This is a genomic window from Nitrosomonas ureae, from assembly GCF_900108305.1.
Taxonomy (GTDB): Bacteria; Pseudomonadota; Gammaproteobacteria; order Burkholderiales; family Nitrosomonadaceae; genus Nitrosomonas; species Nitrosomonas ureae_B.
Window position 1 is genome coordinate 1 of record NZ_FNUX01000020.1, and the last position, 53,305, is coordinate 53,305.

Genomic DNA, 53,305 nt, shown 5'->3' on the forward strand with positions numbered 1-53,305 from the left:
ACCAACCAAAGTTATTCTCCACATTGAATGGAAATATCAGATTCAATTTCTCAACAACAATTGTTGGGTACTTTTTTCAGGGATGACTAATTAATTTAATTGATCGCGCTACAGAGTAATAACACAGACTATCCGCTATTCAATAGATTATTTTTTCTGTCCGTTCCGGTGTACTTCGGTCTCTTCAATAATTTGTGCGTCTTCGATGATTTCGGTCTGATCCGTTGCAGACTGCCGGTTTATATTATCGGGGTGCTGCATGGCCTTTTTATATTTGCGGCGCAGCCACCAGAAGCGTATGCCGACGACCATAACCGCTAAAGCAACTAAAGCGAGAAAGGCGGCAAAAAAGAAAATACCGGCGAACACCATAACCACGACAACGGGTATCAGCATAGCGTAAGTAAGCCAGCGGCTTAAAGGTGAAACGGGCGTACGCTGAAATTCTCCTGATTCATTCTGGCGATATTCAGAAATCCTGCTGATAATAATTTTTTTCTCTTCATCATTCATTGCATCAACTCCTCGATTGCAGCAATTGTTTTGGGTGCTGCCACGGTTAAAAGTTCATGATCAGTTCGAGTAACCACCACATCATCCTCAATGCGGATACCAATATTCCAGAAATGTTTCGGAACATTATCCGCCGGACGAATATAACAACCCGGTTCGACTGTCAGCACCATACCGGGCTGCAATAAACGCCATTCACCTTTTTGCTTGTATTCTCCGACATCATGCACATCCATGCCCAGCCAATGCCCGGTCTTATGCATATAAAAACGTTTATAGTCACCGGACTCCAGCACAGCCTCCATGCTACCCCGGCATAATCCCAAATCGATAAAACCTTGTGCTAATACACGCAGCGCGGCTTGGTGCGGGTCATTCCAGCTATTTCTCGGTTTCACCTGCAATATGGCCGCCGTCTGCGCAGCCAGCACCAGTTGATATACGTCTCTTTGGGCAGCAGTGAATTTTCCATTGATAGGGAATGTCCGCGTAATATCCGCAGCATAACCATCCAGCTCGCAACCCGCGTCAATCAATAATAAATCACCCGATCTGAGCTCGGCATTATTCTGCACATAATGCAACACGCACGCGTTAGCGCCTCCGGCAACAATCGAAGTATAAGCCGGCGCCTGCGCGCCATGCCGGCAGAAAGTATAAAGCAGCTCGGCTTCAATCTCGTTCTCACGCATTCCCGGCATTGTAGTTTGCATCGCGCGTTGATGCGCCTGCACCGAGATATCCGCTGCACGCTGCATGATTTGCAATTCATCCGTACCTTTAATCAGACGCATTTCATCCAGTATTGCGCGATAATCACGAATCTCGTTCGGCGCCGCAACACCCGTACGCGCCAATTCACGTACCCGATTTAACCAACCAACAACACGCTGATCCCAGTTCTGATCCAATCCCAAAGCAGTAAAAACCGCCGGCTGATCCGCCAGTAACCCGGGCAGCAATTCTTCCAATCGGGTTATCGGATACGCTTCATCAAAACCGAAAACCTCTCTGGCCGCCTCAGGTCCGTAGCGAAAACCATCCCAGATTTCACGCTCGGCATCTTTCTCGCGGCAGAACAAAATATGCTTGGCCGGTGCATGATCAGTGGCATTAACAATCAGCAACACTGCTTCTGGTTCACGAAAACCCGTCAAGTAATAAAAATAGCTATCAAACCGGTACGGATAATGCGCATCACGATTGCGCAACCGCTCCGGAGCGGTTGGAATAATCGCCACCCCCATTTGCATTTGAGCTGCCAGAAGCTTGCGGCGGGCAATAAAAGGTTGAATATATGTCATAGTTACAGTTTCAAGTTATTACACTCACTGATTACGTGATCCCCAATCGCGATTTAAGTTGCTCATCCAATGCTTCCAATCGTTCCGGCGTTCCCACATCGACCCATTGTCCGGTAAAGTATTCACCGCTCACTTTGCCTTCTTCTATCGCTCGTCGCAATAACGGAGCCAGTTTTATCGCCAAACCTGGTTCTATTGCGCCAAACAATTGCGGCTGATAAATACCGATGCCGCTAAACGTTAATCGATCGCTGCCTGCCAGTAAGATCCGATTTTGCTGCAACGCAAAATCTCCAGCGGAGTGGTGCGGCGGATTATCAACCAATACCAGATGCGCCAATTGCGCCCCTTCCGATTGCATTGCGTTCATAACCGGTAACAGCGATACATAATCCATTTCACAATATATATCCGCATTGACCACCAGGAACGGTTGATCGCCGGACTGACCTGCCAACAGCGGCAAAGCATTGGCTATTCCACCCGCTGTTTCCAGCACCGCTCGTTCCGGCGAATAATGAATATTAACACCATAGCGCTCACCCGTACCCAAAGCATTTTCGATCATTGCACCCAGGTACGCATGGTTAATGACAATATCGACAAAACCAGCGCGCGCCAGATTTTTTAGCTGATATTCAATTAATGCCATTCCCCCAACCTTTAACAAAGGCTTGGGTAAGGCGTCGGTAAGCGGGCGCATGCGCTCGCCGCGCCCCGCCGCAAGAATCATCGCCTTATAAGGAATATGTCTAAAAGGTGTAACCAATCTTCTGATCTGATTCAGCAGGGTGCAATTCATCCAGCAAACTCAGCAACGGACGCAGCTCCCGGTAACGCTCGCACGCCGTGCGCAGATATTCCATTACCAGCGGCATATCGTTCAGATAAGCCGCTTTGCCATCGCGATAATTAAGGCGGGCAAAAATCCCTAATACTTTTAAGTGACGTTGCACGCCCATCCACTCAAAATCCCGATAAAAATCCGAAAAATCGGCAGCTACCGGTAATCCGGTCCGGCGTGCTTTTTCCCAATAGCGAATGGTCCAATCCAGAATGCGGTCTTCGTCCCAGCGGATATAAGCATCTTTGAATAAAGACACCAGATCATACGTAATCGGTCCATATACCGCATCCTGGAAATCAAGAATGCCCGGATTCGGCGTGGACACCATCAGATTGCGCGAATGATAATCCCTATGCACCAGCACCTTGGCTTGTGCCAGATTATTTTGCAGTATATGTCCAAAAGCATTGCGTAAAACCGTTTGCTGTTTTTCTGATAGATTCACTTGCACATGCCTCGCAACATACCAATCAGGGAACAAATCCAATTCCTGCTGTAATAACGCTTGATCATAATGTGGCAAGCCCTCGATCTGTTGCGACATTTGCATATGCACCAGGGCATCCGTCGCATCGCGATAAAGTTGATTGGCCAGTTCGGGCGTTTGTTTGAGCGCGTGCAAGAAAGTCGTGTGCCCCAGGTCGGATAACAACAAAAAACCAAGCTCCGGATCCTGCCCCAGAATTTTGGGCACATGCACGCCGGTTGCAGCCAGAATTTCTGCTACATGCAAAAATGGCGCGCAATTTTCATATTGAGGCGGCGCATCCATGACAACCAATGTCTGATCATCGAAACAAACCCGGAAATAACGCCGGAAGCTGGCATCCGAAGAGGCAGGCTGCAGCGTAAACAATTTCCTGGGAAATTGCACCCTTATCCAATTTTCAAGTTGTTGTATGCGTTCCATTCATATATCCGAATAATTAATCGTTCCAGGATCTAAAACACTCAAAATAATTGCTTTGAAAAAGCGTGGCAAATTCACTCCGCGGAGTAAAACTGGAACCGTTCCCAATAACAGTGGATAATCCAATATTGCAAGATGTCTCGCAGCGTGAGATTTTATCACGTCGCTTATATGACCAGCCGATCAACTGGTAAATCAATCAACAAGGAGAACAACGATGCTTAATAAAAATGTAATTGATGAAATCAATGCCAAAGTCAGCGAGATCATGCAAAACAGCCCGGCCAAAGACATCGAAAAAAATATCCGGGTTTTATTATCGGGCGCGTTTTCCCGGCTTGAATTAGTCACACGTGATGAATTTGATGTGCAACAGGAAGTTTTACAGCGTACCCGTGAGAAACTGATGATTCTTGAAGCCAAGGTTGCGGAACTGGAAATCCGGTTGAACACAAGCGAAATGCAACCCGAACCGGATAAATAAACTTATGCCCTTTTTGTCATGCTTGAGTAAACCTCAATCCACGCCCGCAACTTAGAACTGCGATTGCCCAGATGTCGCTCGCCGTACTCTATAGCCGTGCGCTTTCAGGTATTCAAGCGCCGTTGGTGACAGTGGAAACGCACATCGCCAACGGCTTACCTAGCTTTACTATCGTCGGCCTTCCCGATACCGAAGTCAAAGAAAGTAAAGACCGCGTCAGGGCCGCGTTGCAGAATGCGCAATTCAAAATCCCCGCGCAACGTATTACCATCAATCTGGCCCCGGCCGACCTGCCCAAGGAGAGCGGACGGTTCGATTTACCCATTGCATTAGGGATACTGGCGGCAACCGGGCAAATTCCCAAAGATAAGCTGGATCAATACGAATGGGCCGGCGAACTGGCATTGACCGGAGAATTGCGCCCGATTCACGGCGCGCTGGCGATGACCTACAACGCATCACAATCCGGCCGCAGTTTTGTGCTTCCGGAACAAAATGCCGCTGAAGCTGCGCTGGTCAAAAAAGCTACGATCTACGCGGCAAAATCATTATTACAAATCTGCGCGCACTTAACCGGAAGAGAGACACTACCTGTTTTTCAAGATATTCCGGAGGACAAAAGTGAAGACTCTGTTTATCCGGATCTCGACGAAGTCAAGGGGCAAACACATGCCAAGCGCGCACTGGCCATTGCCGCATCCGGCGGTCACAGCCTGCTGATGATCGGCCCGCCCGGCACCGGCAAATCCATGCTGGCGGCACGTTTTCCCGGCATCCTGCCGCACATGACCGAAGCGGAGGCTCTCGAATCCGCAGCCATTCAGTCACTCAGTCATGGTAGCTTCAATATCGAGAATTGGAAGAAAAGACCATTCCGTTCACCGCACCATACGGCATCCGGTGTTGCTTTGGTCGGCGGCGGCAGCCACCCTCGCCCCGGTGAAATTTCACTGGCCATGCATGGTGTGCTGTTCCTGGACGAACTGGCGGAATTCGACCGCAAGGTCCTGGAAGTCTTGCGCGAGCCCCTTGAATCCGGAAAAATCACCATTTCCCGCGCAGCCCGCCAAGCGGAATTTCCAGCGCAATTTCAACTAATTGCCGCGATGAATCCTTGCCCTTGCGGCTATTTGGGACATTCCAATGGTAAATGTCATTGCACCCCTGATCAGGTTGCTCGCTACCGCGCAAGAATATCCGGCCCGTTACTGGATCGTATCGACATGCAGATTGAAGTGCCAGCCGTACCGCAACAGGAATTGATGAAACAACAAACTTCCGGTGAAAAAAGTAGCGCTATCCGTCAGCACGTTGAAAGAGCGCATCAACTACAACTTAACCGGCAAGGCAAAACCAACAGCCGTTTGAGCGTCAAGGAAATTGACCAATTTTGTACACTTGATAACAGCAGCGAAAATCTGCTAAAACAAGCCATCAGTCGCTTGAATCTATCTGCACGCGCATATCATCGTATTCTGAAAGTAGCACGGACGATTGCAGATTTGGCGGGTATTGAGAAAATCAGTAACCAGCATATTGCTGAAGCGATTCAGTATCGCAGGCTGGATAAGCATTAAGTTTCTTGCCATACCATCAGATCACCGAGGAATTATCAGCCTTAAGGCACCTCCCTTCGAAATCTGCAAACTCATTTTAAGATAGGCTGAAAAATCTAACGTTATCCATAATCTTTTATTTGGACCTGACACCGATTTTTAGTCCTTGCTAAGGAACCATAATCCGAATCCGACAATTGCGACTTCGACAATAATCATGAACACTCGGATTGATAATCTTTCTAAAACATGTTTCCCGATATAAGAACCAAGGATCATTATTGGGCTGATGGTTATGCCATTGAGCCATGTGGCTGAGGTGACCTAGTCTAATAAAATAAACAGCCATTCTTCCATAAATTACCCCTTTCAAATAATATCAGGGCCTACAGTAAAAAAATATAAAACATAGTAACCTTATAGGCATAATACTGATTTTTAAAGATTCAGCGTGTTTCTTTTCCCTGTATCTCTCAGAAATTCCAGATAATAAGGACAAGTTTATTTTCAACTCTATTTTTGACAGCACATATCAAGCAGCCATGAAGCTGGATATTGGCGGCGCAACACTGATTGTTGCCGCAGAAGGCTTCGGACATGATCACAAGCTGCACTCCGCGCATTTCTTTGAACTGGCGGATCAGCCGGTCGAAGTGACAATGGCTGTCAGTGAACAGCAGGCGGAACGCATGTTCGCGTATCTAAAGCAGGAAGGCGTGAAAGTGTTCTATGTCAAAACGCCAATCGAGTTCGGCATAACCGGAGAAACCTGATGCCGGATAACGATCCCCAGGCTCCCGATGCGAAAGGCTGGTTTAACCGCACGGTCGCTGGTGCGGGCATTACCAGCGCACTGGGCGATTTCTGTTATGAAACGACAACCGTGATTTTGCCGGGTTTTCTCGCGGTTCTGGGTATTCCGGCGGCGGTGCTGGGCTTTATCGAAGGTATCGCCGATGCGGTGGCAAGTTTTACTAAAATGGCCTCGGGTTACATCGCCGACAAGCTGGGGCATCGAAAGCTGCTGGTACTGGTGGGTTATGGACTCACGCCGGTTGGTCAGATGTTGATTGCATTGTCGACAGGCTGGCTGTTCATCCTGCTTGGGCGCATGGTGTCGTGGTTCGGTAAGGGCTTGCGCGGCCCCTTGCGCGATGCCATCGTGATTCAAGCGATAAGTCCGGCCACGCGTGGACGCGCCTTCGGCTTTCATCGCGCGGCAGATTCAGTGGGCGCGGTGCTCGGCCCTTTGCTCGGGGTGGCGTTGCTAGGGATGGCGCAGGGTTGGCACTGGGAGGACGATGCCGGCCCGTTCCGCTTCGTATTATGGCTGTCGGTTATTCCCGGCGTCCTGGCGGTTCTAGCGTTTCTGTGGCTGGTCAAAGATCCGCAGCATTCACCGAATCCTGCGCTGAAGTTTTTCAGCACGCTGCACGGATTGCCGTTGCGGTTCAAGCGCTATCTGGGCTCGGTGGGACTCTTTGGTATCGGCGATTTCTCTCATGCGTTGCTGATTCTGGCGGCTACCACGTTGCTCACCGCCTCAATGGGCGTGGTGCAAGCAGCGCAGATAGCGGGATTGCTGTATGTGTGGCGCAACGTCGTGCAGGTTGCGGTTTCCTGGCCGGTGGGATGGCTGGCCGACCGTGTTGGTCATTTGCCGGTACTTATAATCGGATATTTCCTGGGTGCCGCCACGGCGGTGTCGACGGCGCTGGCATTCTGGTTCGCGGTTGATAGCATCGTAGCATTGGCCAGTATTTTCTTTGTCGCCGGTTTGTACGTGGCTGTACAGGAAGCACTGGAGTCCACCGTGACTGCGGAAATGGTGCAAGCGGAAACCATGACGATGAGCATTGGTGCGCTTGGCACCGTCAACGGGGTGGCTAAGTTTATCTCCAGCGCAACCGTCGGCGTGGTCTGGACGGCGGTTTCTCCAGAGTTTGCCTTTGCCCTGGCTGCTGGATTCATGCTGGCCGGTATATTCGCAATCTTGCAGGTGCGTGATTGATGGATCGGCTGACTCTCGAACGGCATCAGGTCTGGATCTATCTCGCCGCCATCGTTTCCGGGTTGGCGCTGGGCAGTACCTGGCCAGGTATCGGATCGCATCTGGAAACTTTGCTGTGGCCGGTGCTGGCCGTTCTGCTCTATACCACCTTCGTGCAGGTACCCTTACTGCACGTACGCGACGCCTTTCGCGATCTGCGCTTCGTACTTGCCGTCATGACCGGTAACTTCGTGCTGATTCCATTGGCGGTCTGGCTGATTCTGCAGTGGTTGCCCGACGACCCGGCTTTGCGTCTCGGCGTGTTGCTAGTGTTGCTGGTGCCCTGTACCGACTGGTTTATCACTTTCGCTCAGCTCGGGCGTGGTAACACGGCGCAGGCGGTTGCTGTCACACCGCTGAACCTGCTGGCGCAGTTGCTGTTGTTGCCGGCTTATCTATGGTTGATGCTGCCCGCGGCAGATTTCAGTGCGGTACTGCGAATGGAAAATATACTTCCTGCCGTGCTCACCCTGATCGGTTTACCTTTATTAACCGCAGTATTCACGGAATACTGGATCGAAAAAAAACCCGGACGCTCAGTCTGGCGCGATCGTCTTGGCTGGTGGCCTGTGCCGCTGCTGGCAGTTGTGGTGTTTCTGATCGCCGGTGCGCAGGTTGGCATAGTGCGCTACGCCGGTCCATTGTTGCTGACGGTGCTGCCTGTTTTCGCGGGCTTCTTGCTGGTAGCCGCGCTGATTGCGCGTCTGCTTACCCGAGTACTGCGACTGCCGATGAATTCCGGGCGTACGCTGGCTTTCAGCCTCGGCACGCGCAATTCCTTTGTGGTATTACCATTCGCGCTGGCATTGCCAGCCGGCTGGGAGGCGGCCGCGGTGATTATCGTGTTCCAGTCTCTGGTTGAGCTGTTCGGAATGGTGTTCTATCTGTGGTGGTTGCCAAATCGCTTGTTTAGTGAGACATCCATCGCTGTTATCCAAAGGAACCCTCCATGAATGCCGTGATATGTATTGTCAAAAATGGAGTTCATCGATTTAAGCAGCCGGTAGATTGGCATAGTATTGCACGCGCTGTTTTTCCAGACTCGCCAAAGGGCCGAGACATGACGCATCGACTTTGCTTTCTGCGAGAAACACTCCATGGGCCGGATAATTGTTCCTCGATTCCTTTGACTATCGTATTCGGCAATACACCGCGCACCGGATTGACAATGCAATCACGGTAAGCTTGCGCGGCGGTTTATCGATAAACTTGAGGTACGTCATGCGGTTAATTCGGAGCTGCGTTAGCAGCAGCCACCGCAGCAACTCGATTCTTCAACTTCTTCCTGCAAAGGTATTCCAGCCCATCGCGCCAGTTCACTGCGATGCGGATAGCGGCCAGCCAATGCCACTTCACCGTCAACCAGTATTAAAGGCAGCGCATCCTCACCGGAGCGTTCCAAGAATCCTTTCACCGTAGAATTATCCGTAAAAGCCATGGGTTGCTGCGCCAGATTAAAACGCTCGATTGCAACATCGCGCTGTTTGACCCAATCCACATCAGCGGAAAAAACGACCAGTTCCTGGGCTGCGTCGGAGCCGCAAGCATCTGAGCTACAGCACGAAGCAGGGTCAAATACATGAATAGTTGCCATTTTTATTCTCCATTAGTTAAGTTAACAAGATTGATACAATTTAATTCTGCTTTTAGTCATTCACGATTATATTGCAATTCTTGCAGCGGTAATCTCATTGAATGCTAAGCCACATAGCCAGAGTAGTCAGCGTGATGAGCAACACCGGCACAGTCAGCACAACCCCCACCTGAAAATAATACCTCCAGGTGATAATCATATTTTTCCGTGCCAGTACATGCAACCATAACAAGGTTGCCAGACTGCCTATAGGGGTAATTTTCGGCCCCAGATCACAACCAATCACATTGGCGTAAATCATCGCTTCCTTGACTGCACCGGTGGCGCTGGTTGCGTCGATCGACAACGCGCCGATCAGTACCGTGGGCATATTATTCATAATGGACGATAAAAAGGCGGCCACAAAACCGGTGCCAAATGTTGCCCCCCACACGCCATAACCGGCAAAAATATCAAGCAGACCGGTAATATATCCGGTCAAACCTTCATTGCGCAAACCATACACCACCAAATACATACCCAGCGAGAAAATAACGATCTGCCAAGGCGCTTCAAGAATCACCTTGCGCGTGTTAATCACATGACCGCGTGCTGCTACCGCGAGCAATATGAGCGAACCAGCCGCCGCCACAAAGCTGATAGGCACACCCAGAGATTCCAGACCAAAAAAGCCGATGAGCAGCAATGCCAGCACCACCCAGCCAGCACGGAACGTTGCCAAATCGCGTATTGTTTCCCTAGGTGTCTTAAGTTGGCTGACGTCATAGCTTACCGGAATACTGCGACGAAAGTAAAAGAAAAGTACGCCCAGACTGCCGGCCACCGATGCGATGTTGACCGGAATCATGACAGCAGCATACTCGGCAAAGCCGATCTTGAAGTAATCTGCCGAGACGATATTAACCAAATTCGACACTACTAGCGGCAAGCTGGCCGTATCAGCAATAAAACCCGCGGCCATGACGAAAGTGAGCGTGGCCACCGGGCTGAATCCAAGCGCCAGCAACATCGCCATTACAATCGGCGTCAGAATCAAAGCTGCGCCATCGTTGGCGAACAATGCTGCAACCGCCGCACCCAGTAATACAAGATAAGCAAACAATAGGTACCCGTTGCCGCGCCCCCAGCGCGCCACATGCAGTGCAGCCCATTCAAAGAATCCCGCTTCATCGAGCAAGAGGCTAATGATGATGATGGCAATGAAAGCCGCGGTTGCGTTCCAGACAATATTCCACACTACCGGAATATCGCTGAGTTGAATCACACCAAGCAGCAGGGCCGCGCCAGCGCCAAACAGAGCGCTCCAGCCGATACCCAGGCCGCGTGGCTGCCAGATGACCAGCACGAGGGTTACGATGAAAATCAATAGCGCAATCAGCATGTCAATAACTTATAGCGCTTGAATTTTGATTTGTAGTTGTCACCTTGCGTGTGACCGTTTGAATTTCAAAATACCGATGTAATCCAGCTTCGTCCTGAAGGCAGAAGAGTTTTGCTGCAAATCATCGAGTGGCAGCGATAAAAAAATCTCTATGCCCTCGCGCAAGGTTCGATAAGTTTGCGTGAATACCGCATTGATCCCTTCTTCGGTTCCAATCGCCTCGGCGGGATCATCGACACCCCAATGGGCACGCAGCGCAGGGGCAAGATACGTCGGGCAAGTTTCACCGATCGCATTGCCGCACACGGTAATCACGATGTCCGGGGTTGTTGGCAAGTTGTCCCACGATTTACTGTAAAGCCCCTCGGTTGCGATACCTTCACGTTCAAGCAAAGCGAGTGAACGCGGATTAACCTGACCGGCCGGTTTGCTGCCCGCGCTCATCGCTTGCCAGCCTTTGGGCGCCAGATGATTGAAAGTGGCTTCCGCAAGGATAGAGCGGCAGGAATTTCCAGTACACAGAAACAATACATTCATGATCACCCCGCACAACAGGCTTCGGTCTTAGCCGGAATGGCGGCATCTTGCCCAAATACCGGAATCGTCTCCAGCGAGTGGAACACTTCCCAGGCGATGCCTTGCGGATCAACTGCCCAGTATTTATTTGATGATGCGTAACAACATTGTGCGTTCCGTTGCTCGGCGGCAGGCAAATCGGCTTGCATCAGGCGCTGGTTCACTTCGGTTAATGCATCTTCGGAATCAACCTGGATTCCCACATGATCCAAACCCGGTTTTACACCCCTTGCCGATAGGGCGAAATTAATATATGGATCGTCCAGCATCCACTTGGCGTAATCCGGTTTGCTAACGGATGGATCGATACCAAATAATGCCGAGTAAAAGCGGATATTATCCTGCAGATTATCGACAGCAATATGGACATGAAAGCGTTTCATCATTGTCTCCTTCGTTAATTAATATTTAGCTGTTTTTTCATCACAATAAACCTCAACAATGCCGCAAGGCATACCCGAGCAGCAATTCTCAGTGAGATAACCCATTAGCGCATTCATGGTTGCAAAATTTGCCGAATAATAAATGAAGCGGCTTTCCTGCCGGGTGATCACCAGCTCTGCATGGGCCAACTCTTTCAGATGAAAAGACAGCGTTGCATTGGGGATACCCAATTCCTTGGCAAGCTGACCCGCCGGAACTCCGGACTCGCCAACCTGAACCAGAACCCGGAATATCGTGAGACGAGTTTCATGTGCCAAGGCAGCCAGAGCTTTAATTGCAGCATTTATTTCCATATTTCTATTATCATGGAAATGAATATTCGTTGTCAATGCTTCAATACTTCTTAAATCAATAATTGTGCGTAGCCGTTTGTTGATTCCATCCCGGCTTGCAGTACTTCGCAAGCCATTATTCAGCAATAGATTCGGATGAGAGTGTGGTAGCTATAGCGCGTGAATATCTGTGGTTATCTATGTGAAGAGACCTTTGCACGGTTACAATCTTGGAGCAATGGATCAGATGATATGAGTTACTTGCGACACCATGAGCAGTATAATTGGCGTATTCCGTCTGCTTTCACCGGCATCCATCGCCGGTATGCAAGCTCAATGCTGTCTTCGCCTTGGAAATATCGCTTTTCATCCATCTACAGGCGCCCGCTCTTTTGCAAACGCCGGTTGACCATCCGGTGGTAAAGTGACGAGAGCACTGGCCGAATCACTGGCAGGCCGATGAACCAAGCCAGCGGCTTTAGTAAGAGTACCCGGGACATCAACAAAATATAAGCATCCAGTTCGGAAACTATTTGTTGATGTTCGTCACGAACATGCAGTTGAGTCAAAGCCAAGTGAGGATCGATACCGATGTCGCGCAAATGTTTATCTTGCCCGGTGATATCGAACCAGCATACATCTTTCCCACTTTCCCCAGCTAACTTTTCATAGTTCTCCCGATCCTTGATGCAACTGGGGCATGCGCCATCATAATAGACGGTGATCTTCTCTTTCTCTTCACGCATTATCAATTCCCCTTGATTAAGTACCAAAACAGCAGGATACGGGGTCGGACTTACATCTTACGTTTCCTTCTTATTGCTGTGAGCCGGGCTGTGAAGCAAGCAGAAATAAAGAATTAGAATGTCAGATTAAAACCTGCACGGGTACTTCATGTTGTTAATGTGCCCTACATATAATGCGTTGCGCCGGGCAAAAAACACCCGGCACAACGATTTCAGCTTTGATTGAAGAATCAATTTCCACATGATCCTTTTCAAACCATCCGTCATCAGATCATGATAGTAGACTCACTCTACCTTACTACTGAAGCGAGTCTGAGTCATCATCCTTATCTTCCAGCAGTTGCCCCCGAATCACACCTGCCGGGAAAGTTGTACTATGCACGTTCGCGTAGATTTTTCCAGCACGCATTGCAAAAGCGAGAGAAGCGATGTTATTAAGCGGTACACCACATGCTTCGATTGCCTCAGGCGTTTCTGGCGGTAAGATATCACTATTATCAAGAGTAACTTCAACTGAGCCCTCGCCCACATCCACTGGCGGATCTGCCGGACCGAAGAGAAAAGCCACTATTGGTCCGTTCACGCCTGCAGATGCGCAGTGAAAATGTGCCTGCGTGATTCCGGTACCGTTGCGCACAGCGAGACGAAACTGCGCTCTGGTCAACGCCGCATCAAATTCAACTTCAATTGTACCGGCAGTATCAGTAGCAACTCCGCCTGCGGGAGAGGTAACCTCTTGTGCGCCGCTTAAGTTCGCCTCGAATTTCAACTCATTTGCGGCATATACGACACTTAACCCAAAAAACAACGTTACCAACAAAAACAGCTTAATATACAAGTTCTTCATGTTATATTCTCCTAATAAAACAGCCACCTTTCATTGGTGATTTATCAAATCTAAAAATTCAAGATGGTGTTCAGGTTCAAAATAAGAATCCTTGTGCTACGAAGAACAACACCAAACATTGTCGGGTGCATTCATAGTATGGTGAATTCAAATCCTAACCGCAACAATTAATATTAAGGAAACGCTGATTAATTGGCTGCACGAGCGAATCACTACGTTGCGCGGTACTCGCGCCTTAACCTATCTTGTTGATATATCTCAGTTTTTGCGTTCCGGGCACCTCGTGCTTCATCTCGTTCGCCGAATTAATCAGGGTTTCCTTGGAGAACTAACCTAATTACCCGAGAAACGATATTCTTCCCGCCCGGTGCATTAACAAAACCGGCGTAAGATACAGCTTCAGAAGTCTAAATACTGATATCTGTAATTCTTGAGTTCTTTTTCCATTGCTTAATGACTCCCTTTCTTTTCCGGGTATTCATACCATATTCCGGCCCAACCAGAGATTGCCGATATATCCTCCGGCTTCCATCATCCAGGCAATCCCCAGATGCACCGCCAATCCTCCCACGATAGACTGGGTTCTATAGGCAATAACGCCCAATATCCATCCACCCAGGAAAGAGGAAATGCATTCCAGCAGCGGCTTGCCGAAATGAATACTGCAATAGAACGTAGCCATCGGTAAAATTGCCGTTGCTCCGGCGTAACGTACAAAAGCGAATAGCAAAAATCCACGGAAGAATAACTCAATGGTTACAAAATCGATCCCGTAGCTGATCTCATACAACAGTTGATACGCCAGCAAGTTGTCCGTATGGGGTGCAATAAAAGCAACTTGCTTTAATCGAGGGTACGCATTCAAGAAATCCAGTTGCATACTGGCAAAAATGATCAGCGGTATCATTAGCAACAACATCAGGCAGTAAGGCCGCCATTGAATATTGTTTACCGTTGCACCCCAGAAACTTGGCTGTGCGGGAAGCATTTTGTATAACACCGCCAGTGGAATCAGCACGACCAGAAATTTAAATGGCAATGTAGTCACCACCGTAAAATAATTACCCCAAACGCCTTGCAGCATATTTTCCAGCGGATTGGCAATGCTCACTTTAAGGGCAAACAAGACTGGCGCAAACAACAGCAGCAACCAAAATACGGGCACAGGGGTTATCAAGTGCTTCCTGAATCTGATGGCAAATAAATAAGGAACGGCAAAAGCGCAGCAGTAGACGGTAAAAAGCGCAACAAACTGATAATAACGGGAGCTCATACCAGCGATCATTACGCGTTCGATATCCCATTGATAATTCAGAGCCATCAAGAGGCTAATCCATGCACTGCAAAAAAATAACAGCCACTTATCTACAGTCTTTACGTATTCTTGCAAATACCAAAAAATAATCTTCATTGAAAAAGGTAACAAAAAAATAAGCGCATGATCAAATTTGCTATTTAGCCATCAAAAACCCGTTTTATTATCACAAAGCAATCATCGGCTTTGCGATATGCTCCTCTGCTTGAAAAAAGATTTACATCTGCGCGTATCGTTTAAGTTTCTTTAGGATCTTAGCAATAGCATCGAATAACAGAAAGTTATGCGCCGCAATGGATTATTCCGGAGGAGTATATGGCAAGCATCTGCCTTGGCCGCCAGCCTATTCTAGATCGTAATCACAATCTGGTGGCATTTGAGTTACTGTTCAGACAGGAAGAGACTGAAGAAACCGCTCATGTCACCAGTGACTTGTCGGCATCCGCAAACGTTATCGTGAATGCTTACGGCAAGTTCGGAATTCACAACGTGCTAGGTCATCAACGTGGCTTTATCAACGCAGATCCTGATCTCATCCTGAGTGACATCATTAGCCTGCTGCCCAGCAAGCACATCGTGCTGGAAGTGAAGGAATCCGCATCCATTACACTAGAGTTCTTACAGCGCTGTAAAGAACTAAAGCAAAAGGGATATCAGTTTGCACTCGATAATATCGTGGCCATCAACAGTCAGGTTGAACTGCTGTTACCTTTGGTCAGTGTCGTCAAAATCGATGTTCTGGCGCTGACCAGAAATCAACTCACTCAGCTGGTCAATCAGCTCAATCATTGGCCAGTATTACTTCTGGCGCTAAAAGTTGAGAATCAGGAACAGGAAGCGCATTGCAGGCAATTAGGCTTTCAAATGTTTCAAGGATATTATTTTGCAAAACCCGAAGTAATGTCAATCAAACGTGCTGACCCTGGCAAGATACCGCTATTAAAACTATTAGCTTTGGTAATGCAGGATAATGATCAGAACAGTGATATTGATGAAATTGAAAAGGAATTTAAACATCAGCCTGGCTTAAGTTATAACCTGTTACGTATGGTGAACTCCGGTAGCGACGGCTTACCATTAAAAATTAATTCCATCAAACAAGCTGTTCAGTTAATGGGACGCAAACAGTTACAGAAATGGATACAGCTTTTGCTGTATACCTCCAGCCAATCGGCGGATAGTCTGTCTGATGAAATCACACAAACTGCCGTAACACGCGGAAAATTGATGGAATTAATCGCAAGAGCCGAACGCCCTCATGATAAGAATCACCATGAACGCGCCTATATGGTAGGTATTTTGTCTCTTCTGGATCAATTATTAGGCATTGAAATGCAGCAAATCGTCAACAAATTAGGAATTTCTGATGACATGAACCAAGCCTTATTGAACCGCCAAGGACGCTTGGGCCAAGCATTGAAATTAATAGAGGCCAAAGAAAAAGGCGAAACAGCATCCATTCCTTCCTTATTATCCGAACTGGATTTCCTGAGTCTGAATGAATTATCCGACATCGAAACGCAAGTAAGGGGATGGACTGATCACACCGATGCAACTGTTAATTAGAATTAGATTGTGTTTCGGCGCCGCATACTTTTACCCGCGGCGTTTTCTGAGCAGCGGCAATTAACCGGATTGCGCTAGAGAAGCGCGCGATAGATTCTTTCCATCACGCTATTGTTGTATTCCTGCACTACAATCTGTGAATTAAATAAAGCCTTGAGCTCGATTATCGTAACAGCAAGCAGCAACAACACGCCCAGAATAACCGCAGGCGTAAACAGCAAAACGACTCCCTGCAAAAAAATACTCAAATTGACCAAACCCCGCAACCACTTACCCAGATAAAAATGATGCAACCCGGCAATAAATAAAAAATTGAGCGCCGCGTAGGTATCCGGATCTTTCAGATTCTTCTCGGCTTGCTGGAAAAATTGCAATCGTTTGTCATCCGGTAATGTGCGCACCAGCTTGCGAAGACGCTCTTCTTCTTCCTGAACCGCCCCTTTCGATCTCATCACGCTAGCGTGCCAGCGTAATAATCACCGCCTCACGCTTCCAGAACAGTAAAAACCGCTTTTGCTCGACAAACTGGAACACCAGCGTCCAGCCATCGGCAGCCTCTTTATTCAGCGTCGTTTCCAGCCGTTTGACCGGAATGCCGGATGCACCCAGGAAAATGGTTCCAACCCCGCCTTCTGTCACGTGCAGCACTTTGTATTCCTTGTAAGCCATCATTCAGTCTCCTTTGATTTAAGTGAAATGTTTTTCAAAACCAGCCTTCAAGGCGCCACCCACGCATGACGAACAATGGAACAAATGCAGGCGGAATAAACAACCGGTCTTCGGCATTAGGAATGCGGAAGTAATGCTGCGCTTGCAGGATGACATCATCATCGCGGCTCAGATCAATCACTGCACGGCTGGGTAATTCGCGCCGCCCCAGATAGCGCACTTCAAATGCCTCGAGACGCAATGGATCGGCTGGATTGAACACACCCATCTCGTTCGCGCGTGCCTGACGCACAAAATTACGGGCACGACTTAAATCCGCGCTCGCCTCCGCGGTCTGTCTTGCCGTACCCGGCGCAAAAACAGCTTCCAACAATGATTCTTTGCGGAATGGCGCAATATTCGGCCAGATAAAATACGGTAGCGCCATACCCTTTTCCAGCTGCCGTTCGTTGTAAGAAAACGGCCGTGGGCCAGGAATACGAACGTCAGGTTGGTTGCGATTGATAAACGCCAGGAAGCGCCCGTAAGCATCAAATACCTCGAAGGAAAAAGACAGGAAATAGCCAAACGTATCCGGATTCTGCCCCAATGCATCCATATCGGATTGCACTTGCGCAATCAATGCCTGTTCGGCGTTTTCTCCGTGGAAACGATGATTGATGCCTGCTCCCGGACCGATGCGGACACGCAAGTGAGCGATAAGATCAGCATCAAGATTATAAGGGTCAAAGTGAGGCAGGAAAGGATCCGTCAGGTAAGCCTCCCATTCTTCCGAATCAAGACGGCGATGTGCTTGTGAGCCCGGCAGTTGGAAATTCTTTTCCGGTGTATCCACGCCCAGAAAACGCAACGACCCGCTTCCGGCGCAATGAAAACCAATGGTATCGCCATCCGCAATGGAAGCATCAAGCGATTGCGGATTACCATTCGCCCCACGGCGAATAGAGCCAACAGCACGGATATTGCCGTTTACGTCAAAGAAAACATCAGCCACAATCACCTCCGCTGCAAATAAGCATAATTAGATGCCCGAAACAGTTTCCCTTCAACCGACTTACAGTTCATCATAGCATGCAAGCTAAATTAGCCATAGAGAAGCCGCATCAGTCGCTTCCGTATCAAACCGATTCTATTTTGAGGGTTGCAAGAATCCGCCTGCGATACGAAATTAAAATGATCAGAAAAACACATACCGCTGCCATGACGGCCGGGAATAATAACGTTGTAACCGAAAGATTCTCCAATGCCAGCATCACCAGTGTATTACGCACCGTGAACAGGGCAAAAAACAGTAATGATTCCGAATAAGGAAAATGATAGACTTTCCTGATGGTAGGCCCGAATCCGATGACATCGATCGCTGTCAGCAACACGACCGCCCACAACGGATCTGACGTAAAATACCACAGTGGCAACGCAGACAGCGCTGAAATAAAAAACAACCAATCAGCTCGGGTAACGTTCACGTCCGCACGTTTCAAATAAGCCAGATAAGCAATGAATATCGTTATACCCGCTGAAACACCGATCGGCCATGTGCCTGCGCCACCCTTGTCCTCAATCTGCGCCAGAAAAATAAGCAATGTTGTTGCACCCCAAATAATCCAGGAAAACACATGCGGCTTGACCGTATCATTCAAAATCGCACGGATATAAGGAATGAACGCTATCAATGTGAGCGCGATGGCGACAATGCTAAAAACCGGTTTGTAATACATGATTGTTTAATACTTTTTTCCGAACATCAAAACATCAAAGCCCATGAATATGAAAAATAATCTGATTGGAAGAACGACATGCCCATCAATCATTTTTTCTCTCCAAAGTCTTAATCAACAACTCGGCTACAGCAGCACCAGAAGCCGGATTCTGTCCGCCAATCAGTCTTTCATCCTGCACCGCAAACACCGCCCAGGGTTCTGCTGCTTTCTGATAAACCGCGCCACGATTGATCAATTCAGTTCCGGTGAAAATACGTGACGACAGTGAATCGCATAAAATTTTTTCCAGAATAGCGGGTTGATGCTAAAGCTGAGCCTACCACTCCAAGCTCAATTCTGAAGGGATGCGGAAGCTCATTTCCCTCAAAGCATTTTATTCTTATTATCGCTTCATTTATTCGCAGGCGTTGTATGTTCTTATACAATACGGACAATCCATACATCCATTATTTTAGGGAAAAGAACAAAAAATGTGCAAGCTATCCAACAAAAAAGAAAACAGAAACCTGCAACAAAATCAACAACGGCGTTCATTTCTAAAACTCACCATGGCATCCGCGCTGGGGCTGGGAATCGCAGCAACTCATCAGGTCATGGCCGCATCAAGCGCTATTAAGGCGCCGCCTCAACCTGAAAATGTACTCACACCGGAAGCGGCCCTGGAGAGATTGATGGCGGGTAATGATCGTTATGTTACGGGTCTATCCACTCCATTGAATTTTAAACTTGAACGCGCAGCTTTGGTCAACGGCCAGAATCCTTATGCCAGCATATTAAGCTGCGCCGATTCAAGAGTGAGCCCTGAATTCTGCTTTGATGAGCAGCGGGGGGATTTGTTTGTCGCACGCGTCGCCGGAAATTATTTAACGACTGATTTTGTGGCCACACTCGAATATGCAGCGGCTGTTTTGCATACTCCGCTGATCATGGTATTGGGTCATGAAAACTGCGGCGCGATCAAAGCTGCAATTGATGCCTCAGATAACAGCACGCAATTTCCCGGGCATATTCAATCTATAGCCAGTGCATTAGCACCGGCGGTAAGAGCAATTGACAAGCAATCGCAAAACCGCATCGATGACGTCGTCAAAATGAACGTCATGCAGAATGTGCAAGAATTGAAGAAACAAACCCCCATTCTCAGCCGATTGGTAGCGGAGAAAAAGCTTCTTGTGGTTGGAGGTGTATACAACCTGAAAACAGGCAAAGTCGATATGGTTGCTTAAGGAAATACTGATTAATTGATTATGGATACAACTCGTTAAAGGTTGCAAGCAATCTTAATAATACAGCTGATACGATTGAATCTGAAGCACCCGCGATTTATCAATCGGCTTGCTTACTCCCAAATCACCATTTTGAAGCGTTCTTTGACAATACCGAAATAATTGCACTTCCAATCGCTTTGCGCAAAAAAATCAAGGTGATGCCATTGATCTTTCAGTTTCAGAATACTGGCAGCGGCATCGTCCCAATCGATAGCGACGAGCTTGGACTCCAGCTGCTGTTTGCGTGTTTCCACTTCCTCAAAGTCAAAACCATCATATTCCCAATGCAATACTTCAAATACATTGCCAGCGCGATCCACGTAGTCCATACTGAAATCCAGCCCCCATTTGGGGCGCATCCGGATGATTTTATAAACCAATGGATTCGCTTGCGCCCATCGCTCCAATTGTTCCAAGGCTTCGCCGTTGTACCCTTTGCGTTCAAACAACAGACTATGGTTCAACACAGCCCCTTCCACCCGCTCCGGCTGCGTGAACCAAAGTGATTTTAAAGCACGCCGATGTTCCCGGTGCGCTTTCGCAGGGGCACAATTGACCTCGGCGTAGCGCTGCTCCAAACCGGTCAAGTCGTAGCCGTTTTGATCAAAAAGTGCTAATTCATGGGCTGTCGGCGGATTCAAACTTTCAAGCGATTGATCCCAATAGCCATTGGAGGTGAATTGATGATCGGTTAAATCGATATAATTCATGAAGCTAACAATATATTATGAAAAAACAGATTATAAAGAAATATCAAGCTCTGACGGGTGATTTTCCATACAATTCCCGCAGTTCATCCTTGGCTTTTTCCAACACATCCCGCTGCTGCAAGGACAAATCCTTTCCCGCCCGGTTAATATAAAAATTCAACATGGCCATCGCAGACGCAAAAGGTGCAGCCTTGCGCCGTTGGCTACTGTCGGCGGAATGTTTCAACGACAGCGCGATTTTACGCGGATCATTCCAGGTGAACACGCCGGGTTCGAGATCCAAGGCGTTGCTGGTTTCGGTGATTTGTTGTGACCAGTGTTGAAAGTTATTTTTGATCATTGGGTTTATGATCAGACATTGGTAAGATTATTAATCGAAATGTTATATAGCATACTGAGCACTCTTTCAATCGGAACCACAACTCTCTTTATGCCAGACATAATAGGACAACATTTCGGCAATGTCTGTACCTGCACCTCCTTTGTACGCAGTAGCCGGATCGTGACAGAGAGAAGAAAGCACTGTAAAAAATGAAATAGTATTTATTCCACCCGCGCGAATAGCCTCAAGCTCAGCCTGATGTCTAACTTCACCATGTACAAACTCCAGCGACCACTTAAGACCAGGCCATACTTTTTCCCGTGCGGCTTCCTTGCTGCGTGAGTAAAATTTCTTTTCCAACCAAGCTGATATCGACTCTTCAAGAACATTAGAAGGCCTAGTCCAAGAGGATGTTCTGTTCTTGCCAAGAACTTTAGATTGCTCTTTGGTAAGTGGTGAAATATAAGATATCGGATTGGTGCTTATCTGGACTTCAACATGCCTTGCGTCAATACCTTGTGCCGTATGGCGCACAGCAAGCAAATCTATTTCACTTACGCCATAACGTACACCACGAATCGTGAAGTACCCGGCTCGATTGAGCCACTCCTCAACCAGTGATTCAGAAAGTAGAGACATCAGAATAATCAGCTAAATAATATTAGGCTTTTCGATTCATACTAAAAAATTTCAGGAACTTAATCCATGAATATCATATGCGAATTTGTCGTTCTATTTCGACATTGGACAACACTCGTCCTTGCCGTAAATCATCCTGTCCAAACATCACTATCCTATCGAATAACAATTCAATTTTGTAACATCCAAATATTTAACATTTTCTTGAGCATCTATTCTTTTGTCAAATGGCAAGACTCCCACCAATGGACAACCCAACCGCTGTTCCAACGTAGCAATATTCTCAGCCAGAAATAGCATCTGCGGGTCGATACAATTCGCCACCCATCCCGCCAAAGTCAATCCAGCGGCTCGTATAGCCTGCGCCGTCAGCAACGCATGATTCAAACAACCCAGGCGCATGCCGACCACCAGTATCACCGGAAGATTCAATAGCTTCGCCAGATCCGCGCCGGTCTGGTGCTGATTGACCGGCACCAGAAACCCGCCTGCGCCTTCGACAATGACGATATCCGCTTTACTGCTGAGTTTCTGGTAGGTCTGATGGATAACCGTCAGATCAATTCCCACTCCTGTTTGTTGCGCAGCAATATGCGGAGAAACCGGAGGATCAAAGGCGTAAGGGTTGATGTGCTGACGTGTAACGCTTATGTTGCTGGCAGCGAGTAATTGTTCGACATCCAGCCACTTTCCATTCTCACTGCCTGCGGCAATCAGTTTCATGCCGACGACTTTGTTGCCTTGTGCGGCAAAAGCCTGCAACAAGGCGCAACTGATGGTAGTCTTGCCGACACCGGTATCGGTGCCGGTGATAAAGTAGCCTTGCTTCATGTCACGGCGGCAAACCCAGTTGCCGTCGCATTTCCGGCGTCAGAATTGAGCGCGGATCGTATGGTTTCCAGGCATGGCCGTACACTACTTCAAATGTCGCGGGCAATTTGCCGTCGCGGCGCAGGATTTCGTAAGCATCGATAACCTGCTGCCATTGCTTTTTGCCCATCAATCCCTGGCGCCGCCCCTGCATCACGTTATGCGCACCGATGGCTTTCAGATCACGCATCACACCGATGACATCGTCATAGGTCAAGGTGATGTATTCCATATCCATCACCGGCGTGGAGAAACGGTTATTGACCAGCAAATCGCCGATGTCGTGCATGTCGATAAAACGATTGACGTGCTGGTAGCCATCGATGCGCGCGAAAGACTGGCGCAATTCCTTTAACGTATCCGGACCGAAGGTGCTGAACATCAGCAGGCCATCCGTACGCAGAATGCGGTGCATCTCGGCGAACGTGTGTTCCAGATCGTTACACCACTGAAATGCAAGATTCGACCACACCATGCCGACACTCTCATTTTTAATCGGCAGCTGTTCAATATCGGCGCACACATAATCCGTCCGTTGCTGCTGCAACGGCAGCATGCGTTGCCACCAGGCCGTATCGGGACGTGCGTGAGACAGCATCATCCAGGCAATATCGAGCGCGATCAATTGACTTTTTGGATAGCGTTTCGCCAATTGCTGGCTGCCATAGCCGGTGCCGCTGCCCGCATCGAGAATGACATCAGGCCGGTATTTGATGTATTCCAGGCGCGACAGCATGCGGTGGCTGATCTCACGCTGCAGCACTGCCGCCTGATCGTAACTGTGGGCAGCACGCCCGAACGCAGTGCGCAATTGTTTTTTATCAAGCGTGTATTCGGAATTCATTGAGGCAAGTCACAAATTGTTCAGGATAGGATAAAAACGGCGCATGCCCGCAGCGCGCAAACATCACCTGCCGGGATTGCGGTAATTGCTGGTACATCCAGTCGGCGGCAGCGGGATGGGTTATCACGTCATTCTCGCCATGCAATAATAAAACAGGTTGTTGGATTGCGGCGATCCGATCACGCAAATCGCTCTGCTGCAAAATCTTCAATCCTTTCTCCAATGCACCGGAGTCTGGCTCGGCACGCTGAAAGAAATGCTTGCGCAATTGCGACAGAATCTTGCCCGCATCGCGATCGCCGCTGATTTGCAAGGTCAAAAACCGGTTAATGGTCGTTGCATAATTAAGTTTCAAATTCTCCAGGAAAAGCTGCAGCAATTTGCGCTCCATGCCCGATTCCCAATCCTCGTCTTTGGCAAAGCACGGTGTGGTGGAAATCAGAACCAGTTTCTGCACCCGTTGCGGTTCACGCAGCGCCAATTCCATCGCGATCTGTCCGCCCAGTGACCAACCGCCGAGCATGCAACGCTCGGGTAGAATTTCCGCAATAATCCCGATCCAGTGTTCCAACGTACCCGGCTCGGACATAGGGCTGAGTCCATGCCCCGGCAAATCCACCAGATGCAGGCGGAACTGTTGCGCCAGTTGATTCTGAACACCGCTCCATATCCCGCTGTGCATTGCCCAGCCATGTAATAACACCAGATCGGGGCCATGCCCCAAGGATTCAATATGTAAATGCGTCATGCCTGCAATGCGATTTCGTGCAACGCTTCCGCCAAGCGCAAGACATCATGCGGTTGATGAGCTGCGGACAATGAAATGCGCAATCGCGCCGTATCCGGCGGAACTGTCGGCGGACGGATCGCCGGTACCAGAATCCCCCGTTCGCGCAAACGCTGACTGATACACATCGCTGCGGTACTTTCTCCTATCAGCAAAGGCTGAATCGGGGTACTGGAAGGCAATAACTTCCAAGGCAACGATTGCAGTGCTTCTTTCAATCGCGCGATATTTTGCGTTAACGCATCCCGCCGCCATTCGTCCTGTTGAATTAATTTCAGACTAGTCATTAGCGCTTGCGCTAACAAGGGCGGGGTTGCTGTGGTGTAAATATAACTGCGTGCGGATTGAATCAGCGTTTCGATAACTTCCGCTTGCGCCGCGACAAAGGCTCCGAATACGCCCGCAGCCTTTCCCAAGGTCGCCATATAGATGATATTGGGCGAATGGATATTGGCACAATCCGGCAAAAACAAGCTGCCGCGTCCCTGCCTGCCCAACACACCGAAACCGTGCGCATCGTCCAACAACAATACCGCCTGATGTTTCTCGCATACTGCTATCAGCTCAGAAATTGGCGTAATATCACCTTCCATGCTGAATACTGCGTCTGAGATCACCAGCTTACGTCGCGCGTGAATAGTGGATAATCGCTGCTCCAACAACGCAAGATCGGCATGCGGGTAGCGGATAAACTCAGCGCGTGATAGCAAAGCCGCGTCATTCAGCGAGGCATGGTTCAGTTTATCGGCAAAAATAGCATCCTCGCGGCCGACTAATGCTGTGACAACACCGATATTGGCCATGTAACCGGTAGAAAACAGCAATGCCCGCGGAAATCCGACAAATTCCGCCAGTGCTTCTTCAAGAATATGATGCGCGGAAGAATGGCCGTTGATCAAGTGAGATGCACTTGCGCCAACACCATAACGCCGCGCGCCTTTACTGGCCGATTCAATCAGATCCAGATGATTGGCCAACCCCAGGTAGTCGTTGCTGCAGAAAGCCAGATAATCACGCCCATCCATGGTGATATGAGTTGATTGCGGGCTTTCGAGAATTTTTCTCTGTCGCAGCAAACCTTGCTGTTCACGCTGGCGTAATTGCTCGGACAGGTCAGGAAACATCTATGATAGTGCGTGGAGTCCCAGTTTTTCCATCAACGCTCGATCGCGGTCAGTTTCGGGATTTCCCGTCGTCAGCAACTTATCGCCATAGAAAATGGAATTTGCCCCTGCCAGGAAACATAATGACTGAATGGCTTCAGACATTTCCTGCCGTCCTGCGGATAAACGCACCATTGCTTTCGGCATAGAAATCCGCGCGGCGGCGATAGTACGAACGAATTCAAGTGGATCTAACGCTGCCGTGCCATACAGCGGCGTTCCCTCAACTTGTACCAGATGGTTGATCGGAACCGATTCGGGATAAGGATTCATGTTCGCCAACTGCGCGATTAATCCGGCGCGTGAACGGCGCGTCTCGCCCATGCCGACAATACCGCCGCAACATACACTGATTCCGGCCTCGCGCACTTGTTGCAGTGTATTCAGGCGATCCTGATACTGCCGCGTGGTAATGATTTCTTCGTAGTATTCAGGCGCCGTGTCAAGGTTGTGATTATAATAATCCAATCCTGCTTCTCCCAGCTGCTGAGCTTGTCCAGGCTTTAATAAACCCAGTGTGGCACAGGTTTCCAGACCCAATGACTTGACCGCACGTACCATTTCAGTCATCTTTTCGATATCGCGCTGCTTCGGACCACGCCAAGCGGCACCCATGCAGAACCGCGACGCCCCCTTGTCTTTTGCTGCTGTCGCAGCGGATACCACTTCATCCAGCGACAGCATGTCCTGATTTTCAACACCGGTATGATAACGTGCCGCTTGCGGGCAATAGCCGCAATCTTCCGGACAACCGCCCGTCTTCACGGAAATCAGCGTGGATAATTGCACGCCATTCGGATCATGGTGCTGACGATGCACCGTTTGCGCACGAAAAATCAAATCGTTAAAAGGCGCATTCAACAACGACTCAATCTCTGCCACATTCCAAAATTCGGAATTCTGCGATTCCCCGGCAATATTGCCTGGACTGCCTTTCGTTTCGCTATTTGTGATAAGTGAATTCAAATTCATGCCGATTAATCTACCATTCTTTTTAAGTAAACACGATCTTCTATCATTAATACTTTGGATGATCAAGGATTCAAGTGGCTCTGTCAATTTTTCCGTTACTCTTTGTTCATAACAGATCGGACGCTATCCTCATCATGACTCAAACAAGCTGTGTGCTATGCGGCGCATCTACAAGTCAGGATTTCTGCGAATCCTGCATGCTCGACTTACCGCAACTGCCAGAAAATCATTGTCCTATTTGCCTGTGGCCAGTCCCGGCCTCGGAAATATGCGGCGCTTGCCTGAATAAACCGCCGGCATTCACGCGCACCATTGCAGCCCTGCGTTACACTTTTCCTATCGACGCGCTGATTCATGCATTAAAATATCGAACCAATCTTTTCTTGGCGTCGACTCTGGCAAACCTGCTCATTAAAAAATTAATGACCACCGATATACTGCCGGATATCATTATTCCGATGCCTTTGCATCCCATCAGGTTACGTGAACGCGGATTTAATCAGGCGATGGAAATCAGTCGTTATGTTTCGAAGTCACTAGGCGTTAGTGTATTACCCGACTGCTGTACCCGGATCAAACACACACTCCCGCAAACCGGATTACCCTGGAAAGACAGACAGAAAAATATCCGCAGCGCTTTTGATTGTACAATAGATCTTTCCGGCAAGCATGTTGCACTGGTTGATGATGTCATGACAACTGGCGCCACATTGAATGAACTGGCAAAGACACTACGGAAACGCGGCGTAATTGAAGTCAGCAACTGGATAATAGCCCGGGCTTTGCCCGAAAAAAATCAAATAGGCCCGCATTCTCTATAGTATGCCCATAATCACGTCAGCATGTACAACATTATTCTCTACCAACCCGAGATTCCACCCAATACAGGTAACATTATCCGTCTCTGCGCCAATACCGGCATGCAATTGCATCTTGTCAAACCTTTAGGATTTCCACTCCAAGATAAGCAATTATTACGCGCAGGCCTGGATTATCACGAATTTGCTCAAATTATAGTGCACGACAGCTGGGCAGATTGTTGTCACAACCTACGGGATCATCGAATGTTTGCCATCACCACACGGGGAAAACAAGGTTATGACAAAGTAACCTACGCAGCGGGGGATGCCTTTCTGTTTGGTACGGAAAGCCGGGGATTGCCCTCTCATATTATGGATACCTTCCCGGAACAACACCGCATTCGGGTACCCATGGTGGCTAACAGTCGCAGTCTTAATTTATCCAATACTGTCGCCATCATTGCTTATGAAGCATGGCGACAATCCGGTTTTTCCATGGGAATCTAGGCAGCTCTATTGCAGATTCAAGCTATCATTTAAAATGCGTGGAGTCACAAAAATCAACAACTCGCGTTTATTGTCGACCCTGGTTGTATTGCGAAAAACATGACCAAGCACCGGAATATCGCCCAGCATCGGAACTTTATTGACCACTTGATTCTCGGTTCGGTCAAAAATACCACCAATCACTACGGTTCCGCCATTTTCCACCAATACTTTAGTGGTTACTTGCTTGGTGTTAATCGCCGGTGGCAGGAATTGGTTAATAATCGCGCCAATTCTGTCCTGATTGACATTCAATTCCATATCAATCTGACCATTATAGGTAATCAATGGTTTTACCCTTAATCGAAGCGTCGCATCCATAAAACGAATACTCGTGGCTCCACTGCTCGTAGCTTGTTGGAAGGGAATCCGGTCACCCTGCTCGATAATCGCTTCAACGCCATGAGCCGTAACTACACGCGGACTGGCTATCACTCTGCCTTTCTGATCCGTTTCCAATGCCGACAACTCAAGATTAATTAATCGATTATTATTAATTTTCATCAAACTCAAACCCAGTGCCGCCGGACCACCCAATAAACCAGTAGCCGCCGCCGCAGGTAAATTCACATTCAGGTTATTGGCTCCACTTACCCCGCCTCCGGCAGCAAGAGCACTTGAACCTGTTACATTACCCGAAACCCCCAAGGTTTGATCACCTAGGCCACTTGCATTCTGTATACCAAAACGCGCCCCCAGATTGCGGCTAAAATTATCTGTCGCTTCGACAATACGCGCTTCAATCATGACTTGTCTTTCGAACACATCCAGCTTTTGTATGCGCTTCCTGACTTCATCTATTCGAGCAGGAATATCGGTAACCGTCACTGTATTGCTAATTTCATCTATATTAATCGTACCTCGCCTGCTCAGCATACCCTCAAACGAAATTGAATTAACTCTGCGATGATTCAGATGATAAGTTTCTGAGCGCAACGGTTCCATATCGGCTATTTGCATTTGTGCTTCCACATCGAGTAATTCTCTGTCTGCCATCTCTTTCCGCGGCGCCACAAAAATGACATTACCTACCTTACGCTTGTCCAATCCATGCGCCTGCAGCACAATATCAAGTGCCTGATCCCAAGGCACATCCTTTAATCTTAAGGTAAGATTTCCTCCCACCGAATCACTGGCGATAATATTCAAATTGGTGAAATCAGCAATTACTTGCAATACCGCTCTAACCTCCACATCCTGGAAATTGAGCGACAATCTTTCACCGGTATACCCCCCATTAGCACGTCTTTTTTTCGCTTGCTCCTCTTCATCTTCGGTCAGCGCCCGTATTTCAAGAATAAATCTTGTACCTGACTGGCGTGCAGAATGCTCCCAACGTCCACCAGATTTAACATGCATGCGAACATTATTTCCTTTCTTGGATGTTTCAATGATCTGCACAGGCGTAGCAAAATCCATCACGTCAAAGCGCCTTCTAAGACTGCCTGGCAGTAGCGTATCGACAAACTCGACAAAAACATCATCACCTTGTTGCTGCACATCAACGCTTGCGCCAGCTTTTGTCATATCAACTTCAATACGGCCTTCGCCATTTGCACCGCGACGAAAATCAATATCCTGCAACCTATTCATATGGGTGTTAGAAGTTTCCTCAGCGAATCGCACGACAGTGGTAGATGTTAGATTTTCCGGCACAGTAAGCAGCTTGATTAGCAGTATATTTTCCTGCGCTATGATTTCATGCCGCATTAACCTAGCCAAATTCAATACCAACCGTGTTCTATCACCTACCTGAACGACGTTTACGCTGCGCAAATCTCCTTCGGCAGCCTCCTGTTCATTCTTTCCTAACCCATTGGAAATCTGATAAAAATCAAAATAAATACGATTTGGATTGTCCAGTACCACTCCTGTCGGAAGTGCTTGGAGCGGATGATCGAGAGTAATCTTTGCAATTACCTCACTATTTTGGAAAGTAGAGATATCGATTGAACGGATACTATTATGAAGTGCCTCTGCTATTACCGTTTGCGGAGAAAAAATTACCACTGAGAAACAAATTAATATTGCAGCAAATACCATATTAAGGCCATACCCTTTCATAGCTATTGTTAGCTTAATGGTTGTTACGTTGCTAATTCTTCAGCGTAAGTACACTTGTCCTTTCAATCCATTCATTCACCTCGTCTTGTACGATTTCTGATAGCTTAATTTCCGACTCCGAAATATAGTTAATTTTTCCGAAATTCGAACCTAAATAATTACCAACCTTTACACGGTATAGCGCTCCATCCGGTGATTTTATTACAGCAAAAATCATATCTTTTTGTTGTAATGAGCCAACCATGGATAAATTCTCCAGCGGATAGGATTCCAGAAATTCCTTGCGTCGATTCAAATCAGGTTGAATTTCACTCGTGAGCGCCTGTACTTGATTATTTTTGCGCGGCATAAAAGGGCTGGGTATCTCAAATGCCAGATAAGTAAAAGATTTATATGGAATAACTTCAGGCAATGGATCGATCTTACCTTGCAAGCCCTCCCCCGAGGTATGTATAAACGCTTTCAGATCGCTGTAATCATTCTGACTGCACCCAGTTATAATGCTCAACCAAATTATAGATAATACTAGCAGATATATGTTTCTAATCATAATTTATTTACTTCCCACCTGCTTTAATATTTCTTCTTCGTCCAGATAACGAAATGTCTTTGCAACCGCATCCAATATCAGTTTTCCGTCATTCGCAGGTAAAATGCTGACGTCATTTAACGTGACAATCCGTGACAATTGCGCAACATCACTGGCAAATGCGCCAATATCATGATAACTGCCGGTCACCCGGATTGACACTGGCAACTCGGCATAAAATGCATGAATCGTTTCCTGCGCATCGGGTTTAAATAATTCAAACTGTAAGCCACGGCCTAAGCCGGCTTGATTTATATCCACCAATAGCGCCTCCATTTCCGATTTATCAGGAAGCTGTTTTAACAACGCACTAAGAGATTGCTCAATTTCTTTCAACTGCAAACGCAAAGCAGATAGATTAACAGCACTACTTTTCTTAACCAGATAAGTGTTTTTTAGCGTTTCTTCTTCAGCATGTATATTTCCCAGCATTTCGATCTGATCTTGCCAAACTAGAAAATGCCCTGCCACAATGATCGCAACAAATAATATTACCAATGCGGCAATCTTAAATGCCGCCGGCCAATTTCCAGCTTGATTGATATCTAGCTGACGCAATTCCATGAGTAAATTATTCATCTCAGTTTGTATGTATTCTATCCGGCGGCATTAAAAGAAGAATTTTGCACATCATTGACTGATGCTTGCTTGAGTTTTATTTTCATATTGAATTCATTTTGACGCACATTATTTATCGTCATTGCTTTGATTTCTATCAATAACGGCGACTCAAGCCATGGTGAAGACTCAAGATTGCGCATCAGCGTCGATACCCATGCATTGGATTGCGCGTACCCAACTAAAGTAATGTTATGCCCCTCTTGTTTGATACTTTGCAGATATACGCCATCGGGAAGCAGCCGTACCAATTGATCCAGTAAATGAACAACCTCGGATCGACTGTTTTGCAAGGTCTCCACGATTTGTTTACGTGTTAGCAGCTCTTGTGTCTGATTCTTAATTTCTCGGATATCTGCAATCTCTTTATCCAAAATCGCAATCTGCTCATTTAAGTATTGATTACGGCTATTCTGAAATTCTATCTTTTCAGCAATCATGTCATGAACACCCCAAACCACAAGCAAACCTAAAAACCCGGCCAATCCGGCCAGCACTGCGATTTGCTGTTGCCGTGCTTTACGTTTAAGTTCACGATGAGGAAGTAAGTTAATGCGGATCATGATGGATCAAAATTTCTTAAAGCCAGACCGCAAGCAATCAAAAGCGAAGGTGCATCGAGGTTCAATTGCCGCGGGATAATACGACTCGACAATTCCATAGTTGCAAAAGGATTCAGAATCAGAGTGCTGACTTGCGTACGTGCTGCAATAACCGCATCCAATCCGGGAATGACTGCACTTCCACCCGCTATAAAAATATGGTTCACTTCAGTATATTGCGTGGAGGTATAAAAAAACTGAATGGCGCGCATCACTTCGATGGCCAATGTCTCGCAGAATGGTTGCAAAACATCTGCCTGGTAGTTTTTAGGTAACTCTCCGCTACGCTTGGCTGCTTCAGATTCTTCCAGCGAGAGGTTAAATTGATTATGTATTTCTTGTGTTAGTTGATTGCCGCCAAAGGATTGATCCCGGGAATATATCGACTCACCATTGAGCAGTACATTAACTTTCATAACCGTTGCACCGATATCAACTAATGCCATTATCTGGTCTTTCCCTCCCCCTGGCAATTGATTCAGCGTTAACTCAAACGCTGCTTGCGCCGCATAAGGTTCCACGTCCATGACCGTAGTCTTCAAACCGGCAGATAGCGCTGCTGCCACACGATCTTCGACTTTTTCTTTACGTGATGCCGCAATTAGAACTTCAACTTCCTCTGAATTATTGGAAATTGATCGAGTGATTTGAAAATCCAGATCAACCTCATCCAATGGAAATGGAATATATTGACTGGCCTCATTTTCCACTTGAAAAATTAAATCATCCTCCCGCTGCCCTGCGGGGACAATTATTTTTTTTGTAATCACATCTGTTGCAGGCAACGCCAGCGCTACATTTTTATAGCGAGTTCCCATACGCTTCCAACCACGTAGTAAGCATTCACTCACTGCTTCCATATTGGCAATTCCACCATCCAGCATTGCATCTACCGGCAAAGACTCTATAACATAACGATCTATCCGATAGGTTTGGCTTCCCTTGCCAGTTTGTGATAATTCAACCATTTTTATCGATGAGGAGCTGATGTCCACACCAATCAATGGAGGCGACTTCATTTTTAAGAAGCCCAGATCAATAGCAAAATTTTCCTTGAACATTGTTTGATTAGCGGCGATACTCGCAAATTAAAAGTTGCCCTATCAGAGCTAGAATATGTAAAATCCTTACTGTCCGCATAAATTCCATGAAACCATTCACCAGATTGAAAAAACTGGCATTGATTCTGACAGAATCTGTAAAATCCTATTCAAAGAAAAGCGCTGGATATACCCCCCCTTTCACTGGGTAACTCGACAATACCATTATATGATAAGCCTCTATCTATTTTCATGTTAGCTCGTTGGTTATATTATTTTTTCCTTGCATTCTCAGCACTAGGCTTGATTGGAATCCTATTAGCAGGTTTTGCCGCATCGGTTATCTATTCAAACTTACCATCATTGGAAACATTAACGGATTACCGCCCTAAAATTCCCTTACGGATATACAGTGATGAAGGTCTATTAATCGGAGAATTTGGTGCAGAGCGTAGAAATGTTGTGACTATTTCTCAAGTTCCAGAAAATTTAAAACAATCAATTCTGGCAGCAGAGGATGATCGTTTTTATGAACACGGTGGTGTCGACTATCTTGGCGTTCTACGAGCGGCCTATTCAAATTTTTCTGCAGGAAGTGTACGGCAAGGTGCCAGTACAATAACAATGCAAGTGGCACGAAATTTTTTTCTGACACGAGAAAAAACCTTTACCAGAAAGCTTAGTGAAACACTATTGGCTTTTAAGATTGAGCATAATCTTACTAAAGATAAAATTTTGGAGCTCTACATCAACCAAATCTATCTTGGGCAGCGTAGTTATGGCTTTGCAGCCGCAGCGCAAACATACTTTGGAAAATCTTTACAGGAAATTAATATTGCAGAGGCCGCCATGCTGGCAGGTCTTCCCAAAGCACCCTCCAGTTATAATCCTATCAGCAATCCTAAGCGAGCTAAAAGTCGGCAACTTTACGTCTTAGGAAGATTATATAAACTTAACTACATTTCTAGCAAAGAACTAAGCGAATTAGAAAAACGATCTGTTCCAGTAAAAAAACGCTCAACAATCTCCGCAATTCCGGCAGAATATGTTGCCGAGATGGTTCGCCAAGTAATCTATGATCGCTACCAGGAAGACGCGTATAATAAAGGCATAAAGGTCTACACGACAATTCGCCAACTTGATCAAGAATCTGCTTATCAGGCTCTACGAAAAAATGTAATCGAATACGACCGGCGTTGGGGTTATCGAGGTCCTGAAGGATTTATTGATTTACTGAAAAATGGAACAAACCAAGAAAAAACACTGAATGATGCGTTAGATGAAGTTAACGACAGTGACGATATTTATGCAGCGGTTGTATTGGCTGCAAGACCAAATAAAGTACAGGTCTATCGTAGAGGAGGAGAAATCATCGAAATCACTGGTGATGGGCTTAAATTTGCACAAAAATCCCTTACTGAGAAAAAAGAACCTGGGAAAAAATATATCATTCCTGGTGCACTGATCCGTATTCAGAAAAATCCAGACAATGTATGGCGTATTGTTCAATTGCCTGGAGTTGAGTCAGCACTGGTTTCAATTGATTCCAACGATGGTGCAATACGTGCTTTGGTCGGTGGTTTTGATTTTTACAAGAATCAATTTAATCACGTCACTCAAGCATGGCGACAGCCTGGATCCAGCTTCAAGCCTTTTATTTACTCCGCGGCTTTGGAAAAAGGCTTCACTCCGGCGACGATCATCAACGATGCACCGCTCTCGTTCAGCGCAACTCAGACAGGAAGCCAGCTATGGGAGCCGAAAAATTTCGATGGTAAATTTGAAGGACCAATACGTATGCGCACCGCCTTGACCAAATCAAAAAATCTTGCATCCATTCGAATACTACAAGCTATTGGCATACGCTACGCACAAGACTATATAACCCGATTTGGTTTTGATGCGGGACGCCACCCTCCTTATTTACCAATGGCACTTGGAGCAGGTTCAGTCACACCAATGCAGATGGCTGTGGGCTATGCGGTATTTGCGAATGGCGGATTCCGTATCGCTCCATATTTTATAAAAAGTATTGAAGATGAAAGAGGTAACGTCATTGAACAGTTTCACCCCATATCAGTATCAAGTGGCGCCAAACGGGTCATTGATCCACGTAATGCATTTATTATGACAAGTATGATGCAAGACGTGATTAACCGCGGCACAGCTGTTAAAGCTAAACAGCTGGGACGCAGTGATCTCGCAGGGAAAACGGGCACTACCAGTAATTTTATAGATGCTTGGTTTTGCGGTTTCCAGAAAGATTTAGTTACTATTGCATGGATAGGATATGACGAACCCAAATCGTTAGGCAGCAATGAAACTGGCGGACGTGTCGCATTACCTCTCTGGATGGATTACATGGATCCAGTTTTAAAAGGCATTCCAATAGCTGGATACCCGCCACCTAGTGGAGTTAAAGCAGCGAAAATAAATTCAGCAACAGGACTTAGAGATGAGTATGGAGACATTACAGAATACTTCTTTAATGAATTGCTTCCTCCCATAATGAACAACTCTATTGAGTTTGCACCCAAAGTAACGAGAGATGTCAAAGATCAATTATTCTAAGAATTGGAACATATCCTAATTTTATGTATTTAAGTTATTTTTAAGCCATTCAGCCGCTTCGACAGCATAATAAGTTAGAATCCCGTCCGCACCCGCGCGCTTAAAAGCAAGCAATGACTCCAATACACAAGATTCTTCATTTAACCACCCATTGATCACAGAGGCTTTGAGCATTGCATACTCACCACTAACTTGATAAACAAATGTAGGTGCGCCGAACTGATCTTTCACACGGCGAATGATATCTAAATAAGGCATACCCGGCTTAATCATTACCATATCAGCCCCCTCATCCAAATCTAATCCAACTTCCCATAATGCTTCATCGGAATTCGCAGGATCCATTTGATAAGTATATTTGTTACCAGCACCTAGATTCTTAGAGGACCCCACAGCGTCACGAAATGGACCATAAAAACTCGAGGCGTACTTAGCAGAATAGGCTAGAATACGTGTATGGATGAATTTATGATTATCTAAGCTATTTCTAATCGCAGAAATACGTCCATCCATCATATCCGAAGGTGCCACAATGTCTGCGCCTGCCTGGGCGTGAATCAATGCTTGCTGGCAAAGAATCTGTACTGTTTCATCATTCATCACATAGCCAGATTGATCGATCAAGCCATCTTGACCATGAATTGTATATGGATCCAAAGCAATATCGGTAATTACTCCCAACTCAGGAAAGCTTGTCTTTAGTTGTCTTATTGTTCGCGGCACGAGTCCGTCAGGATTATATGCCTCGCTTGCAGTAAGATTCTTCTGTTCGATATCTATAACTGGAAAAATAGCAAGGGCTGGAATACCAAGGCGCACGCATCTCTCTGCCTGAACCATTAAAATATCGACACTCTGCCTCACCACACCAGGCATTGATTCGATATTCTCACTACGATTTTTTCCATCTAAAACAAAAACCGGATAAATAAAATCATCTGGTAGAAGATGAGTTTCTCGCATCAAATTACGAGAAAACTTATCGTGCCGCATTCGACGCATTCTTCTTTGAGGAAAATGACTATAGGAAAACATAATAACAAATGAGAGAAATTAAAAAATCATCTGGGAACTGACTCGAAGATTGCGTGTCTCACAAGTGGACAATCTTGATCGTCCACCTGTCTTTCCTCCCTGAGACAGGGAAAGTGATATTAAGGCGGTTCCCCCGGTTTTACTCCCCTTTAACCGGGGTTTTTTATATAGATTCTGATAGTTGTATTTAATTATCATATAGCTACTAATTATACACGCAGCCATTCAGTTATAACCGCCATCGCATCTTCAACACCGATATTCGTCATACTTGAGAATAACTGCACACTACATTGCGGATAGAATTCCTTTATAAAAAGAGCTACTTTCTGTAAAGTGATATTTGCCTGCTGTTTACTTAATTTGTCAGCTTTGGTTAATAAAATATGAATTACTTTTCCTGTCGATGAAAACCAGTCAAGCATTTGAATATCCTGAGGTTTCAGAGGATGGCGGATATCCATTACTAATATCAATCCCTTAAGCGAATTACGAGTTCGCAAGTAGTTACTTAATAAATTTTTCCAGTGTTGCCGTATATGCTCTGGAACCCTAGCATAACCATACCCGGGTAAGTCAACAAGAAATTGATTTGATGCTAATTGAAAAAAATTAATTAGTTGTGTGCGTCCTGGAGTCTTACTAACAAATGCCAAGCGATTTCTATTTGTTAGTGTATTGATGGCACTTGATTTTCCAGCATTTGATCGCCCAGAAAATGCAATTTCAATGCCGGAATGCTTTGGTAAATCCCGTTCCTCATGTGCAGAAGTATAAAAAGTCGCATTCAATAAATGAGGCGTATTTATAGCAAGAAACTAGATTCTGAATTTTTTAGTATGTCATTAGCGACTATTATCAAGCCTTCTAACACTAAATTATTAATAACCTTGATTGGAAGCTTAAAAAAAGGAATTAATAATGAAGCATTCCCGCCACTTATGATGCAATTGGCAGAAGCTATATTTGCATTTGATAACAAAATGTTGTACATCCTATCAATAGCGCCTAGTATGCAATGCAGCGTACCGCTTCGTATCGCATTTCCAGTATTGACAGGAAAATCTTCATAGCTACCCGATTCAATAGTAGTAAGTTGAGTACCTGCCAGAAGGCTTTTAGTCATTAAATCAAATCCAGGCAGTATTACTCCACCAAGAAATTTACCAGATTCCGAAAGAACATCAATTGTCACTGCTGTTCCCATGTTAATAACTAAGCAAGGTTGCCTCTCAATTTTCCAAGCAGCAATTAAAGCTGCCCAACGATCACTTCCTAATTGCTCCGGGTTAGTATAACCGTTAATCACACTACATCTAAACCTATTAGCGCATAACCATTGTGGTTTCGCGGGCCAGAGAGAAACTAACTTACTTATTTGATTTTTAGTTTCATCGCGAGCAACATGAGAAATAATAATAAAGGTCGGTCGAGGGAATTTAATGAATTCGCTCTCTAAATTAGAAACATCCTTGTAAAAGACATTACCCTGTTTTAACCACTGATCACCACTATACAATCCCCATTTTATATTCGAATTTCCAGAATCGATAGCAAGTATAGAGGACATGAATTCTCAGTGAATCCTAGATCGAATCGAAATGTTACCTACATTAAACGATTTCTTTCCTTCAAGTGTTAACAAGCATATGGCACCATCATCAGTTACTCCGTCGACTATACCTGCTATTGCCAAGCCATTTGGAAAGATCAAATCAACTTCACATCCTTCGTAAGAATGATAACTAACCCATTCTTTCTTAAAATAAGAAAAACCATGGTATGCAAAATCATCAAGAACATTATATAGCTCTGATAATAGCTTTCCCAATACTAGGTTTCGATCTATTAAATTACCAGTTACATTTGATAAATCAGTAACTTTCTGATCAATTAAAGGTATAATTGATTCAGAAAGATTAAAATTTATACCGATGCCTATTACCGCGTATGATGGTCCGCGTACCTCGCCGCGAATTTCTGTTAGAATACCAGCTAATTTATGGTTATCGCATAGAATATCATTTGGCCATTTTATGTTGATATTTTGAATAGAATAAGATCTTAAAATTCTTAAAATTGCAATACCAACGACTAAGCTTAAACCAGATAGATTAGATACTCCTTTTTCAAAGCTCCAGCATATTGAGAACATTAGCCCGTTACCAAAACCACATTGCCAAATACGTCCTTCTCGTCCTCTTCCACTAGTTTGAAATTCTGCAACAGCAACCGGAGTTGAATCTTTAATTAATGTATTTCTTTTTAATTGACTAAGAAGGTAATTATTGGTTGAATCGACAATATCGAACAATTTTAAATCGAATCTTTCTGGCTCAATCGATGTATATCGAGTAATTAGCTCAATATCTAACCATGATATTGGCGTATTTAATCGAATTCCATATCCATTAATATTTACTATATCAACATTATATTTTTGTAATTGGATCACTAAGAAATATATCGAAGCTAACGAACATCTAAAATGTTTTGCTAAAGAATTCGCTGAATGATACAACCCATCATTCAATAAGACTAACAAATGCAGCGCTCTTAAATTCGCATACATGCATGTATGAAACTTCTAGGGCCTAGGCTATTCAATATATTTTTACAATTATACTAATATTAGTTTATTAATTAACTACCATCAGTATTAGTTGATTTAGATTCATATATCGGCCTATCAACCAACTCTACCAAAGCCATTGGAGCATTATCTCCCTTCCTGTAACCATACTTAAGAATTCTAATATATCCTCCAGGGCGAGCAACATAACGAGGTCCCAATTCAGAAAATAATTTTGTCACACTTACGCGGTCACGAAGTCTATTAAAAGCTAATCTTCTATTTGCAAGTGAAGGCTCTTTTCCTAAAGTAATCATAGGCTCAACATATCTTCTTAGTTCTTTAGCCTTTGGTAGCGTTGTTTTAATGATCTCATGACGTAACAACGAATTACTCATATTCTGAAACATAGCTTTTCTATGACTACTCGTTCGATTCAATTTTCTCAAGGCATTATTGTGCCGCATGATTATTTTCCTTTGAAACACTATCAAGATTAGCTGGTGGCCAATTATCTAATTTCATTCCTAATGTAAGTTCTCTTGATGCTAAAACTTCTTTAATTTCATTCAATGATTTTCTTCCTAAGTTCGGCGTTCTTAGCAATTCAGCTTCAGTTCTCTGAATTAAATCCCCTATATAGTATATATTTTCCACCTTCAAGCAATTAGCTGATCTTACTGTTAGCTCTAAATCATCAACTGGTCGGAGTAGTATGGGATCGATCTGCGGAGCTTGTGGTTTTTCTTTTGGTATAGGAGTACTTTCAAGATCAGCAAAAACAGATAATTGTTGAACCAAAACACGAGCAGCAAAGCGTATTGCTTCCTCAGGTTCAACTGCACCATTTGTTTCAATATCAACAATCAGTTTGTCTAAATCAGTTCGTTGTTCTACACGAGCACTCTCAACCGAATAACTTACACGCTTAATTGGACTAAAAGAGGCATCTAGTAATATAGTTCCTATGCTATTTTTTTCATTAATACCGCTTTTTCTAATATTAACAGGAGCATAACCTATTCCTTTTTCTATCTTAAGCTGTACATCAATTTTTCCCTCTGATGTCAGATGTGCAATCACATGTTCTGGATTAATTATCTCTACATCATGACTAAGTTCAATATCTGCAGCGGTAACAATACCTTTACCGGATTTCTTTAATGAAAGTATTACTTCATCATTATTATGTAATTTTAAGACAATGCCCTTTATATTCATTAGTATGTCAACAACATCTTCTTGCACACCATCAAGTGCTGAATATTCATGTAATACGCCAGCGATTTTAATTTCTGTTGGGGCATATCCTGTCATAGAAGACAATAATATCCGGCGCAGAGCATTTCCTAATGTATGCCCATAACCTCGCTCAAAGGGCTCCATGACAACTTTTGCATGAAGGGGTGATATATTTTGAACATCAATAATTCTTGGCGTTAGCAAATCTGTACCGTGCATAGTAATAAATGTGCCTTAAAATAAAGAAAATCAATAATATTATTGATTACTTAGAATACAATTCGACAACCAAAGATTCATTAATCGTCGCAGGTAAATCAGATCGCTCAGGTTTTGTCTTAAAAATTCCTTTCATTGCTTTAATATCAACTTCGATCCATGTTGGAAAATTACGGTTATTCGCTATTTCAAGTGCATTCTTGATTCTCAATTGCTCTTTTGCCTTTTCTGCAACTTCAACAGTATCTCCAGCTTTCACTCTATATGAAGGAATATTGACACGACTACCATTTACTAAAATACAATTATGCCTAACAATCTGCCTAGCTTCAGATCTAGATGCTCCAAATCCCATATGAAAAGAAACGTTATCCAAGCGACTCTCAAGCAATTGAAGAAGGTTATCGCCAGTTATACCACGCTGTTTATCTGCAATTTTATAAATATTTCGGAATTGTTTTTCTAAAATCCCATATATTCTTCTTATTTTCTGCTTTTCCCGTAACTGACCGCCATAATCTGATATTCTTCCTTTCTTCTGACCGTGTTGTCCCGGTGGATAATTTCTCCTTTCTATTGCACATTTATCAGTAAAGCATTTTTCACCTTTTAAAAAAAGTTTTTCGCCTTCCCGTCTACATTGTTTACATTTTGGTTCAAGATTCTTTGCCAAAGTTTAATCTCCTCAAATTCTCCGTTTTTTTGGAGGGCGACATCCATTATGCGGTATTGGTGTTACATCCGAAATACTAGTTATTTTAAAGCCAGCAGAATTCAATGCCCTTACAGCTGAATCTCTTCCTGGCCCAGGGCCTTTAACTCTGACTTCTAAATTTTTTACACCACAATCGATTGCAATTTTACTTGCATTCTCCGCCGCAATTTGTGCTGCGAAAGGCGTACTTTTACGAGATCCCTTAAATCCAGCACCCCCAGAAGTAGCCCACGATAAAGCATTACCTTGCCTATCAGTAATTGTAACAATTGTATTGTTAAACGAAGCATGTATATGAGCTATTCCCTCCGATACATTCTTTTTTATTTTTTTTCGTACTCTAGAAGCTGTTTTAACCATTTGATTCCCTATTTGCAACTACATAAACAATCATATTATCTAGCACGTATTGCTTTACGAGGTCCTTTTCGCGTTCTAGCATTTGTACGTGTTCGTTGACCTCGGACAGGGAGACCACGTCGATGACGCAAGCCACGATAACATCCCAGATCCATAAGCCTTTTTATATTCATTGAGATCTCTCGACGCAGATCCCCTTCAATCGTTAACTTCGAAACTTGATCGCGTATCAATTCTATCTGATCTTCAGATAAATCTTTAAGCTTTATATCAATATCGACACCTATAGCATTACATATACCTATTGAGCTTGTTCGACCAATTCCATATATAGAAGTCAATGCTATACCAATATGCTTATGATTGGGAATATTTACACCAGCAATACGCGCCATTCAATTTCCTTGTTTCTTGTGTATAAAAATAGATAGATAACGAATAATTATCCTTGTCTCTGCTTATGTCTTCGATCCTCACATATTACTCGAAGTATTCTATTTCGACGTATGATTTTACATTTTCTACAAAATTTTTTTACAGACGCATTTACTTTCATAGTATTCATTCCACAAAGGTTTTTTTTAAAATTATTATTTAGCTCTAAATGTAATTCTAGCTCTAGTAAGATCATACGGAGTTAAATCGACTGTTACTTTGTCGCCAGGTAAAATCCTTATATAATGCATCCGCATCTTGCCCGAAATATGACCAAGAACGATATGGCCGTTTTCTAGTTTTACCCTAAATGTCGCATTAGGAAGAGTTTCAAGTATCTCACCTTGCATTTGTATCGTTTCTTCTTTAGCCATCAAATATTATTATATCCCGCTATTTAACATTTAGTTTACCGCTATTGGTTTTAAGATTAGTTTTCTTTAATAGACTATCATACTGCGAAGACATCACATGCGATTGTACCTGAGACATAAAATCCATCGTAACAATCACTATAATTAGAAGCGATGTGCCGCCAAAATAAAATGGCACATTCCATTTCAGAATCAAAAATTCTGGTAACAAACATACGAGTGTTACATATATCGATCCAGCCAAAGTTAAGCGAAGCATTATTTTCTCAATATATCGTGTAGTCTGTTCTCCAGGCCTAATGCCAGGTATAAACGCTCCACTTTTTTTAAGATTATCTGCAGTTTCCTTTGGATTAAAAACAAGTGCTGTATAAAAAAAACAAAAGAAAACAATCATCATAGCGTATAACATTACATAAATCGGCTGTCCAGGAGCTAATGCAGCACTTATATCCTTCAATATTATCATTGACTCATTATTTGCAAACCATCCGGCCAAGGTTGCCGGAAATAAAATAATGCTTGATGCAAATATGGGCGGTATCACTCCGGCCATATTTATTTTTAAAGGTAAATGAGAGCTTTGGCCGCCATATATTTTTTGACCAATCTGACGTTTAGCGTAATTTACCAAGATACGCCTCTGTCCTTTTTCTACAAATACAACAAACCATGTAACTAAAGCAGCAGCTATAAAAATCCCCAACGCAATGATGAAATGCATTGAGCCGGTGCTAACTAAATCTAAGGTACCTCCTATCGCACTTGGCAGACCTGCTGCTATCCCCGCAAAAATTATTAAAGAAATTCCATTACCAATACCACGTTCAGTAATTTGCTCACCCAACCACATTAAAAAGATTGTTCCCGTCACTAACGTAATCACGGTAGTTAGAGTAAACATCCCGCCCGGATCAATTACTAACCCGTTTTGTGATTGAAGCGCAATTGATATCCCATAGCTCTGTACTAGCGCTAGAACAAGCGTACCATACCTTGTATATTGTGTGATTTTTCTTCTACCATTCTCGCCTTCTTTTTTTAGCGCCTCTAAATAAGGCACAGCAACTGTTCCAAGTTGCATAATAATTGAGGCTGAAATGTAGGGCATTATACCCAATGCAAATATAGAAAAACGCGAAAGTGCCCCTCCTGAAAACATATTAAACATTCCCAAAACACCACTTTCCTGCGACTCAAACAAGTCCTTTAATACAATTGAGTCAATACCAGGTACCGGAACGTGCGCACCAATTCTATATACAATTAATGCTAATAACAAAAACCATAAACGTCGCTTTAAATCAGAAAATTTATCGACAGGCTTATTCGATGTACCTTTTATAGCCACTTTTATTCCTTATGCTTCTATAATATTTTGCCACCCGAAACTTCTATCATTACTTTTGCTCCTTTACTAACATGAATTCCTTGTAATGAAATTGCTTTATCAATCTGATCTGCACCGTAAATTTTAACTTCTCTCACTTTGTCTGGAATAATGCTAAATTTTTTTAATAAATCAATGCTAATCACTTCTTCAGGAATTAATTTTATATCTCTCAATCTCAAACAATGATAATCGACTCTTTTTAGAACGGAAAAACCTCTTTTAGGCAAACGTCTTTGTATTGGCATCTGCCCTCCTTCAAATCCTACCTTATGAAATCCACCAGAGCGTGATTTTTGTCCTTTATGACCACGACCACAAGTTTTTCCCAAACCTGATCCCATCCCTCGACCCACTCGTACTTTATTTTTAACAGAACCTATACAAGGTTTAATTTTATTTAGGAACATATTAGTAAAATTTTATTAAATATCTAACTTTATTTATCATCCCAAGAATTTCCGGGGTTTTAACAAGCGTTGAACAACTATTGATTTTTTTTAATCCTAACCCTCTGATGGTCGCTCTATGAGATTTTTTTACGCCAATCAAACTCTTAAATAAAAATATTTTTATTGTGTCTGGAGTCATATCTTTAGTCATTGCTTCATCCCAAAATTTCTTTAACTGACTTTCCGCGTTTAGCCGCTATGCTTGCTGGTGTATTCATCATATTCAGCCCTTTGAGTGTTGCTCGCACCACATTATATGGATTTGTAGAACCAATGCATTTAGCAAGAATATCCGTCATGCCTACAACCTCGAAAATTGCTCGCATAGGACCTCCCGCAATAATCCCTGTTCCCTCTGGAGCAGGTTGCATGTATACCTTTGCAGCCCCGTGAGAAGCTATGATTGGATGATATATAGTGCCATTCCTTAGTTTAACCTTTATCATTTTTCTACGAGCTTCATCCATTGCTTTTTGAACAGCAACCGGTACTTCACGGGATTTTCCCTTACCCATGCCGACACTACCATCACCATCACCAACAACTGTAAGCGCCGCAAAACCTAATATGCGCCCACCCTTAACAACTTTAGTAACTCTATTGATAGCGACCATTTTCTCGCGCAAATCATCGCCACCTTCCTCACTTCCTACGAATTTTCCATTTGCCTTTCCAGCTTTAACCATCACTAATCCTTCATTAGAATCTTAATCCATTTTGACGTGCTGCCTCTGCTAACGCTTTAACTCTTCCATGAAATTTATATCCTGCTCTATCAAAAGCGATATCTGTTATTCCACATTCCTTTCCTTTTTCCGCGATTCTTTTTCCAATAAGAGTTGCCGCTGATACCGTGTTACCAGACGATATCTCCCTTCTAACCTCAGGCTCCAGAGTAGAAGCACACGCAATAGTTCTATGATGCTTATCATCGATTAATTGTGCATAAATATGCAAATTAGTTCGATGCACTGACAATCTTATAGCTCCAATTTCTGCAATTTTAAGTCGGGTTTTTTTTGATCGCTTTAGACGTTTATCTTTCAAATTTTCCATATCATTTCACTTATTTCTTCTTCGTTTCTTTAAGAATGATACTCTCATTTGAGTAACGAATACCCTTCCCTTTATACGGCTCTGGTTTTCTATACGATCGTAAATCTGCAGCTACTTGCCCAACCATTTGTTTATTTATTCCCTTAATATGTATTTCAGTTTGCGTTGGAGTTTCAATTTTTATTCCTTCAGGTATTACATAATCTATCGAATGCGAAAAGCCTAGCGCCAGATTAATTTTATCTTGAGCTGCTTGTGCTCGATAACCAACCCCAATCAATTGCAATTTCTTTTCAAATCCAACGGTAACACCATGAACCATATTCGCTATCAGAGCTCTCGTAGTCCCCGACATAGCATTAGACTGTTTAGATTCTGATGTGCATTTAACTCTAATCTCATTACCAGTCACCTCCAGCATAACATCATTAGTTAATTTTTGATGTAGAACACCTAAAGGACCTTTAACAGTTAGATTGAAGTCAGAAGAGCTTATCTCCACGCTGGATGGAATAGTCACAGGATTTTTACTTACACGAGACATTTAAATATCCTTTAAACAACATAGCATAACAACTCCCCTCCAACTCCAAGCACTTGCGCTTTTCTTTGCGTCATTACACCTTTAGAGGTTGAGACAATCGCGATACCTAGGCCATTCATAACATTTGGTAGGTTTTTACTAGATTTATATATTCTCAGACCAGGTTTACTGACACGCGATATCTTTTCAATCACACTGTCGCCAGAATGATATTTTAATTTAATTTCTAAATTAATTTTAATACCTCCTTCAACGATATTAAAATTTTCAATATACCCCTCATCTTTTAGAACAGTGGCTATTGCTTTCTTGATACGAGAATTTGGCATTATTACAGATTCCTTTTTAGCCAACTGTGCATTACGGATACGCGTTAGCATATCAGCAATTGGATCACTCATACTCATAATGGTATCTACCCACCGATTAGTTATATTGATAAAACCTGATGAACAAACTTTGATTAACTAAAATATAGCTATATCACCAACTCGCTTTTGTTATTCCTGGTATTTTGCCGCTCATTGCAATATCTCTTAGCTTACCTCTTCCTAAGCCAAATTTTGAGTACACCCCTCGCGACCTTCCAGTTAACGTACACCTATTCCTTAATCGAACAGGACTAGAGTCTCTCGGTAGTTTTTGTAATGCCAGAGAAGATTCATAGCGCTCAGCATCACTGAGCGTAGAATCATTTATTTTTTTCTTTAAATTTACCCTTCGCTCATTATATTTTTGCACAATTTTATATCTTTTGATATTTCTGTTGATAACAGCAATCTTTGCCATTCTAATCTCAGTTTTTAAAAGGAAAATTAAAAGCAGCCAATAACGCCTTCGCTTCCGCATCGCTCTTGGCTGTAGTTGTGATTGATATATTCATGCCCCTCAAACAGTCAATTTTATCATAATCTATCTCAGGAAATATAATTTGTTCTTTCACACCCATATTATAATTACCTCTACCATCGAAGGATTTACTCGAAATTCCTCTAAAATCTCTTATTCTGGGTATTGCAATCGTTATTAATCGATCAAGAAATTCGTACATTCTAACCCGTCGCAGCGTAACCATGCATCCTATTGGATAATCCTTCCTCACTTTAAATGTCGCAATGGATTTCTTAGCCTTAGTAATCACCGGTTGTTGGCCAGATATCTTTTTTAGATCAAACAATGCATTCTCGATTATTTTTTTGTCGACAGTTGCCTCACCAAGTCCAATATTTAACGTAACTTTAGTTATGCAAGGAACCTGCATAACAGAATTGTACTTGAATTGTTCCATTAATTTTTTCACAACCGCATTTCTATAATATTCTTGTAAGCGAGCCATTTAACCTATTTCCTCTTTACGATTCAATCAAATCACCACTAGATTTAAATATACGCACCTTATTATTATCTAAGTCAAATTTAAATCCCACTCTATCAGGTTTCTTTGAATTAAAATTATAGATTGCAACATTAGAAACATGTATTGGCATCTCTTTGGCTATTATACCACCCGAACTACCATTAGCTGGATTAGGTTTTTGATGTTTCTTAACTATATTTATCCCTTGAACAATTAAATAATCGCCCTTCTCAACACGAAGGATGGTTCCTCTTTTTCCTTTATCTTTACCGGCAATAATTATTACATCATCACCTTTTCTTAATTTCTGCATGCTAATCCCCTTCTGTCCCTACAATACTTCTGGAGCTAGAGATACGATTTTCATAAAATGCACACTCCGCAACTCGCGAGTCACTGGACCAAATATGCGTGTTCCTATTGGTTCAAATTTATTATTAAGCAATACAGCAGCATTATCATCAAATTTTAATAAAGAACCATCATTACGTCTTACACCTTTTGCTGTTCTAACTACTAATGCATTATATACTTCACCTTTTTTCACTTTTCCTCTAGGTGCCGCATCTTTAACGCTAACTTTAATAATATCGCCTATTCCTGCATACTTTCTTTTTGATCCGCCAAGTACTTTTATACACATAAGAGACCGAGCGCCTGTATTATCCGCCACCCTTAATATTGATTGCATTTGGATCATTTTTTATTCACTTTTGTAAATTTTATTCTCGGCACACATGAGATGCTATTTATAATTAACATTTGTACTAATGTACTGATCATTAAAATGATGATCATCGTATTTATTTATCATCCTCAAATTCCAAGGTTGAATCACATAATTTTTTCTATTATCAAGACAGATCATTCATCTAGATTTTTATACTTTATCTATTACTTTCCAATTTTTTGTTTTAGACAAAGGTCGACATTCTTCCAATAGGACAATATCACCTATTGAATATTGATTAATTTCATCGTGAGCATGATATTTCTTAGATCTCGTAATAAATTTTCCATACAGCGGATGCATTAATCTACGTTCCACTAAAACAGTTACAGTTTTATCCATCTTATCGCTAATAACTTTTCCACTCATAGTACGGTTTAGTTTATCGATCTTCATGATTATTTTGTCGCTGGGTTATAAATGTTTTCACTCTGGCAATATCTCTTTTTATCATTTTTAATTTCTTAGTATTCGACAATTGCTGTGTCGCCAATTGCATTCGTAGCCCAAATTGCGCCTTCAACAGAGAAATCAATTCTACATTTAATTCCGATAATTGTTTATCTTTTAGTTCAATTGACTTCATAGCTATCCACCAATTTGTCTCATAGTAAATGTCGTTCTAATTGGAAGCTTAGCTGCAGCTAGTCGGAAAGCCTCTTTTGCCAATTCTTCTGTAACTCCATCCATCTCATACAACACTTTTCCAGGTTGTATTTCAGCTACGTAATATTCTGGATTTCCTTTTCCGTTCCCCATTCTAACTTCAGCCGGTTTTTGGGAAATCGGCTTGTCAGGGAAAATTCTAATCCAGATTCTTCCTCCCCTTTTAATATGTCTTGTCATTGCTCTACGAGCCGCTTCAATTTGACGCGATGTTAATCGTCCTCTTTCTATTGCTTTTAGACCGAATTCCCCAAAGCTAACTTTAGCTCCACGCGTAGCAATCCCAGTATTCCTTCCTTTTTGTTGCTTTCTATATTTAGTTCTAGCTGGTTGAAGCATTTATTTCTCCACAATTCATTTTTTATCAACTTTTTCAATATGCTCAATATAAGTAGAACTATCTTCTAATTCTGAATTCTTGCTATTACTTTTTTCATTCCTTGAATCTGAGGAATCTACAAATGATAAAGAAGGTCGTTTATTGTGTTTCTTTTTTTCATTCTCTGAATTCAGGTTTGTAATTAAATGATTTACTTGATCACCTTTGCCAAGTAATTCACCCTTAAAAATCCATACTTTTATGCCTATTATTCCATAGGTAGTTTTGGCTTCTGATGTCCCATAATCAAGATCCGCTCTCAATGTGTGAAGCGGAACCCTTCCTTCTCTATACCATTCAGTACGTGCAATCTCAATCCCATTCAATCTACCAGAGCTCATGATTTTTATTCCTTGAGCACCAAGCCTCATAGCATTTTGCATTGCACGCTTCATTGCTCTTCGAAACATTATTCTTTTTTCTAATTGCTGCGCAATATTATCAGCTATTAGTTGTGCATCAATTTCAGGCTTTCTAATTTCTTCTATATTTACATGTACGGGAACACCCATTCTTTTTTGTAGTTCACTACGCAATACTTCAATATCTTCACCTTTCTTACCAATTACAACACCTGGCCGAGAACTAAAAATTGTAATTCTAGCGTTCTTTGAAGGTCGCTCTATCAGAATCTTACCAACCGATGCATTTTTAAGCCTATTTGCCAGAAAAGCTCGAACCTTTATATCTTCATTGAGCATGGTTGCGAAATTACTACTATTCGCATACCATCTTGATAACCAATTTTTATGCACAGACAATCTAAAGCCAGTCGGATTTATTTTTTGACCCATATCAGTTAGTGCCTTTATAAGTAGAGCCACTACCATCACCTAAAGTCAGCGATATATGGCAAGTCGGTTTTACAATTTTATTTCCACGCCCCTTAGCACGAGCACTTGTTCTCTTCATGGATGTGCCTTGATCAACCATAATTGACGAAATCTTAAGCTCATCAATATCGGCACCATCATTGTGTTCAGCATTAGCTATTGCAGACTCTAGCAACTTATGTATTAGCTCTGCGCCCTTTTTGGGACTAAATGTTAATATACTCAACGCCTTGTCTACTGCTAGACCTCTTATCTGATCAGCAACAAGGCGACACTTCTGCGCCGAGATTCTGGCACCACGTAATTTAGCAATTGTTTCCATCTTTATTTTCTAACGCTTAGTAACAATTTTCTTATCACCAGCATGTCCTTTAAAAGTACGTGTTAATGAAAATTCCCCAAACTTATGGCCCACCATATTTTCGGTAACAAATATCGGTATGTGTTGCTTTCCATTATGGACTGCTACAGTTAATCCAATGAAGTCAGGCAATATCGTTGATCGCCTCGACCACGTTTTAATTGGGCGTTTGTCATTCGTATTTCGCGCTTTTTCAATTTTTGCAACTAAATGAGCATCAACGAATGGTCCTTTTTTTACTGAGCGCGGCATTTAATTACCCTTTCTTTGAATAACGATGACGAATTATCATCACATTTGTTCTTTTATTTTTACGAGTTCTATATCCCTTTGCTGGTACTCCCCAAGGGCTTACCGGATGTCTCCCTGCCGATGTTCTACCTTCACCACCGCCATGAGGGTGATCAATAGGATTCATTGCCACACCCCGAACAGTCGGTCTAATTCCACGCCATCTTACTGCACCAGCCTTGCCTATCGATCTTAAACTATGCTCTGCATTTCCTACCTCGCCTATAGTAGCTCTACAATCTATATGAACTTTACGTACTTCACCTGAACGCAGTTTAATTTGCGCATAATTACCTTCCCTAGCTTGTAGTTGCACAAACGAGCCTGCGGATCTAGCTAATTGAGCTCCTTTTCCAGGCAACAACTCGACACAATGAACTATTGTCCCTATTGGTATACTGCGTAGTGGCAAGGCATCACCAAGTTTAATTTGTGCTAATTTTCCACTACCAATTTTCATTCCTACTACCAAACCTTTTGGCGCAATTATGTATTTTCTTTCTCCATCGCTATAACATACTAAAGCAATATTTGCTGATCTGTTAGGATCATATTCAATGCGCTCTATCGTAGCAATAACATCATCTTTATTGCGCTTAAAATCAATTAATCGATAGTGCTGTTTATGCCCCCCCCCACGATGCCGTGTAGTAATATGCCCGTGATGATTACGACCAGCAGTTTTAGATTGCTTTTCAAGCAAAGCTTTATGAGGCTTTCCTTTGTATAATTCTTTAGTTATTAACTTAACAACCGATCTGCGCCCAGGCGATGTGGGTTTTAATTTTACAAGTTGCATTATTTAGCCTCTACATTCGCAAAATTTGTAAAATTAAGCTCTTGACCATTTTTAATGCTTATAATAGCTTTTTTCCAATCAGATCTTTTTCCCACAAAACGTCCAAATCGCTTTTGTTTTCCTTTCACATTAATTGTTTGAACTTTTTCAACTTCGATTTTTTGTTCTTTCCATAACAACTCTATGGCCCTCTTAATTTCTAGCTTAGTAGCATCCCTCGCCACGCGAAATATGGTTTGATTATTTTTCTCTCCCAGATAGGTTGACTTTTCTGAAATATGAGGTGCCAATATAATTTTTAACAAATGCCCCTGATTGATATTTTGATTACTCACGAAAGAAGCTCCTCTATTTTTTTCAAACCATCACTTGTGACAAGCGTTTTTTTGAATTTTAAAAGACTGACCGGATCTATGTTGTTTACTTCAACCACAGCAACATTCGGAATGTTTCGTGATGATAAATAAAGATTATCATCAATCTCATTAGTTATAATCATCACATTACTCAATCCAAGATCTTCTAATTTCTCAGACAATGCTTTAGTTTTATACGAATCCACACCAAATGATTCAATAACAAACAACCTATTATCGCGAATTAGCTGTGACAATATAGAGCTTATTCCTGCACGGTACATTTTTTTATTCAATTTTTTTCTAAAATTTTCCCCAGAACCATTAGGAAAAATTTTTCCACCTCCACGCCATATCGGACTTGAAGCCATACCGGCACGAGCTCTACCTGTTCCTTTTTGCCGCCAAGGTTTACGAGTTGACTTAGCAATTTCCGACCTACCTTTTTGTGCTCGAGTTGCAGAACGTGCGTTAGATAAATATGAAGTGATAACTTGATGAACGAGCGATTCGTTATAATCTCTCTTAAAAAGCTCATCAGAAACAGTTATGCTTGCTGTTTTCTGATCCTTATTACCAATAAGCTCTATTTCCATTGCCCATTCACCTTACTTGTTTGTATTTTGTCTTTATAAATTTATTTCTTTTCTTTTACACTTGATCGAACTATTACATATCCATCTTTTGATCCTGGAATTGCACCTTTGATTAACAGCAAATCTCTTTCATTATCAATTCTTAATATCTCAAGATTCTGTACAGTTCTTCTGACATTTCCCATATGTGCCGCCATGCGTTTACCTGGAAAAATACGTCCTGGATCTTGTGCCATACCAATTGATCCAGGTTTTTTATGCGCTTTTGAGTTACCGTGACTTGCTCTATTAGAAGAAAAGTTGTGCAACTTTATTGCCCCAGAAAAACCTTTTCCTATCGTAACCCCAGATATATCAACCTTTTGTCCTACCTTAAATATATCACTCTTAATTTCCATTCCATTTTGGAGCGGATCAAGAACAGAATCATCCTTTACTCTAAACTCTCTGACGATACTTCCTGCCACCACACCAGCTTTAGCGCAGTGGCCTGCTGTTGGTTTATTCACTCTTGATATCTTTTTCTGACCAAACGATACTTGAGCAGCACAATAACCATTAGAAGAAGTTTTCTTTATTTGAGTTATACGATTACTTGCAACATCAATTACCGTTACCGGAAAAGTATCTCCATTTTCTGTAAAAATTCGCATCATACCAATTTTACGGCCAATTAATCCTAAACTCATTTCATCTCTCTTTCTAGGAGCGCTCTTATTTAATTTCTTAAAATAAAAATATATTAATTAACAATGAGTATTGTATTCTCATTTATAGCTTTATCTCTACATCAACGCCTGCGGGTAAATCTAATTTCATTAATGCATCTACCGTCTTATCTGTCGGATCTATTATATCCATTAGCCTTAAATGTGTTCTAATTTCAAACTGATCACGTGAAGTCTTATTTACATGAGGTGAGCGCAACACATCAAAACGCTCAATCTTGGTTGGCAATGGAATCGGTCCCTTAACCACTGCTCCTGTCCGCTTTGCTGTCTCAACAATTTCTATAGCCGATTTATCTATCAAACGATAATCGAAGGCTTTAAGACGAATTCTAATTTTCTGATTTTGCATATACTCGTTCCTGAGTTAATAAATTCGATATTTAAATACACCAAACATTGAACTTATTTTTCCTTACCTTCCTCACATCACTCAATAATTTTAGCAACGACGCCCGCACCGACGGTTCTTCCGCCTTCACGTATCGCAAAGCGTAATCCGTCTTCCATCGCAATTGGCGCTATTAAGTTTACCGTTACCGAAACATTATCCCCAGGCATCACCATCTCCGTTCCCGCAGGCAATTCTATCGCTCCCGTCACGTCTGTCGTTCT

The 53,305-nt window shown here is 43.6% G+C and carries 75 protein-coding genes; 11 read left to right on the forward strand and 64 right to left on the reverse strand.

Features of this window, described 5'->3' with window-relative positions:
• Positions 1–147: 147 nt before the first annotated feature.
• The 4 genes from C4S39_RS10745 to C4S39_RS10760 are packed head-to-tail and all read right to left on the reverse strand — an operon-like array spanning position 148 to position 3,574.
• On the reverse strand, positions 148–513 hold the full coding sequence (locus C4S39_RS10745) for a hypothetical protein (RefSeq protein WP_103967000.1): 366 nt from the start codon (positions 511–513) through the stop codon (positions 148–150).
• Entirely contained in the window at positions 510–1,817 is a 1,308-nt protein-coding gene (locus C4S39_RS10750; protein WP_103967001.1) for an aminopeptidase P N-terminal domain-containing protein, read from the reverse strand. The genes C4S39_RS10745 and C4S39_RS10750 overlap by 4 nt, the downstream gene beginning before the upstream one ends.
• A gap of 31 nt (positions 1,818–1,848) precedes the next feature.
• Positions 1,849–2,550 carry an N-acetylmuramate alpha-1-phosphate uridylyltransferase MurU gene (murU, locus tag C4S39_RS10755; RefSeq protein WP_103967002.1) on the reverse strand — a complete coding sequence of 234 codons (702 nt, stop codon included), beginning with the start codon at positions 2,548–2,550 and terminating at the stop codon, positions 1,849–1,851.
• 19 nt (positions 2,551–2,569) lie between these two features.
• Positions 2,570–3,574: an aminoglycoside phosphotransferase family protein gene (locus tag C4S39_RS10760; RefSeq protein WP_103967003.1), complete on the reverse strand. Its 1,005-nt coding sequence runs from the start codon at positions 3,572–3,574 to the stop codon at positions 2,570–2,572.
• 217 nt (positions 3,575–3,791) lie between these two features.
• Between C4S39_RS10760 and C4S39_RS10765 the strand changes: the two genes are divergently transcribed.
• The 6 genes from C4S39_RS10765 (at position 3,792) to C4S39_RS16135 (ending at position 8,847) form a co-directional block, all read left to right on the forward strand.
• Entirely contained in the window at positions 3,792–4,058 is a 267-nt protein-coding gene (locus C4S39_RS10765) for an accessory factor UbiK family protein (RefSeq protein WP_103967004.1), read from the forward strand.
• Between the two features lie 71 nt (positions 4,059–4,129).
• A complete protein-coding gene (locus C4S39_RS10770; protein WP_103967005.1) occupies positions 4,130–5,635 on the forward strand; it encodes a YifB family Mg chelatase-like AAA ATPase in 1,506 nt (501 codons plus the stop codon).
• 494 nt (positions 5,636–6,129) lie between these two features.
• Positions 6,130–6,387 carry a DUF190 domain-containing protein gene (locus tag C4S39_RS10780; protein ID WP_258039413.1) on the forward strand — a complete coding sequence of 86 codons (258 nt, stop codon included), beginning with the start codon at positions 6,130–6,132 and terminating at the stop codon, positions 6,385–6,387.
• Positions 6,387–7,625 carry an MFS transporter gene (locus C4S39_RS10785; RefSeq protein WP_103967007.1) on the forward strand — a complete coding sequence of 413 codons (1,239 nt, stop codon included), beginning with the start codon at positions 6,387–6,389 and terminating at the stop codon, positions 7,623–7,625. The genes C4S39_RS10780 and C4S39_RS10785 overlap by 1 nt, the downstream gene beginning before the upstream one ends.
• A complete protein-coding gene (locus C4S39_RS10790) occupies positions 7,625–8,617 on the forward strand; it encodes an arsenic resistance protein (RefSeq protein WP_103967008.1) in 993 nt (330 codons plus the stop codon). Before C4S39_RS10785 ends, C4S39_RS10790 begins: the two co-directional genes overlap by 1 nt.
• Complete coding sequence (locus tag C4S39_RS16135; protein ID WP_181023809.1) at positions 8,614–8,847, forward strand: hypothetical protein; 234 nt, start codon at positions 8,614–8,616, stop codon at positions 8,845–8,847. The genes C4S39_RS10790 and C4S39_RS16135 overlap by 4 nt, the downstream gene beginning before the upstream one ends.
• Positions 8,848–8,907: 60 nt before the next feature.
• Here the strand turns inward: C4S39_RS16135 and arsD are convergent, their stop codons facing one another.
• The 8 genes from arsD to C4S39_RS10835 form a co-directional block, all read right to left on the reverse strand.
• Positions 8,908–9,258, reverse strand: coding sequence for an arsenite efflux transporter metallochaperone ArsD (arsD, locus tag C4S39_RS10800; protein ID WP_103967009.1), 351 nt, complete (start codon positions 9,256–9,258; stop codon positions 8,908–8,910).
• Positions 9,259–9,352: 94 nt separating this feature from the next.
• The gene (locus C4S39_RS10805) at positions 9,353–10,639 is read right to left on the reverse strand and encodes an arsenic transporter (protein ID WP_103967010.1); all 1,287 of its coding nucleotides are present in this window, start codon (positions 10,637–10,639) and stop codon (positions 9,353–9,355) included.
• A gap of 39 nt (positions 10,640–10,678) precedes the next feature.
• The gene (locus C4S39_RS10810; RefSeq protein ID WP_103967011.1) at positions 10,679–11,176 is read right to left on the reverse strand and encodes an arsenate reductase ArsC; all 498 of its coding nucleotides are present in this window, start codon (positions 11,174–11,176) and stop codon (positions 10,679–10,681) included.
• 2 nt (positions 11,177–11,178) lie between these two features.
• Positions 11,179–11,601 carry an ArsI/CadI family heavy metal resistance metalloenzyme gene (locus tag C4S39_RS10815; RefSeq protein ID WP_258039408.1) on the reverse strand — a complete coding sequence of 141 codons (423 nt, stop codon included), beginning with the start codon at positions 11,599–11,601 and terminating at the stop codon, positions 11,179–11,181.
• 15 nt (positions 11,602–11,616) lie between these two features.
• On the reverse strand, positions 11,617–11,952 hold the full coding sequence (locus C4S39_RS10820) for an ArsR/SmtB family transcription factor (RefSeq protein WP_103967064.1): 336 nt from the start codon (positions 11,950–11,952) through the stop codon (positions 11,617–11,619).
• 353 nt (positions 11,953–12,305) lie between these two features.
• On the reverse strand, positions 12,306–12,677 hold the full coding sequence (locus tag C4S39_RS10825) for a thiol-disulfide oxidoreductase DCC family protein (protein ID WP_103967013.1): 372 nt from the start codon (positions 12,675–12,677) through the stop codon (positions 12,306–12,308).
• Positions 12,678–12,975: 298 nt separating this feature from the next.
• Complete coding sequence (locus C4S39_RS10830) at positions 12,976–13,524, reverse strand: CHRD domain-containing protein (RefSeq protein ID WP_103967014.1); 549 nt, start codon at positions 13,522–13,524, stop codon at positions 12,976–12,978.
• Positions 13,525–14,002: 478 nt separating this feature from the next.
• Positions 14,003–14,845: a CPBP family intramembrane glutamic endopeptidase gene (locus C4S39_RS10835; RefSeq protein ID WP_258039409.1), complete on the reverse strand. Its 843-nt coding sequence runs from the start codon at positions 14,843–14,845 to the stop codon at positions 14,003–14,005.
• A gap of 309 nt (positions 14,846–15,154) precedes the next feature.
• Here C4S39_RS10835 and C4S39_RS10840 point away from each other — a divergent pair, with 309 nt between their 5' ends.
• Positions 15,155–16,405 (forward strand): EAL and HDOD domain-containing protein, encoded by a 1,251-nt coding sequence (locus C4S39_RS10840; protein ID WP_103967016.1) that lies wholly within the window; start codon positions 15,155–15,157, stop codon positions 16,403–16,405.
• A 74-nt stretch (positions 16,406–16,479) separates the two neighbouring features.
• Here C4S39_RS10840 and C4S39_RS10845 read toward each other — a convergent pair whose 3' ends face one another.
• From C4S39_RS10845 to C4S39_RS10865, 5 genes are all read right to left on the reverse strand, one after another.
• Positions 16,480–16,857, reverse strand: coding sequence for a hypothetical protein (locus C4S39_RS10845; RefSeq protein WP_103967017.1), 378 nt, complete (start codon positions 16,855–16,857; stop codon positions 16,480–16,482).
• A gap of 4 nt (positions 16,858–16,861) precedes the next feature.
• Positions 16,862–17,053 carry a DUF4177 domain-containing protein gene (locus tag C4S39_RS10850; RefSeq protein WP_258039410.1) on the reverse strand — a complete coding sequence of 64 codons (192 nt, stop codon included), beginning with the start codon at positions 17,051–17,053 and terminating at the stop codon, positions 16,862–16,864.
• A gap of 55 nt (positions 17,054–17,108) precedes the next feature.
• Entirely contained in the window at positions 17,109–18,068 is a 960-nt protein-coding gene (locus C4S39_RS10855) for a hypothetical protein (RefSeq protein ID WP_103967018.1), read from the reverse strand.
• A gap of 124 nt (positions 18,069–18,192) precedes the next feature.
• Complete coding sequence (locus tag C4S39_RS10860; RefSeq protein ID WP_103967019.1) at positions 18,193–18,792, reverse strand: hypothetical protein; 600 nt, start codon at positions 18,790–18,792, stop codon at positions 18,193–18,195.
• An 85-nt stretch (positions 18,793–18,877) separates the two neighbouring features.
• On the reverse strand, positions 18,878–19,030 hold the full coding sequence (locus C4S39_RS10865) for a hypothetical protein (RefSeq protein ID WP_258039411.1): 153 nt from the start codon (positions 19,028–19,030) through the stop codon (positions 18,878–18,880).
• A gap of 235 nt (positions 19,031–19,265) precedes the next feature.
• On the opposite strand from C4S39_RS10865, the gene C4S39_RS10870 reads away from it, so the two are divergent.
• A complete protein-coding gene (locus C4S39_RS10870; protein WP_103967020.1) occupies positions 19,266–20,021 on the forward strand; it encodes a carbonic anhydrase in 756 nt (251 codons plus the stop codon).
• Positions 20,022–20,134: 113 nt separating this feature from the next.
• On the opposite strand, the gene C4S39_RS10875 is transcribed toward C4S39_RS10870, so the two are convergent.
• From C4S39_RS10875 to bioB, 8 genes are all read right to left on the reverse strand, one after another.
• Positions 20,135–20,773: a hypothetical protein gene (locus C4S39_RS10875; protein WP_103967021.1), complete on the reverse strand. Its 639-nt coding sequence runs from the start codon at positions 20,771–20,773 to the stop codon at positions 20,135–20,137.
• A 43-nt stretch (positions 20,774–20,816) separates the two neighbouring features.
• On the reverse strand, positions 20,817–21,113 hold the full coding sequence (locus tag C4S39_RS10880) for a DUF3175 domain-containing protein (RefSeq protein ID WP_103967022.1): 297 nt from the start codon (positions 21,111–21,113) through the stop codon (positions 20,817–20,819).
• A gap of 66 nt (positions 21,114–21,179) precedes the next feature.
• On the reverse strand, positions 21,180–21,734 hold the full coding sequence (locus tag C4S39_RS10885) for a hypothetical protein (protein ID WP_103967023.1): 555 nt from the start codon (positions 21,732–21,734) through the stop codon (positions 21,180–21,182).
• A 150-nt stretch (positions 21,735–21,884) separates the two neighbouring features.
• Positions 21,885–22,565 (reverse strand): dethiobiotin synthase, encoded by a 681-nt coding sequence (gene bioD, locus C4S39_RS10890; RefSeq protein WP_103967024.1) that lies wholly within the window; start codon positions 22,563–22,565, stop codon positions 21,885–21,887.
• Between the two features lies 1 nt (position 22,566).
• Positions 22,567–23,448: a malonyl-ACP O-methyltransferase BioC gene (bioC, locus tag C4S39_RS10895; RefSeq protein ID WP_103967025.1), complete on the reverse strand. Its 882-nt coding sequence runs from the start codon at positions 23,446–23,448 to the stop codon at positions 22,567–22,569.
• Positions 23,426–24,196, reverse strand: a complete 771-nt coding sequence (bioH, locus tag C4S39_RS10900) for a pimeloyl-ACP methyl ester esterase BioH (RefSeq protein WP_103967026.1) — start codon at positions 24,194–24,196, stop codon at positions 23,426–23,428. The genes bioC and bioH overlap by 23 nt, the downstream gene beginning before the upstream one ends.
• Positions 24,193–25,359 (reverse strand): 8-amino-7-oxononanoate synthase, encoded by a 1,167-nt coding sequence (gene bioF, locus C4S39_RS10905; protein ID WP_103967027.1) that lies wholly within the window; start codon positions 25,357–25,359, stop codon positions 24,193–24,195. Before bioF ends, bioH begins: the two co-directional genes overlap by 4 nt.
• A complete protein-coding gene (gene bioB, locus C4S39_RS10910) occupies positions 25,360–26,370 on the reverse strand; it encodes a biotin synthase BioB (protein WP_103967028.1) in 1,011 nt (336 codons plus the stop codon).
• A gap of 134 nt (positions 26,371–26,504) precedes the next feature.
• Here bioB and C4S39_RS10915 point away from each other — a divergent pair, with 134 nt between their 5' ends.
• Both C4S39_RS10915 and trmL read left to right on the forward strand, forming a co-directional pair.
• Entirely contained in the window at positions 26,505–27,191 is a 687-nt protein-coding gene (locus C4S39_RS10915) for a ComF family protein (protein ID WP_103967066.1), read from the forward strand.
• Between the two features lie 21 nt (positions 27,192–27,212).
• Positions 27,213–27,677 (forward strand): tRNA (uridine(34)/cytosine(34)/5-carboxymethylaminomethyluridine(34)-2'-O)-methyltransferase TrmL, encoded by a 465-nt coding sequence (gene trmL, locus C4S39_RS10920; protein ID WP_103967029.1) that lies wholly within the window; start codon positions 27,213–27,215, stop codon positions 27,675–27,677.
• 6 nt (positions 27,678–27,683) lie between these two features.
• On the opposite strand, the gene pilQ is transcribed toward trmL, so the two are convergent.
• From pilQ to C4S39_RS10945, 5 genes are read right to left on the reverse strand one after another with little or no spacing between them, the layout of a single operon-like run.
• A complete protein-coding gene (gene pilQ, locus C4S39_RS10925; RefSeq protein WP_103967030.1) occupies positions 27,684–29,780 on the reverse strand; it encodes a type IV pilus secretin PilQ family protein in 2,097 nt (698 codons plus the stop codon).
• Positions 29,781–29,811: 31 nt separating this feature from the next.
• A complete protein-coding gene (locus tag C4S39_RS10930) occupies positions 29,812–30,330 on the reverse strand; it encodes a pilus assembly protein PilP (protein WP_103967031.1) in 519 nt (172 codons plus the stop codon).
• A 3-nt stretch (positions 30,331–30,333) separates the two neighbouring features.
• Entirely contained in the window at positions 30,334–30,948 is a 615-nt protein-coding gene (locus tag C4S39_RS10935; RefSeq protein ID WP_103967032.1) for a type IV pilus inner membrane component PilO, read from the reverse strand.
• A gap of 17 nt (positions 30,949–30,965) precedes the next feature.
• Positions 30,966–31,550 (reverse strand): PilN domain-containing protein, encoded by a 585-nt coding sequence (locus tag C4S39_RS10940; protein WP_103967033.1) that lies wholly within the window; start codon positions 31,548–31,550, stop codon positions 30,966–30,968.
• Positions 31,547–32,650, reverse strand: a complete 1,104-nt coding sequence (locus tag C4S39_RS10945; protein ID WP_103967034.1) for a pilus assembly protein PilM — start codon at positions 32,648–32,650, stop codon at positions 31,547–31,549. Before C4S39_RS10945 ends, C4S39_RS10940 begins: the two co-directional genes overlap by 4 nt.
• 231 nt (positions 32,651–32,881) lie before the next feature.
• On the opposite strand from C4S39_RS10945, the gene C4S39_RS10950 reads away from it, so the two are divergent.
• Complete coding sequence (locus C4S39_RS10950; protein WP_103967035.1) at positions 32,882–35,200, forward strand: penicillin-binding protein 1A; 2,319 nt, start codon at positions 32,882–32,884, stop codon at positions 35,198–35,200.
• 21 nt (positions 35,201–35,221) lie between these two features.
• Here C4S39_RS10950 and hemB read toward each other — a convergent pair whose 3' ends face one another.
• The 34 genes from hemB to C4S39_RS11120 form a co-directional block, all read right to left on the reverse strand.
• Positions 35,222–36,235 (reverse strand): porphobilinogen synthase, encoded by a 1,014-nt coding sequence (gene hemB, locus C4S39_RS10955; protein WP_103967036.1) that lies wholly within the window; start codon positions 36,233–36,235, stop codon positions 35,222–35,224.
• A 209-nt stretch (positions 36,236–36,444) separates the two neighbouring features.
• Entirely contained in the window at positions 36,445–37,026 is a 582-nt protein-coding gene (gene yihA / locus C4S39_RS10960) for a ribosome biogenesis GTP-binding protein YihA/YsxC (RefSeq protein WP_103967037.1), read from the reverse strand.
• A gap of 14 nt (positions 37,027–37,040) precedes the next feature.
• On the reverse strand, positions 37,041–37,805 hold the full coding sequence (locus C4S39_RS10965; protein ID WP_103967038.1) for a type III pantothenate kinase: 765 nt from the start codon (positions 37,803–37,805) through the stop codon (positions 37,041–37,043).
• Positions 37,806–37,811: 6 nt separating this feature from the next.
• Positions 37,812–38,690: a biotin--[acetyl-CoA-carboxylase] ligase gene (locus C4S39_RS10970; protein ID WP_258039412.1), complete on the reverse strand. Its 879-nt coding sequence runs from the start codon at positions 38,688–38,690 to the stop codon at positions 37,812–37,814.
• A 188-nt stretch (positions 38,691–38,878) separates the two neighbouring features.
• Positions 38,879–39,274 (reverse strand): 50S ribosomal protein L17, encoded by a 396-nt coding sequence (gene rplQ / locus C4S39_RS10975; RefSeq protein WP_103967040.1) that lies wholly within the window; start codon positions 39,272–39,274, stop codon positions 38,879–38,881.
• Positions 39,261–40,268 (reverse strand): DNA-directed RNA polymerase subunit alpha, encoded by a 1,008-nt coding sequence (locus tag C4S39_RS10980; RefSeq protein WP_103967041.1) that lies wholly within the window; start codon positions 40,266–40,268, stop codon positions 39,261–39,263. The genes rplQ and C4S39_RS10980 overlap by 14 nt, the downstream gene beginning before the upstream one ends.
• 46 nt (positions 40,269–40,314) lie before the next feature.
• Positions 40,315–40,941: a 30S ribosomal protein S4 gene (rpsD, locus tag C4S39_RS10985; protein WP_103967042.1), complete on the reverse strand. Its 627-nt coding sequence runs from the start codon at positions 40,939–40,941 to the stop codon at positions 40,315–40,317.
• 12 nt (positions 40,942–40,953) lie between these two features.
• Positions 40,954–41,343: a 30S ribosomal protein S11 gene (rpsK, locus tag C4S39_RS10990; protein ID WP_103967043.1), complete on the reverse strand. Its 390-nt coding sequence runs from the start codon at positions 41,341–41,343 to the stop codon at positions 40,954–40,956.
• A 35-nt stretch (positions 41,344–41,378) separates the two neighbouring features.
• Complete coding sequence (gene rpsM / locus C4S39_RS10995; protein ID WP_103967044.1) at positions 41,379–41,738, reverse strand: 30S ribosomal protein S13; 360 nt, start codon at positions 41,736–41,738, stop codon at positions 41,379–41,381.
• A gap of 47 nt (positions 41,739–41,785) precedes the next feature.
• Positions 41,786–41,974 carry a 50S ribosomal protein L36 gene (rpmJ, locus tag C4S39_RS16140; protein WP_445641271.1) on the reverse strand — a complete coding sequence of 63 codons (189 nt, stop codon included), beginning with the start codon at positions 41,972–41,974 and terminating at the stop codon, positions 41,786–41,788.
• Positions 41,934–42,152: a translation initiation factor IF-1 gene (gene infA / locus C4S39_RS11005; RefSeq protein WP_013647126.1), complete on the reverse strand. Its 219-nt coding sequence runs from the start codon at positions 42,150–42,152 to the stop codon at positions 41,934–41,936. Before infA ends, rpmJ begins: the two co-directional genes overlap by 41 nt.
• 19 nt (positions 42,153–42,171) lie before the next feature.
• The gene (gene secY, locus C4S39_RS11010; protein WP_103967045.1) at positions 42,172–43,503 is read right to left on the reverse strand and encodes a preprotein translocase subunit SecY; all 1,332 of its coding nucleotides are present in this window, start codon (positions 43,501–43,503) and stop codon (positions 42,172–42,174) included.
• A gap of 17 nt (positions 43,504–43,520) precedes the next feature.
• The gene (rplO, locus tag C4S39_RS11015; protein WP_103967046.1) at positions 43,521–43,952 is read right to left on the reverse strand and encodes a 50S ribosomal protein L15; all 432 of its coding nucleotides are present in this window, start codon (positions 43,950–43,952) and stop codon (positions 43,521–43,523) included.
• 1 nt (position 43,953) lies between these two features.
• Positions 43,954–44,145 carry a 50S ribosomal protein L30 gene (gene rpmD, locus C4S39_RS11020; RefSeq protein ID WP_103967047.1) on the reverse strand — a complete coding sequence of 64 codons (192 nt, stop codon included), beginning with the start codon at positions 44,143–44,145 and terminating at the stop codon, positions 43,954–43,956.
• Positions 44,146–44,149: 4 nt separating this feature from the next.
• Entirely contained in the window at positions 44,150–44,680 is a 531-nt protein-coding gene (rpsE, locus tag C4S39_RS11025; RefSeq protein ID WP_103967048.1) for a 30S ribosomal protein S5, read from the reverse strand.
• Positions 44,681–44,693: 13 nt separating this feature from the next.
• Positions 44,694–45,050 (reverse strand): 50S ribosomal protein L18, encoded by a 357-nt coding sequence (rplR, locus tag C4S39_RS11030; RefSeq protein WP_103967049.1) that lies wholly within the window; start codon positions 45,048–45,050, stop codon positions 44,694–44,696.
• Between the two features lie 10 nt (positions 45,051–45,060).
• Positions 45,061–45,594, reverse strand: a complete 534-nt coding sequence (rplF, locus tag C4S39_RS11035) for a 50S ribosomal protein L6 (protein ID WP_103967050.1) — start codon at positions 45,592–45,594, stop codon at positions 45,061–45,063.
• Positions 45,595–45,605: 11 nt separating this feature from the next.
• Positions 45,606–46,001 carry a 30S ribosomal protein S8 gene (rpsH, locus tag C4S39_RS11040; protein ID WP_103967051.1) on the reverse strand — a complete coding sequence of 132 codons (396 nt, stop codon included), beginning with the start codon at positions 45,999–46,001 and terminating at the stop codon, positions 45,606–45,608.
• Positions 46,002–46,077: 76 nt separating this feature from the next.
• Positions 46,078–46,383: a 30S ribosomal protein S14 gene (rpsN, locus tag C4S39_RS11045; RefSeq protein ID WP_103967052.1), complete on the reverse strand. Its 306-nt coding sequence runs from the start codon at positions 46,381–46,383 to the stop codon at positions 46,078–46,080.
• A gap of 7 nt (positions 46,384–46,390) precedes the next feature.
• On the reverse strand, positions 46,391–46,930 hold the full coding sequence (gene rplE / locus C4S39_RS11050) for a 50S ribosomal protein L5 (protein WP_103967053.1): 540 nt from the start codon (positions 46,928–46,930) through the stop codon (positions 46,391–46,393).
• Positions 46,931–46,946: 16 nt separating this feature from the next.
• The gene (gene rplX / locus C4S39_RS11055) at positions 46,947–47,264 is read right to left on the reverse strand and encodes a 50S ribosomal protein L24 (RefSeq protein ID WP_103967054.1); all 318 of its coding nucleotides are present in this window, start codon (positions 47,262–47,264) and stop codon (positions 46,947–46,949) included.
• Positions 47,265–47,282: 18 nt separating this feature from the next.
• A complete protein-coding gene (gene rplN / locus C4S39_RS11060; protein WP_013647115.1) occupies positions 47,283–47,651 on the reverse strand; it encodes a 50S ribosomal protein L14 in 369 nt (122 codons plus the stop codon).
• A 180-nt stretch (positions 47,652–47,831) separates the two neighbouring features.
• Positions 47,832–48,077, reverse strand: a complete 246-nt coding sequence (rpsQ, locus tag C4S39_RS11065) for a 30S ribosomal protein S17 (RefSeq protein ID WP_103967055.1) — start codon at positions 48,075–48,077, stop codon at positions 47,832–47,834.
• On the reverse strand, positions 48,064–48,267 hold the full coding sequence (rpmC, locus tag C4S39_RS11070) for a 50S ribosomal protein L29 (RefSeq protein ID WP_103967056.1): 204 nt from the start codon (positions 48,265–48,267) through the stop codon (positions 48,064–48,066). Before rpmC ends, rpsQ begins: the two co-directional genes overlap by 14 nt.
• Before the next feature lie 2 nt (positions 48,268–48,269).
• Positions 48,270–48,686, reverse strand: coding sequence for a 50S ribosomal protein L16 (gene rplP, locus C4S39_RS11075; RefSeq protein WP_103967057.1), 417 nt, complete (start codon positions 48,684–48,686; stop codon positions 48,270–48,272).
• Between the two features lie 15 nt (positions 48,687–48,701).
• Complete coding sequence (gene rpsC, locus C4S39_RS11080) at positions 48,702–49,520, reverse strand: 30S ribosomal protein S3 (protein ID WP_103967058.1); 819 nt, start codon at positions 49,518–49,520, stop codon at positions 48,702–48,704.
• A 1-nt stretch (position 49,521) separates the two neighbouring features.
• On the reverse strand, positions 49,522–49,881 hold the full coding sequence (gene rplV / locus C4S39_RS11085; RefSeq protein WP_103967059.1) for a 50S ribosomal protein L22: 360 nt from the start codon (positions 49,879–49,881) through the stop codon (positions 49,522–49,524).
• A gap of 9 nt (positions 49,882–49,890) precedes the next feature.
• A complete protein-coding gene (rpsS, locus tag C4S39_RS11090) occupies positions 49,891–50,172 on the reverse strand; it encodes a 30S ribosomal protein S19 (protein WP_062558935.1) in 282 nt (93 codons plus the stop codon).
• A gap of 4 nt (positions 50,173–50,176) precedes the next feature.
• The gene (gene rplB / locus C4S39_RS11095; RefSeq protein ID WP_103967060.1) at positions 50,177–51,010 is read right to left on the reverse strand and encodes a 50S ribosomal protein L2; all 834 of its coding nucleotides are present in this window, start codon (positions 51,008–51,010) and stop codon (positions 50,177–50,179) included.
• Complete coding sequence (rplW, locus tag C4S39_RS11100) at positions 51,010–51,345, reverse strand: 50S ribosomal protein L23 (protein WP_103967061.1); 336 nt, start codon at positions 51,343–51,345, stop codon at positions 51,010–51,012. Before rplW ends, rplB begins: the two co-directional genes overlap by 1 nt.
• Complete coding sequence (gene rplD / locus C4S39_RS11105; protein ID WP_103967062.1) at positions 51,342–51,962, reverse strand: 50S ribosomal protein L4; 621 nt, start codon at positions 51,960–51,962, stop codon at positions 51,342–51,344. Before rplD ends, rplW begins: the two co-directional genes overlap by 4 nt.
• 41 nt (positions 51,963–52,003) lie before the next feature.
• Entirely contained in the window at positions 52,004–52,651 is a 648-nt protein-coding gene (rplC, locus tag C4S39_RS11110; protein ID WP_103967063.1) for a 50S ribosomal protein L3, read from the reverse strand.
• Between the two features lie 82 nt (positions 52,652–52,733).
• Positions 52,734–53,042 carry a 30S ribosomal protein S10 gene (rpsJ, locus tag C4S39_RS11115; protein ID WP_013647104.1) on the reverse strand — a complete coding sequence of 103 codons (309 nt, stop codon included), beginning with the start codon at positions 53,040–53,042 and terminating at the stop codon, positions 52,734–52,736.
• 77 nt (positions 53,043–53,119) lie between these two features.
• On the reverse strand, positions 53,120–53,305 hold a 186-nt coding region (locus C4S39_RS11120; RefSeq protein ID WP_445641272.1), incomplete at its 5' end, for an EF-Tu C-terminal domain-related protein.

Excerpts from the sequence above, each read along its gene's own strand:
- C4S39_RS10745 (WP_103967000.1), bottom strand. The coding sequence starts at position 513 with ATGAATGATGAAGAGAAAAAAATTATTATCAGCAGGATTTCTGAATAT.
- C4S39_RS10750 (WP_103967001.1), bottom strand. The coding sequence starts at position 1,817 with ATGACATATATTCAACCTTTTATTGCCCGCCGCAAGCTTCTGGCAGCT.
- murU (WP_103967002.1), bottom strand. The coding sequence starts at position 2,550 with ATGATTCTTGCGGCGGGGCGCGGCGAGCGCATGCGCCCGCTTACCGAC.
- C4S39_RS10760 (WP_103967003.1), bottom strand. The coding sequence starts at position 3,574 with ATGGAACGCATACAACAACTTGAAAATTGGATAAGGGTGCAATTTCCC.
- C4S39_RS10765 (WP_103967004.1), top strand. The coding sequence starts at position 3,792 with ATGCTTAATAAAAATGTAATTGATGAAATCAATGCCAAAGTCAGCGAG.
- C4S39_RS10770 (WP_103967005.1), top strand. The coding sequence starts at position 4,130 with ATGTCGCTCGCCGTACTCTATAGCCGTGCGCTTTCAGGTATTCAAGCG.
- C4S39_RS10785 (WP_103967007.1), top strand. The coding sequence starts at position 6,387 with ATGCCGGATAACGATCCCCAGGCTCCCGATGCGAAAGGCTGGTTTAAC.
- C4S39_RS10790 (WP_103967008.1), top strand. The coding sequence starts at position 7,625 with ATGGATCGGCTGACTCTCGAACGGCATCAGGTCTGGATCTATCTCGCC.
- C4S39_RS16135 (WP_181023809.1), top strand. The coding sequence starts at position 8,614 with ATGAATGCCGTGATATGTATTGTCAAAAATGGAGTTCATCGATTTAAG.
- arsD (WP_103967009.1), bottom strand. The coding sequence starts at position 9,258 with ATGGCAACTATTCATGTATTTGACCCTGCTTCGTGCTGTAGCTCAGAT.
- C4S39_RS10805 (WP_103967010.1), bottom strand. The coding sequence starts at position 10,639 with ATGCTGATTGCGCTATTGATTTTCATCGTAACCCTCGTGCTGGTCATC.
- C4S39_RS10810 (WP_103967011.1), bottom strand. The coding sequence starts at position 11,176 with ATGAATGTATTGTTTCTGTGTACTGGAAATTCCTGCCGCTCTATCCTT.
- C4S39_RS10815 (WP_258039408.1), bottom strand. The coding sequence starts at position 11,601 with ATGATGAAACGCTTTCATGTCCATATTGCTGTCGATAATCTGCAGGAT.
- C4S39_RS10820 (WP_103967064.1), bottom strand. The coding sequence starts at position 11,952 with ATGGAAATAAATGCTGCAATTAAAGCTCTGGCTGCCTTGGCACATGAA.
- C4S39_RS10825 (WP_103967013.1), bottom strand. The coding sequence starts at position 12,677 with ATGCGTGAAGAGAAAGAGAAGATCACCGTCTATTATGATGGCGCATGC.
- C4S39_RS10830 (WP_103967014.1), bottom strand. The coding sequence starts at position 13,524 with ATGAAGAACTTGTATATTAAGCTGTTTTTGTTGGTAACGTTGTTTTTT.
- C4S39_RS10835 (WP_258039409.1), bottom strand. The coding sequence starts at position 14,845 with ATGGCTCTGAATTATCAATGGGATATCGAACGCGTAATGATCGCTGGT.
- C4S39_RS10840 (WP_103967016.1), top strand. The coding sequence starts at position 15,155 with ATGGCAAGCATCTGCCTTGGCCGCCAGCCTATTCTAGATCGTAATCAC.
- C4S39_RS10845 (WP_103967017.1), bottom strand. The coding sequence starts at position 16,857 with ATGAGATCGAAAGGGGCGGTTCAGGAAGAAGAAGAGCGTCTTCGCAAG.
- C4S39_RS10860 (WP_103967019.1), bottom strand. The coding sequence starts at position 18,792 with ATGTATTACAAACCGGTTTTTAGCATTGTCGCCATCGCGCTCACATTG.
- C4S39_RS10870 (WP_103967020.1), top strand. The coding sequence starts at position 19,266 with ATGTGCAAGCTATCCAACAAAAAAGAAAACAGAAACCTGCAACAAAAT.
- C4S39_RS10875 (WP_103967021.1), bottom strand. The coding sequence starts at position 20,773 with ATGAATTATATCGATTTAACCGATCATCAATTCACCTCCAATGGCTAT.
- C4S39_RS10880 (WP_103967022.1), bottom strand. The coding sequence starts at position 21,113 with ATGATCAAAAATAACTTTCAACACTGGTCACAACAAATCACCGAAACC.
- C4S39_RS10885 (WP_103967023.1), bottom strand. The coding sequence starts at position 21,734 with ATGTCTCTACTTTCTGAATCACTGGTTGAGGAGTGGCTCAATCGAGCC.
- bioD (WP_103967024.1), bottom strand. The coding sequence starts at position 22,565 with ATGAAGCAAGGCTACTTTATCACCGGCACCGATACCGGTGTCGGCAAG.
- bioC (WP_103967025.1), bottom strand. The coding sequence starts at position 23,448 with ATGAATTCCGAATACACGCTTGATAAAAAACAATTGCGCACTGCGTTC.
- bioH (WP_103967026.1), bottom strand. The coding sequence starts at position 24,196 with ATGACGCATTTACATATTGAATCCTTGGGGCATGGCCCCGATCTGGTG.
- bioF (WP_103967027.1), bottom strand. The coding sequence starts at position 25,359 with ATGTTTCCTGACCTGTCCGAGCAATTACGCCAGCGTGAACAGCAAGGT.
- bioB (WP_103967028.1), bottom strand. The coding sequence starts at position 26,370 with ATGAATTTGAATTCACTTATCACAAATAGCGAAACGAAAGGCAGTCCA.
- C4S39_RS10915 (WP_103967066.1), top strand. The coding sequence starts at position 26,505 with ATGACTCAAACAAGCTGTGTGCTATGCGGCGCATCTACAAGTCAGGAT.
- trmL (WP_103967029.1), top strand. The coding sequence starts at position 27,213 with ATGTACAACATTATTCTCTACCAACCCGAGATTCCACCCAATACAGGT.
- pilQ (WP_103967030.1), bottom strand. The coding sequence starts at position 29,780 with ATGAAAGGGTATGGCCTTAATATGGTATTTGCTGCAATATTAATTTGT.
- C4S39_RS10930 (WP_103967031.1), bottom strand. The coding sequence starts at position 30,330 with ATGATTAGAAACATATATCTGCTAGTATTATCTATAATTTGGTTGAGC.
- C4S39_RS10935 (WP_103967032.1), bottom strand. The coding sequence starts at position 30,948 with ATGAATAATTTACTCATGGAATTGCGTCAGCTAGATATCAATCAAGCT.
- C4S39_RS10940 (WP_103967033.1), bottom strand. The coding sequence starts at position 31,550 with ATGATCCGCATTAACTTACTTCCTCATCGTGAACTTAAACGTAAAGCA.
- C4S39_RS10945 (WP_103967034.1), bottom strand. The coding sequence starts at position 32,650 with ATGTTCAAGGAAAATTTTGCTATTGATCTGGGCTTCTTAAAAATGAAG.
- C4S39_RS10950 (WP_103967035.1), top strand. The coding sequence starts at position 32,882 with ATGTTAGCTCGTTGGTTATATTATTTTTTCCTTGCATTCTCAGCACTA.
- hemB (WP_103967036.1), bottom strand. The coding sequence starts at position 36,235 with ATGTTTTCCTATAGTCATTTTCCTCAAAGAAGAATGCGTCGAATGCGG.
- C4S39_RS10965 (WP_103967038.1), bottom strand. The coding sequence starts at position 37,805 with ATGTCCTCTATACTTGCTATCGATTCTGGAAATTCGAATATAAAATGG.
- rplQ (WP_103967040.1), bottom strand. The coding sequence starts at position 39,274 with ATGCGGCACAATAATGCCTTGAGAAAATTGAATCGAACGAGTAGTCAT.
- C4S39_RS10980 (WP_103967041.1), bottom strand. The coding sequence starts at position 40,268 with ATGCACGGTACAGATTTGCTAACGCCAAGAATTATTGATGTTCAAAAT.
- rpsK (WP_103967043.1), bottom strand. The coding sequence starts at position 41,343 with ATGGTTAAAACAGCTTCTAGAGTACGAAAAAAAATAAAAAAGAATGTA.
- rpsM (WP_103967044.1), bottom strand. The coding sequence starts at position 41,738 with ATGGCGCGTATTGCTGGTGTAAATATTCCCAATCATAAGCATATTGGT.
- rpmJ (WP_445641271.1), bottom strand. The coding sequence starts at position 41,974 with ATGATCTTACTAGAGCTAGAATTACATTTAGAGCTAAATAATAATTTT.
- infA (WP_013647126.1), bottom strand. The coding sequence starts at position 42,152 with ATGGCTAAAGAAGAAACGATACAAATGCAAGGTGAGATACTTGAAACT.
- rplO (WP_103967046.1), bottom strand. The coding sequence starts at position 43,952 with ATGTTCCTAAATAAAATTAAACCTTGTATAGGTTCTGTTAAAAATAAA.
- rpmD (WP_103967047.1), bottom strand. The coding sequence starts at position 44,145 with ATGACTAAAGATATGACTCCAGACACAATAAAAATATTTTTATTTAAG.
- rpsE (WP_103967048.1), bottom strand. The coding sequence starts at position 44,680 with ATGGTTAAAGCTGGAAAGGCAAATGGAAAATTCGTAGGAAGTGAGGAA.
- rplR (WP_103967049.1), bottom strand. The coding sequence starts at position 45,050 with ATGGAAAATTTGAAAGATAAACGTCTAAAGCGATCAAAAAAAACCCGA.
- rplF (WP_103967050.1), bottom strand. The coding sequence starts at position 45,594 with ATGTCTCGTGTAAGTAAAAATCCTGTGACTATTCCATCCAGCGTGGAG.
- rpsH (WP_103967051.1), bottom strand. The coding sequence starts at position 46,001 with ATGAGTATGAGTGATCCAATTGCTGATATGCTAACGCGTATCCGTAAT.
- rpsN (WP_103967052.1), bottom strand. The coding sequence starts at position 46,383 with ATGGCAAAGATTGCTGTTATCAACAGAAATATCAAAAGATATAAAATT.
- rplE (WP_103967053.1), bottom strand. The coding sequence starts at position 46,930 with ATGGCTCGCTTACAAGAATATTATAGAAATGCGGTTGTGAAAAAATTA.
- rplX (WP_103967054.1), bottom strand. The coding sequence starts at position 47,264 with ATGCAGAAATTAAGAAAAGGTGATGATGTAATAATTATTGCCGGTAAA.
- rplN (WP_013647115.1), bottom strand. The coding sequence starts at position 47,651 with ATGATCCAAATGCAATCAATATTAAGGGTGGCGGATAATACAGGCGCT.
- rpsQ (WP_103967055.1), bottom strand. The coding sequence starts at position 48,077 with ATGAAGATCGATAAACTAAACCGTACTATGAGTGGAAAAGTTATTAGC.
- rpmC (WP_103967056.1), bottom strand. The coding sequence starts at position 48,267 with ATGAAGTCAATTGAACTAAAAGATAAACAATTATCGGAATTAAATGTA.
- rplP (WP_103967057.1), bottom strand. The coding sequence starts at position 48,686 with ATGCTTCAACCAGCTAGAACTAAATATAGAAAGCAACAAAAAGGAAGG.
- rpsC (WP_103967058.1), bottom strand. The coding sequence starts at position 49,520 with ATGGGTCAAAAAATAAATCCGACTGGCTTTAGATTGTCTGTGCATAAA.
- rplV (WP_103967059.1), bottom strand. The coding sequence starts at position 49,881 with ATGGAAACAATTGCTAAATTACGTGGTGCCAGAATCTCGGCGCAGAAG.
- rpsS (WP_062558935.1), bottom strand. The coding sequence starts at position 50,172 with ATGCCGCGCTCAGTAAAAAAAGGACCATTCGTTGATGCTCATTTAGTT.
- rplB (WP_103967060.1), bottom strand. The coding sequence starts at position 51,010 with ATGCAACTTGTAAAATTAAAACCCACATCGCCTGGGCGCAGATCGGTT.
- rplD (WP_103967062.1), bottom strand. The coding sequence starts at position 51,962 with ATGGAAATAGAGCTTATTGGTAATAAGGATCAGAAAACAGCAAGCATA.
- rplC (WP_103967063.1), bottom strand. The coding sequence starts at position 52,651 with ATGAGTTTAGGATTAATTGGCCGTAAAATTGGTATGATGCGAATTTTT.
- rpsJ (WP_013647104.1), bottom strand. The coding sequence starts at position 53,042 with ATGCAAAATCAGAAAATTAGAATTCGTCTTAAAGCCTTCGATTATCGT.